Here is a 57,671-nt window from a genome sequence, read left to right as displayed (position 1 = left end):
TGAACTCAACGAATATCTGCGCGATACGGGCCTTTTCTTCCCGATTGATCCGGGCGCAAATGCAACACTTGGCGGCATGGCGTCGACGCGTGCCTCGGGCACCAATGCGGTGCGTTATGGCACGATGCGTGAAAACGTGTTGGCGCTCAAAGCGGTCATGCCGGATGGCCGGCTGATCGAAACTTCCAAACGTGTGAAGAAAACAGCGGCTGGCTATGACCTGACGCGGCTGCTGATTGGTTCAGAAGGCACGCTCGGTATCATTACCGAACTCACATTGAAATTGCAGGGGATTCCACAAGCAGTATCGGGCGGCATCTGCCCGTTTCCGGATATTGAATCCGCCTGCCGCGCGGTGATTGAGACTATTCAGATGGGCATTCCTGTTGCCCGAATTGAGTTGGTCAACAAGCTCCAGATGGAAGCGCTGATCCTGCATTCCAAGCTGCCTTACGAAGCACAGCCTTATCTGTTTGTCGAGTTCCACGGCACGGAAACTGGCGTTGCAGAACAGGCCGAAATCTTTGGTGAAATTGCTACCGAAAATGGTGGTGGCGAATTTCGCTGGACCAATGACCCGGAAGAGCGCGATCGGCTTTGGCGTGCGCGGCACGATGCCTATCTTGCGTCCTTCCTGTTACGGCCCGGCGCGAAGGGCGTTTCGACAGATGTATGTGTGCCGATCTCAAGGCTTGCCGACTGCATTTCGGAAACCGAAAAAGATCTTGCTGAAACAGGACTGATCGCGCCTGTTGTTGGTCATGTGGGCGACGGGAATTTCCATTTATTGCTTCTGCTCAATACCGATGATGCGTCGGAAATGGCGCGCGCCGAAGATTTTATGGATCGTCTGGTAAGGCGTGCACTTGCCATGGAAGGCACTTGTACGGGAGAGCATGGCATCGGGCAGGGTAAGATGAAATATCTTAGTATGGAGCTTGGCGAAGCGACAGATTTCATGGGGATGGTCAAGAAAGCGCTTGATCCAAACAATATTATGAACCCTGGCAAAATCCTAATTTCGTGATTCAAATCAGCGAATTGAGCCATCATTTTCAGAGGGCGATTCAATAACTCGATGAATCGCGCGGGAATTGGCTTACAAGAGGCAATTTGCCTTGTTATCGCCGGAACGATGCCGTTATGTTGCACAGATAAAGACCACGTGATTCAGCCTTTGTTTCGCGTGGTAAAATCGTTTCCTAATCGGAGCTTCTTTTGGGCCGCATATTCGTCATCGTCGGTGGTTTGCTGGTGTTGCTTTTAACTGCAGCGCTGGTCGTACCGCCTTTTGTCGACTGGAGCGGCTATCGTGCCGATTTCGAACGCGAGGCAAGCCGCATTCTCGGTCGTCCGGTTCATGTAACGGGCGATGTCAGTGCGCGGCTTTTGCCGTTCCCATCCGTGGCTTTTTCCGATGTGCGGGTTGGTGCAGATAGCGCCGATCCCGTGATGACCGTCGACACGTTTTCGATGGATGCGGAGCTGATGCCGTTTCTGCGCGGACAGCTTTTGATTTTCGATATGCGGGTCGAGCGTCCGACCGTCAATATTTCTCTTGATAAGGATGGCAAGGTTGACTGGGCGATACGTCCGTCAACGCCAATTGATCCATCACATATCAAGGTGGAGCGGCTTTCGATCACCGATGGCACGGCGACCCTTGGCGATGAATTAAGCGGGCGTGTTCACACCGCAACCGCAATCAATGCGGTGCTTTCTGCCAACAGTCTCGCGGGACCGTGGCAAGCCAGTGGTACGCTGGATATAGAAGGACAGAAGCTCGCGCTCGATCTTAACAGTGGTGAAGCCAAGTCCGATGGCTCATTAAGACTGCGTGCGCGTATTTCTCCACAAGCAATTCCGGCTTCATTTGAGACTGATGGCGATCTTATCCTTAAAGAAGGCCGCCTCAACTATGCCGGTAACTTCTCGCTGCGGTCAGCCGATGCGGTTTCGCCGACTGGTCAAAATCAGAAAACTCCTACTGACAAGCCGTTTTTCAGTGATCTTCGGGTGAGTGGAAAGTTTAATGCTGATCGAAGCCGCTTTGATGCCAGCGAGTTTCGTATGGAGCAGGGGCCTGCCGATAATCCTTACGTGGTGAACGGTAAGGCCTTGATCGATTATGGCGATAAGCCGCATTTTGAAATCAGTGCCGACGGTCAGCAGGTTTTCTGGGGACCGGTCGAGACGACAGAAGATCAGGCCGCTGTACCTGTTCCGGTGAATGAGCGTCTGGCGCCGGTGCGTCGCATGCTTGAGCAACTGCCGATCCCCAATATGCCGGGCAATGTCGATTTGCGCTTGCCTGCGGTGATTGCCGGTGGCACCACAATTCGTTCGGTGATGATTAGCGCGGAGCCGGATGGAAAGCGCTGGAATATTCGCCAGTTTGCAGCTGATTTGCCGGGCCGGACGAAAATCGAAGCCAAGGGCAAGCTCTCGGTTGGGCGTGATTTTGGCTTTGACGGCGATATGCTGGTGGCATCGCGTCAGCCTTCCGGGCTTGCGTCATGGCTCAATGAAACCGTCGATGAATCGATCCGTAAACTGGATAGCGTCGGTTTTTCCGGCAAGGTCAATTTGCGCGAAGGCGTTCAGAGTATTGACGATCTTGAAATCGGCATGGGCAAGACCACGCTGAAAGGCAATTTCCTGCGACAGGTTATTGGTTCTGCTGATCCAGCGATCACGCTTCGTCTTCAAGGCGGTGCGGTTGATAGTACCGCATTGCGTGCCTTTATCGGCTTTTTCTCCAGCGGTCATGGCATGGCTTCACTTGGCGGGCAGGCACTCGATATTGCCTTTAAGGCGGGGCCTGTTCAGTATGAAGATATGGAAGCGGGGAATGTTGATCTTGCGGTTCGTATGCATGATGGGCGCTTTGATTTTGATCGCCTGATGATTAATGATGTCGCCGGTACGACGCTGACCGCAACAGGTTCTTATGAACCTTTCGCAACTGCGCCGTCAGGCACGCTTGATGCGACATTGTTATCTGCTGATCTGTCGCATTTTCTGACGCTGGTTGCGCATCGTCATCCGCAAATTCCATTTTTCCGGTCGCTTTCTGCGCGCGCTGATAATTATCCGGGACTGTTTGACGACACCCAGATCAATATCATTGCCAATGCAGTTGCAGCGCCGAGCGGCGATGTGGCTCCTGTGCCTACGACGGGCAACGATAAAGGCTCGCGCACCAAAGAAACGGCGACCAAAGCACCTGCCAAGGGCGGTGAGGCGTCTTTCAGCGTGACTGGCAAAGCGGGCGGAATGAAACTCGACCTTTCCGGCACAACGAGCGGTGGTAGCAGCGAAAGCGATCCGGTTCAGATGCAGTTGAACGGCACGGCCACATCGCAAAATGGTGAAACTGTTCTTGCTCTGCTCGGCGTTCCGTCATTGCCGCTGGGGCTTGCGGGTGAATTGACTGCCGATCTCACCATGCAGGGCGCGCCAAGTGCGGGTATGCGCACGCAATTAAAGCTCACGGCACCCGATGGAACGGCACTCGCCGATGGTATTCTGTCGCTGGTCGGTGGCGATATCGCTGCAAGCGGTAAGGCAAGCATTAAGTCTGCGGATTTGCAGCCGTTCATTGCTACAGCGGGTTACACATTGCCGGGATTTGGTGAAGGCTTGTCGGCTGATCTTTCCAGCGACTTCCAGTTTGCCAAGGGCTTGTTACGTTTTCCAAACTTTGCAGGCAAACTTGGTGGCGATGATGTGACCGCACGGCTTGAGGCTAATTTTGCCGATAGCGGATTGCCGCAAATCAAGGGTGAAGCGAAGCTTGCATCGCTTAATATGAGCAGTCTTGCGGCGATTATGCTTGGCCAGGATGCCTTGGAGCCTTCCAACAATACCAAGAAATCTATCTGGCCAAAGGGTGCTTTTTCGGCGCGTCCGTCGCTGCCGCTGCTTTTGGATATGAAGCTCAATGTTGCGCAGGCAGACATGGGCAGTTTCGGAATCATTTCTGATTTTTCGACCCGGCTCCAAAAGGGGATGGATCACCTTAATCTCAATGAACTGACCGGGAACTGGGGAGGCGGCTATCTGGTTGGCAATGTCTCTTTGCGCAACAATGATAAGGCAGCACTTCTTAACTCCGATCTTAAATGGAGCGGGGCGGACCTCGCCAATATTTATCGTCCGGAGATTGGCCATCCATTTGCAGGCGGCGTGAAGACGGCAATGACGCTGAATGGCAGCGGTTCGAGCATTGCTGAACTCGTTGCTTCGCTGACTGGTTCGGGTAGCATCGAGGTGGAAAATTTAACGATCAATGGTGTGGATCCGGCTGCCTTCCCCAATATGCTGAAAGCCGCTGACGCTATCGTTGATCAACCAGCAGGCGGCACACAGGTTGATGCAAAGCAGTTTATGGCTATTGCTGAAACAGCTTCCGGAAACGGACGCTTTGTCGCCGGAAACAGCAAGTTTGATGTATCTATTGCAGGCGGCATCGTGCGGCTGGGCCCGGTCAGCCTTCGAAGCGGTAACACGCTTTTTGCAGGCGATATGCAGATTGATCTTTCGACATTGGGTCTAAGTGGTAATGGTAGCTTCGCTTTTGACGGCGCGGAAGAAACAGATGCTGCTGGCGCTGCGAGTTTGCGATATGTCGTCAGTGGAACTTATGACGACCCGTCCGTTAACATTGATCGTCAGCCACTGGTGCAGTTTCTGACGCAGCGTGCGCTAGAACGCGAGCAGGAACGCGTCGAGGCAATGCAGGCCAGCATCATGGAAAAGCAGCGTCTGCGTCGGCAGTTGGACCTTCTTTCGTCCGATGCGCAGGAACGCGAACGTTTGCGGCTTGCAGAGGAAGCGCGCCTCAAAGCGGAAGCTCAGGCGCGTGAACAGGCCGCCAGAGAGGCTCTTGAGGCTCAAAGACCTGCTGTGGAAAGCAACCCGCCAACAGAATTGAACGGGCAGGGCGGTCAGTCGCTCAATGAGTTTTTAAGAGACCTGGAACAATCGCCGGCCGATAAACCTAAGCTTTAATCTTCGATTTCAGCCAGTCGAGTACGCCGAGGCGTAAGGCGGATGAAAGATTGATGGTGCGGTCGCGCTGCCCGTCGATTTCAGCTATGAGTGCTGCGACGGACAATTGTCGTTGCTGCGCAATTTCCTCAAGGATTTCGAAGAACGGTTCTTCAAGCGTGTAGCTGGTAGCATGGCCACGAATGCTCACAGAGCGTTTGCGGAGACGCACTGACGGGCTCACGTCGCATCGTCCGGCTTGTCGCTTGGTTCGAGCTTGTTGTTTACGAGGAAATTCTCAGACTTGCGGGCTTCTTCCCGCGCAAAATTCTTTTCGGCTTTGGTGCGACCAAAAAAGACGCGGTTTTCCCCGGCCTGTTTTTCCTTAGACGCGCGCGCTTTGTTCTTTTTGAACTGGCGCAGATTGACGATCTCGCTCATGAACACCTACCGTCGTGTTTAAATCAATGCGGCGATTTCAAATTGCAGAGAAGAGGTGAACGAGAGCCGTTCGCTTTAATTCTTTGTTTTACGCATGTCGTTATCGGATCATAGCGGGATCAGAAATCAGTCCTGTGGACTGATTTCCCTGCGAAGTCGGTCCCTACTTTTCCGCAACATGCTTTACTTTTTGCGGAATGAATCGAGCGACACGACATCGGCAGACGGCTTTGGGTCTTCGTCGTCGCCATCTGTTGCGTCTTTGTCCTTGGCAGCAGCCTCTTCTTTTTCAGCGGCAGTTTTGCGTGGCTTGGATTTTGGCTTCTGCGGCTTTGCGGGTGCTTCGTCGGAAGAAATCAACTCTATCGAAGAAATATTGCCACCTTCATCATTGTCACTCGCTGGCTGGACCACGGAAACATCGAATTCGAGTTCGAAATTCACCGATGGATCGTAGAAGCCGCGAATGGCAGAGAAGGGGATTGTCAGCTTTTCAGGAACGTCGCCAAAGGACAGACCAATTTCGAACAGTTGGTCTGTGACCAGCATATCCCAGTACTGGTGCTGCAATACCACAGTCATCTGCTCAGGATATTTCTCCTTGAGGCGCGATGAGATTCTTACACCAGGCGCTCCCGTCAGGAACGTGATGAAGAAGTGGTGGTTTCCAGGCAGGCCAGTCGTCGCCACTTCCGCAAGAACCTTGCGAATGACGCCGCGTAGGGCTTCCTGAGCTAAAATATCATAACGGATCAGGTCCTGTACCATAAGTTGCTTATCCCACGGATTCGCAGGTTGATGTCAAGTTTGTTCTCAAGGGAATTGAAAATTATATCAGGAAAACGCTCAACCCTAGCGCGGGTTGCATTTTGAAGACAATTGGTGCGCGAATTCTGGCGCAAGATTAATGCGAACTACCGGCTTTTACCAAAAGCCATCAGAAACGTCCGCACACCATTGATGGAGCTTTTCTCGATGATCGATTCATCGACAGTCTGACCGGTCAGAAGGTGATAATGAATATCGGCGTTGATCAGCGCCAAATAGTGACGTGCCGCCAGGTCAGGGTCTTCTATGTTCAGCTCGCCAGCAAGCGCGAGGCGTGCCAGATGTGCCGCAATCGCGGGCACTGCTTGTGCAGGTCCCTTGTTGCCACAGACATTTCCATGCAGCGGAAGGGCATCCTCGTCGGACTGGAACAGCTTGCGCAGGAACACCGTGGACGAATCATGGACACAGTTACGGCTCATGCGAATCGAAAAAGCGATCAGGTCTGCTTCAAGATTTCCGCCCGATTGCGGGAAGGTCGCGAGCACGGCGAAAAGGCTTGATGTCATTCGGTCGAATGCATCGTCTACGACAGCTGCAAGCAAAGCTTCCTTGTCGCGATAATGATTATAGATTGTCTGACGGGAAACGCCTGCTTCACTGGCAATCAGATCGATACTCGCGCCTTGAAAGCCGTCGCGATAAAAAACGCGCGCTGCTGCGCAAAGAATGAAGTCGCGCTTCATGCATTGCCCGGGTTTCACAGATGCGGGATTTGCCCCTTTGGAAAGGGTGGCACTTCTGTCCGATAAAACGGCTATATCGAGAATGTCAGTAGGTTTCATATCCACAACATAAGATGGCTTGACGGTTTGGACAATGGTGTCTAATTTTACACTTGTGTCAAATCAGTTTTGACTGCCTGTCCATTATGAGGGCTGTTACACCATTTTCAAAGGCTGCGATATTAGGTGGGGGACCTGAAACATCGCGGAGTAGTAGAAAATATGTAGCATTTACATGTGGATAGAACTTCTTTTGCGATATTTAGACCCATGGCTTTTCATCCTCCCAAGTGATGCCGCGGGCCGAATGGATCTGAAATCGTAAAAGGCGACTCACGAAACATTGATGAAAGTACTCCCCCAATGAGTTCAGGCTCCCGTTCAGGCTCTATGACTTCAGGTCTCGTGCGCAACGCAATTATTCTTGGACTTTTGTCGGCTATTGGCCCGTTTGCCATTGATATGTATCTGCCCGCTTTGCCAACAATTGCAACCGATCTGCATGCAGAAACAGGTGCGGTGCAGATGAGCCTGCTGGCATTTTTCATTGCTTTAGCGCTTGCTCAGCTTTTTTGCGGCCCGCTCTCGGACATGGTTGGTCGTAAGCTCCCGCTTTATGGCGGACTTATCCTGTTTGCGGTTGGCAGCATTGGTTCTGCTCTGGCCACAAATATCGACATTCTGGTGCTGTTTCGTTTCATTCAGGGATTGGGTGCTGCGGCAAGTTCCGTTATTCCGCGTGCGATCGTGCGCGATCTTCACACGGGCGTGGATGCTGCACGGCTCATGTCGCTTTTAATGCTGGTTTTCTCGATTTCGCCAATTCTTGCACCATTGAGCGGCTCGGTGTTGATTGATTTCTTTGGCTGGCGTGGTGTGTTCTGGGCGGTACTGGTCGCTGCAATTGTCGGTATCGTGTTGATTGCAACTTCGCTTCAGGAGACGAGAGGGGCTGAGGCGCGTTTGGAGAGTAATATCAGCAGTGCATTGCGCGGTTATGGTCGTTTGCTCAAGGACCGTTACTTCATGGGGCTGGCTTGTATTGGCGGCTTCGGCATCGCGTCGTTCTTCGTTTATCTGGCCAATTCGTCATTCATTCTGATTGAGCATTACGGCCTGACACCGAGTCAGTATGCGATAGCGTTTTCGGTGAATGCGGTGTCTTTCTTTAGCGTATCACAGCTCAATGGCTGGCTTGGATCGCGCTATGGATTGCGGCGCGTCATGCGCGTTGCGGTTTTGGGCTTTGCAGCCATCATGCTTGCCATGTTTGTGGCGGTTCTGATGGGGCATAATTCGCTATGGTTGATCGCGAGCTTCCTGTTTGTCGGCTATGGCTTTCTTGGTTTGGTGATTCCGACAACCGCTGTGTTGGCGCTGGAAGATCACGGTGAAATTGCCGGAACTGCATCGGCACTTCTGGGAACGCTGCATTTTGTAATCGGCGGCATCGCGATTGGTATTACCGGCGCGTTTTTTGACGGATCGGCACTGCCAATGATCGGAGGTATTGCGATTTGTGCGCTTATGGCGCTCTTGCTGACGCTGATTTTATTCGCACGCAAAACGCAACCCGAATCGGAAGTCGTCGTGATGCGATGAAGGGAAAAGTGGAGGCTTCTGTTGCCAGGTGCCTCCGAACCCCGCCTTAAGGTGCTAACCCTAAGGACTTAGGTCGGATTTCCCGCACCGCCATTAGGCAGCGAGAGCATAACCCTTAGCGTTGTTGTCATTTGCAACTACACTTGTGACCCGATAACGGTGGTATCATGCCGAGCAAAAGAGCGATCTTTACACCCTTGTCGATCCTATTTCGCCCCCGCCGCAGCGCAACTCGCTTTAAATGCTTCTTGCGTTGTGGTGGAGGCGCCGGGTACCGCCCCCGGGTCCAATAGGTTTATTACATCGTCCGTTTATCACCATAGTCAGCTTGCGCTGACATGCCTTATATAGGCGTCCTTCTTTCCGATTGGAAGAGGTGAAATGTGATTTAGCAGGTTGTTGTTTACAGGCACGCTTCGCGTTTTGCGTTCATTTTTATTGACAGTCAGCGCAGGCTGGTCAATCCTCACAATACTTTCGGTGCAGGCTGGGTGGTGAGAAAAGCTGTCCGGGTGCGCTGAGGTTTAAACGGGGCAAATACCTAATCGAAGGAGAGTGGATATATGAGTGAATATCTCGCGGATGTCCGTCGTTATGATGCTGGCGCTGATGAAGCAATTGTCGACAAGATCGTAAAGCATCTCGGTATTGCACTGCGCAATCGCGATTCCTCTCTTGTTTCGGTCACAGATCCTGAAGAATTGAAACGCGTTCGCGATAGCTGGGTGCATAAGAAACTCGGCGTTGCTGATGAGGCCAAGGCTGTCGAAGTCGTTGACCACGTCGCAGAAGTCATGAAGGGCGACCGCAACAAGCACCGCGTAACCTTCTATTATCTGGTTGCAAAGCAGCTTGGTAAACTCGGCGATCTCTGATCGTCGTCCACATATGAGATTGAAAACCCCGGTGTCATAACGCCGGGATTTTTGCTTGTAGCGGCTCCCTTTTTGAATTGAGCCTGCCTATCTCATTGTTTTTACGCATTATCCTACGCAAAACCGCTGCGCACTTTTGCTGGAAATGCTCTATATTGAGTTAAGACGAATCGACTCGAAAGTATCTCTATGCGCACCTATCTCGACCTTCTCCAGCATGTGCTCGACAATGGCTCTGACCGTGGCGACCGCACCGGAACAGGTACGCGTTCGGTGTTCGGCTATCAGATGCGGTTCGATCTGGCGGAAGGCTTTCCGGTTCTGACCACCAAGAAGCTGCATCTGCGCTCTATCATTCATGAACTGCTGTGGTTTCTCAAAGGCGATACCAATATCGCTTATTTGAAGGAAAATGGCGTTTCGATCTGGGATGAATGGGCGGATGAGAATGGTGATCTTGGTCCTGTCTACGGCTACCAGTGGCGCTCATGGCCAGCGCCTGATGGTCGTCATATCGACCAGATCGCGAATCTTTTGAAGATGTTGCGCGAAAATCCTAATTCAAGACGTTTGATCGTTTCGGCATGGAACCCCGCGCTGGTCGATGAAATGGCCTTGCCGCCATGCCATTGCCTGTTTCAGTTCTATGTCGCGGATGGCAAGCTCTCCTGCCAGCTCTATCAGCGCTCGGCGGATATATTTTTGGGTGTCCCGTTCAATATCGCGTCTTATGCACTTTTGACGATGATGATTGCGCAGGTTGCGGGGCTTGAGCCGGGCGATTTCGTTCACACGCTCGGTGATGCTCATATCTACTCCAATCATTTCGAGCAGGCGCGTCTGCAACTAACCCGCACGCCAAAACCATTGCCTGTCATGCGCATAAATCCCGATGTGAAGGATCTGTTCGCATTCCGCTTTGAGGATTTTGAGCTGGTCGGTTATGAAGCCGATCCGACAATCAAAGCACCGATTGCGGTATAAGACATGCTTGATAAGAAGCCTACATTATCGATTGTTGTCGCTGCGTCTGAAAACGGCGTTATTGGCCGTGACAATGATATGCCATGGAAGCTTTCGACTGATCTCAAGCGCTTCAAAGCGCTGACATTGGGCAAGCCTGTTATTATGGGACGCAAGACATGGGAATCCATCGGTCGTCCTTTGCCGGGGCGCCCGAATATCGTGATCACGCGCGATGGTGCGTTTGTAGCGGAAGGCGCGCAGATAGTTGGCGCGCTGGAGGATGCAATCGCGCTCGGGAGCAGGCTCGCAACAGAGCTTGGCGTTTATGAAGTTTGCATTATTGGAGGCGGTAATATCTACGCGCAGGCGTTACCCTTAGCCGACAAAGTGCATTTGACACGGGTTCTCGCGACCATTGATGGCGATACTTATTTTCCTGCAATCGATTCGCAAATCTGGCGGGCCATTTCGAGTGAAGATGTGCCGCAAGGCGAAAAAGACAGCCATCCGACACGCTATATTCAGTACGAAAGACGCATTGCGTAATTATAAAGCAGGAAAATTGTCGCTTCACGTTGAAAGCGGGCCTCGCGATGCCTATAAAACGGTAACATTAGTTGATGACGGGAGTTGGCACTCGCTTTCCCGTGTCCCGGACGAGAGGTGAGGATGCCCTGGAGTAATCAGAACGGCGGCGGTGGCCCATGGGGTGGCGGCGGCGATAATAATAACGGCAATAACAATAATAATGGCGGCAACGGCGGGCCATGGGGTCAGGGACCAAAGGGTCCGCGCGGTGGCGGACCAAACACGCCGCCTGATCTCGAAGATATTCTTCGTAAGGGCCAGGATCGCCTGAAAAAAGTTTTCCCCGGCAGCGGTGGCGGCGGTGGAAAAGGCAACAGCAACCGCCCGTTCTACTTTCTGATTGGTGCTGCCATTGTTGGTTTCTGGCTTTTTCAGTCCGTTTATACCGTTCAGCCAGATGAGCTCGCGGTAGAACTCGTTTTTGGTAAGCCGAAAGCTGAAGTTTCCGAGCCTGGCCTGCATTTCCTTTTCTGGCCGGTTGAGACTGTTGAAAAAGCTCAGATCGTTGAAAAGCAGATCAATATTGGTGCGCAGGGTTCGCGTACTGGTACGCAGGGCCTGATGCTGACCGGCGATCAGAACATTGTCAATGTTCAGTTCTCGGTGCTTTATCGCGTCTCCGATCCGCGTGCTTATTTGTTCAACGTCGATAGCCCAGATGCGATGGTGCAGCAGGTCTCAGAAAGTGCGATCCGTGAAATCGTCGGTCGTCGTCCGGCACAGGACGTTTTCCGTGACAACCGTGCTGAGATCGCGCAGAGCGTTCGCGAAATTATTCAGGCAACACTTGATCGTTATAATACTGGTATTCAGGTCAATGCGGTTTCCATCGAAGACGCTGCGCCGCCTGCTGAAGTGGCTGATGCGTTTGATGAAGTGCAGCGTGCCGAACAGGACGAAGATCGTTTTGTTGAAGAATCCAATCAGTATTCCAACCAGCGCCTAGGTCAGGCACGCGGTCAGGCGGCACAGCTTCGTGAAGAAGCCGCCGCTTACAAAAACAGTGTTGTTCAGGATGCAACGGGTGAAGCGCAGCGCTTCAGTTCGATTGTAAACGAATATAAGAATGCGCCGGAAGTAACGCGTAACCGTCTGTTCCTCGAAACGATGGAAGAAGTGCTGGCTGGCACCAAGAAGGTTATCGTGGAAGCGGGTAAGGATGTTGTTCCATACCTTCCCTTAAGCGAACTTATGCGCCAGCAGCCGCGTCCCGGTGCTGCCGATGCAACGACGAATAGCGGGGGTAACTGATCATGGCCAATAACAGGCTTCCGTTTATCGTCGGCTTTATCGCCGTCGTCGCTTTCATCGTTTATTCCTCGGTGTTCATCGTCAATGAACGTCAGCAGGCGATTGTCCTTCGCTTCGGTCAGATTGTTGACGTGAAAACCGAACCGGGCATCTACTTCAAAATGCCGCTTGGTTTCATGGATGCCGACACGGTCCAGCTGATTGACGATCGTTTGTTGCGCTTTGACCTCGACGATATTCGTGTTCAGGTTGCGGGCGGTAAGTTCTACGACGTAGATGCATTCCTCGTTTATCGTATTACTGACCCAAGAAAGTTCCGCGAGACGGTTTCCGGTAGCACTCTTCTTGCAGAACAGCGTCTTCGCACACGTCTTGATGCTGCATTGCGTGGTGTCTACGGTCAGCGCGGCTTTGAAGCTGCACTTTCTGAAGAACGCGGAGAAATGATGCGTGAAGTTGCAAATCAGCTTCGCTCGGATGCGACTTCGCTTGGTATCACCATTGAAGATGTTCGTATTCGCCGTACGGATCTGACTGCAGAAGTTTCGCAGCAGACCTATGAGCGTATGAAGGCAGAACGCCTTGCTGAAGCAGAACGTCTGCGTGCGCGTGGTCGTGAAGCAGCACAGCGCATTCGCGCTATCGCGGATCGTCAGGTTGTAGAAACGGTTGCAGAAGCGCGTAAGGAGTCAGAAATCCTTCGCGGTGAAGGCGATGCTGAGCGCAGTGCAATCTTTGCTGAATCTGCATCGAAAGACCCGGACTTCTATGCCTTCTATCGTTCGATGGCAGCCTACCGCAAGGCACTTGAAACGCCTGATACTACGCTGGTTATTTCGCCAGATTCGGAGTTCTTCAAGTTCTTCCGTCAATCTGGTGCTCAGTTGCCAACACCGGCACAGCCGGTACCGTCGGCACAGTAAGAGAGATTATCGCATATGAGCGATTTTCTGGCCGCCGTGGGACTGCTCTTCGTTTTCGAAGGGCTGCTCTACGGCGGCTTTCCTTTTTTCGCAAAGAAGCTCGCACGCGATGCTTCTGAAACCCCGGAAAGCATGTTGCGTATTGCCGGGCTTTGTGCGCTTGCAATCGGCGTGTTTATTGTCTGGCTTGTCAGGGGATAAGCCGCTTCATCTGCTTTAGAGCGAGTTTCGGTCTGATTTTATCAGATCGGCGCTCTAACTTCTTTTACTTTAAGCATAATCTTATCGATCCTCGTTTCACTCTGATCGGACTTATGCTCTATTTTGAGTCGCTACCTTATGCGGGGCCGTAAACAGGCCGTATTTTGCAGCGATCTAATCTTCTGGATTCCTTACCGCAGACAGAAACGGAGCAGAGCTTCATGGCAATTGCACCCAAGGCGGGTTTTACCCGCACCCTTTTTGCAACTGTAGCTCTTGGAGCGATGAGCGTTACGGGGACGGTAGCGATTGGAGCAGCGCCTTCATTGGCGCAAGAGGCGACGACTCAACAGACATCACCGATCCGGCAGGGGCCGGGTTCGGTTGCCGATCTTGCTGAAGGGCTTCTTGATGCGGTCGTAAACATCTCTACGTCGCAGACCGTCAAGGAAGACGGTGAAGAAGACAGCGGCGTTCCGATGCCGCAGGTGCCCGAGGGCTCTCCCTTTGAGGAACTTTTCAAAGATTTTTTCAATGACAAAGATGGCGGCAAAAACAACGATTCGCGTAAAGTGCAATCGCTGGGTTCCGGTTTTGTTATCGATGCCACCCAGGGGTTTATTGTCACCAACAATCACGTCATTGCCGATGCCGATGAAATCGAAGTGAATTTTGTCGATGGCTCGAAGCTCAAAGCCGAGCTGGTTGGCAAGGATACCAAGACCGATTTGGCGGTGCTCAAAGTCGATCCCACTAAGCATAAGCTTACGGCTGTGCAGTTTGGAAACTCCGAAAAGGCCAGAATCGGTGACTGGGTGCTGGCGATCGGCAATCCGTTTGGACTTGGCGGTACGGTCACGGCTGGTATCATCTCGGCGCGTAAGCGCGACATTCAATCCGGTCCTTATGATGATTTTATCCAGACCGACGCTGCGATCAATCGCGGTAATTCCGGTGGCCCGCTGTTCGATATGGATGGCAAGGTGATTGGCATCAACACGGCGATCTATTCGCCTTCTGGTGGTTCAATCGGTATTGGCTTTGCCATTCCTGCTGAAATGGCCGTTGGTGTTATCGATCAGCTCAAGGAATTTGGCGAAGTACGCCGCGGCTGGCTTGGCGTGCGTATTCAGCCTGTCACCGATGATGTTGCGCAGAGCCTTGGTCTGAAAGAAAGCAAAGGCGCTTTGATTGCGGGTGTTATCGAAAACCCTGATGTCGATAACAAGCAGATCAAAGCCGGTGATGTGGTGATCCGTTACGATGGCAAGCCAGTCGAGCGCGCCCGTGATCTGCCGCGTCTTGTGGCTGAAAGTGCAGTTGGCGACGAAGTGGAAATCGTCGTTATCAGAGATGGCAGCGATCAAACCGTGAAGGTTAAACTTGGCCGTCTGGTGGACGATGATAAGGCGACCGATGCCGCAACCGAAGATCAGGCTCCGCCGCCAGATGAAGGCGAGGGCGTAGAAGAAGGCCAGGAACTGCCGGATGCTCCTAAAGAAGAGCAGAAGGAGCAGGCTGGCACCAGCGTGATGGGTATGAAGCTCGCCGAGATCAATGATGATGTGCGTGGCGAGTTTGGCATTGCCGAAGACGTGGAAGGCGTGGCTGTGCTTTATGTTGCCCCCGGTTCGGCTGCCAGTGAGAAGCGCGTCGAAACCGGCGATGTTATTGTCGATATTGGTCAAGTAACAGTTAAGACACCAGCGGACGTGAAGAAGCGGATTGATGCCCTTCGCCGCGAAGGTCGAAAGAATGCGCTTTTAATGCTGGCTTCGCGATCTGGAGAATTGCGTTTCGTGACGATCCGCATCGATTAAGTCACTATTCTAGTGAAAAATAAAAGGCGTCGCAGAGTTTTGCGACGTCTTTTTTGTTTGTCGTTTGAATCGTTTATAGCGATTTTCTGCCGAACTGATTCAGATAGCCTATTCTACGAAATCGGATTTGCGATAGCCCTGAATATAAAGAAGGGCTGTCAGGTCGCCATGGTTTACGCGGACTTTCGCCTGTGCTGCGACCGCTGGTTTTGCGTGAAGCGCAACGCCTGTGCCTGCAAGCTGGATCATGCCGAGATCGTTTGCACCGTCTCCTACGGCGATCGCATCTTCTGGTGTCAGTCCAAGACGATCAGCGATTTCGATCAGCTTCTCGACCTTTGCTTCACGCCCGAGGATTGGGTCGGAAACCTTGCCGGTCAGATGCTTGCCATCGTGAAGGAGCGTGTTGGCGCGGTCTTCATTAAAGCCGATCATTTCGGCAACGCGATGCGTGAAAGAAGTGAAGCCACCGGACACCAGTGCGGTATAAGCGCCGTGTTTGCGCATGGTGCGAACCAGTTCCACGCCGCCCGGCATAAGCGTTATGCGTGTGGCGATAACCTTATCGATAACCGATAGCGGCAAGCCTTTTAAAAGTGCTACGCGTTCGCGCAGGGCTGGCTCGAATTCGATCTCCCCATTCATCGCGCGTGCAGTGATCGCGGCCACATGTTCGCGCAGGCCTGCTTCTTCGGCCAGTTCATCGATGCATTCCTGCTGGATCATGGTGGAATCCATGTCAGCAATCAGAATTTTCTTGCGCCTTGCGTCTTGTTCCTGCACCACGACATCGATTGGTGCACCGTCAAGGGCAGTCCGCAATGCAGTTTCTGCTTCTTCCCGGCTTATGCCAGAGCCAAGTGGAATATCGCAGGCGATACCATCGGCCAGCCAGTAAAGTCCGGTTGCATTCACTGCCGCCGAGGCTTTTATCCCCAGCGATGGAACAAGCAGCGCTTTGGCTGGATTGGCAATCAGTGTAGCAATGAGGGAAACGGATCGGGACATGAGGAGCATTTCCTGCGATGAGTGAAGCGGCAAAGGATGCAATCCTGATAGCTGGCCCAACGGCCAGCGGCAAGTCGGCTCTTGCCCTTCATTTGGCAAAGAAGACTGGTGGCTTCATCGTCAATACGGATTCCATGCAGGTTTATGACGTTCTTGATCTGTTGAGCGCACGCCCGCAGCCAGATGAGTTGCGCCAAGCTGAGCATTATCTCTATGGGCATGTTGCGCCTTCCGTTTCCTATTCGACGGGTAAATGGTTTGCCGATGTTGAAGCCTTGCTCGCGCGCGATGATCTTAAAACGCGCACGCCGATCTTTGTCGGTGGCACCGGACTTTATTTCCGTGCGCTTCTGGGCGGACTTTCTCAAATGCCGGAAGTGCCTGCCGATGTGCGTGACTACTGGCGCAACAAAATGAGTGAGGATGGAGCGGAAGCGCTTCATATGATGCTCACGGAGCGTGACCCTGAATTAGCTGCAACGTTACGTCCGACCGACAGTCAGCGCATTGTGCGTGCGCTGGAGGTGTTTGAGGGAACAGGTAAGTCGCTGCTGCACTGGCAGAAGAATACCGGAACGGCTCTCGTTGATGATGCAAGCGCAGCCAAGATCGTACTGCTGCCCGATCGCAAGTGGCTTGGCGAGCGGATTGCTCAGCGTTTCAATCTCATGTGGGACCATGGGGCGCTTGACGAAGTGCGTGCTTTGAACGCGCTTAATCTTGATCTGGCATTGCCCGCGATGAAGGCGATCGGTGTGCGCGATATTTCAGCATTTTTTGCCGGCGAGATGACGCGGGAAGAAGCCATTGGGCTTTCGGTTATCGCCACGCGGCAATATGCCAAAAGGCAATCGACATGGTTCCGAAACCAGCTTGATGAGAGCTGGAAGGTATTCACCTCGGGCGAAAATGCATTGCTAGGGTAATAATCTTATCGATTTAGTCTCTTTGGCAGAAGAAAAGATCGCGTTTAATGCAATTATGCGTTGACGCCGCGATTTTCGCTGATTAGTCTCGCCGCCATGAACAGAACAGCTCTTATTCTTGTGGTACGTACGCGCATGGGCAGGATGGTGTAACCATCCGGCGAAAGCTCCCATGCGCGAAAGACAGGCTCCCTCGGGGGCCTTTTTTGTTATCTGAACATCAACGAATTGAATATGTAAAGCAGACGGGAAGTGACGACGATGACGGCAGCAAAAAGCGAGGCGGCAACGATCTCCGCAGGACAACGCGAAATGACCGGCGCGGAAATGGTTGTACAGGCTATGATCGATCATGGCGTGGAACATCTTTTCGGCTATCCGGGCGGGGCCGTGCTGCCGATCTATGACGAACTTTTCCAGCAGGACAAGGTTGAACATATTCTGGTTCGCCACGAGCAGGGCGCAGGTCATGCCGCCGAAGGCTATGCACGTGCAACCGGCAAGGTTGGTGTGATGTTGGTTACATCCGGTCCGGGTGCGACCAATGCGGTAACGCCGTTGCAGGACGCTTTGATGGACTCGATCCCACTGGTTTGCATTTCCGGTCAGGTTCCAACATCGTTGATCGGTTCTGATGGTTTTCAGGAAGCTGATACCGTTGGCATCACTCGCCCATGCACCAAGCACAACTGGCTGGTTCGTGACGTAAATGATCTGTCGCGTGTTTTGCACGAAGCGTTCCATATCGCTTCGACGGGTCGTCCCGGTCCGGTTCTGGTTGATATTCCCAAGGATATTCAGTTTGCAACCGGCATCTATACGCCACCGCAGACATCGCCACGCACCAGCTATCGCCCGACCATTGAAGGCGACAAGAATGCTATTGCACAGGCTGTTGAAATGCTGCTGACCGCAAAGAAGCCGGTCATCTATTCCGGTGGCGGTGTTATCAATTCAGGGCCTGCTGCAACGAAATTGCTTCGCGAACTGGTTGAAATCAGCAATTTCCCGATCACATCAACCTTGATGGGTCTGGGTGCTTATCCTGCATCGGGCAAGAATTGGCTCGGAATGCTCGGTATGCACGGAACATACGAAGCCAACATGACCATGCATGATTGCGATGTTATGCTCTGCGTTGGTGCGCGTTTTGATGATCGTATCACAGGTCGTCTCAATGCTTTTGCGCCGCATTCGCGCAAAATTCATATCGATATTGATCCATCCTCGATCAACAAAAACGTTCGCGTTGATGTACCGATCATCGGCGACGTTGCGCATGTTCTGGAAGATATCGTTCGCCAGTTCCGTGCGGCCTCGAAAAAACCGGATGCAAACGCGATTAGCGCATGGTGGGGTCAGATCGACCGCTGGCGTGGCCGCAATTCGCTGGCTTATGCGCCGAACAAAGATGTTATCATGCCGCAATATGCATTGCAGCGTTTGAACGAGCTGACCAAAGATCGTAATACTTACATCACCACCGAAGTTGGCCAGCATCAGATGTGGGCTGCACAGTTCATGGATTTTGAAGAGCCAAATCGCTGGATGACGTCCGGTGGTCTCGGCACCATGGGTTATGGCTTGCCAGCAGCTCTCGGCGTGCAGATCGCGCATCCAGATGCGCTGGTTATCGATATTGCCGGTGACGCATCAATCCAGATGTGCATTCAGGAAATGTCGGCGGCCATTCAGTACAATGCGCCCATCAAGATTTTTATTCTGAACAATCAATATATGGGTATGGTTCGCCAGTGGCAGCAGTTGCTGCATGGCAATCGCCTGTCGCATTCCTATACCGAAGCAATGCCTGATTTCGTGAAGCTTGCTGAGGCTTACGGTGCGCATGGTATTCGTTGTGACAAGCCAGCTTTGCTTGATGATGCAATCATGGAAATGATTGAAATCAACAAGCCGGTTATCTTCGATTGCCGCGTTGCAAATCTCGCCAACTGCTTCCCGATGATCCCGTCTGGCAAGGCGCATAATGAAATGCTGTTGCCAGATGAAGCGACTGACGAAGCCGTTGCCAATGCTATTGATGCCAAGGGCCGCGCCCTAGTCTGATCCGGAGTAAAGAACATGAACGCACAAAATCTAGCATCCGGCTCGGCATATTTCATCGCAGCCGATACCCAGACTCCAGAAACGCATACGCTTTCGGTTCTCGTTGATAACGAGCCGGGTGTTCTAGCCCGAGTCATTGGCCTGTTTTCAGGTCGTGGCTATAATATTGAAAGCCTGACGGTTTCTGAAACCGAGCATGAGCAGCATTTGTCGCGTATTACGATTGTGACGCGCGGCACGCCAAATGTGCTTGATCAGATCCGCCATCAGCTGGAGCGTATTGTTCCGGTGCATCGCGTGGTTGATATGACCCATCGCGCCGTTGAACTCGGTCATGAGCGTCCGATTGAGCGCGAACTGGCACTTATCAAAGTGGCTGGCAAGGGCGAAGCGCGTGCCGAAACGCTGCGTCTGACCGATGCTTTCAATGCCAGGATTGTTGATGCGACGACCGAGCATTTCATCGTTGAAATCACTGGCAAGACGGCCAAAGTCGATCAATTCATCTCGCTGATGAAGCCGCTTGGTCTGGTGGAAATCTGCCGCACTGGTGTGGCTGCGATGAACCGTGGTCCGCAGGGACTGTAAATTCGAGAAAATGGACACGATTATAATTGTAACCGGCACAATAGTTCGATTGTGCCGGTTTTTTATTGGGCTAATTTCTTTTGGCCATAAATGCTCAAAAGGTGAATGATGTCTGCTCTTCCAACCTATGATGATGTAGTTTCGGCTGCCAGACGCATTGAAGGGCACGCGCATCGCACGCCAGTTTTTACTTCCTCCACCATTGATCATGAAACTGGTGCTCAGTTTTACTTCAAATGTGAGAACTTCCAGCGCATTGGTGCATTCAAGTTTCGTGGCGCATATAATGCTTTGTCGCGTTTTACGGATAAACAGAAAGCGCTGGGTGTGCTGGCTTTTTCTTCCGGTAACCATGCGCAAGCAATAGCACTGGCTGCGAAATTGCTCGATATTGGTGCAACGATCATCATGCCCGAGGACGCCCCTGCTGCGAAACTCGATGCAACGCGTGGCTATGGCGCAAAAGTTGTTACCTATAATCGCTATACCGAGGATCGCGACGCTCTATCGAAGAGGCTTGCAGACGAGGGCGGGCTGACGCTTATTCCACCGTTTAATCATCTGGATATTATTACAGGACAGGGCACGGCCACAAAGGAACTGATCGAAGAGGTTGGCCCATTGGATGCATTGTTCGTCTGTCTGGGCGGTGGTGGATTGCTGGCGGGGTCGGCTCTGGCTGCGAAGGCGCTTTCGCCTTCGTGTGATGTTTATGGTGTTGAACCGGAAGCAGGAAATGACGGTCAGCAATCTTTCCGATCTGGCAAGATCGTGCATATCGATGTTCCTAAGACTTTGGCAGATGGTGCGCAGACACAAGCTTTGGGGGACATCACCTTTGCCATTATCCGTGAAAATGCGCGTGATATTCTGACCGTTAATGACGATGAATTGGTGCAGGGCATGAAGTTTTTCGCAAGTCGCATGAAGATGGTGGTTGAGCCAACGGGTTGTCTCGGCTTTGCTGGTGCTATGCAAATGGCACCAGAACTGAAAGGCAAACGTGTTGGTGTGATCGTTAGCGGTGGCAATGTTGATCTTGATAAATTTGCCGCATTGGTGAGCAGATAGGTTTGATCACGGTTTGATCTTGTGTTCGGACGGCGAATCCTGTCTGAACAGAGGATGCAGTTTTCACCGGAACAGGATCAGGCTTTAAAAGCCGTTGGCAAGTGGCTGAAGGAAGGGCGTTCGCCTATCTTCAGACTGTTTGGCTATGCAGGTACGGGCAAGACCACGCTCGCGCGTTATTTTGCCGAGCATGTCGATGGTGAGGTTCAGTTTGCAGCGTTCACCGGCAAGGCCGCGCAGGTGCTGCGCTCCAAGGGCGCAAACAACGCCCGTACGCTCCATTCGCTGATCTATCGTCCGCGTGGGGAAGAAGCGATTGAGGATGAAACGACCGGCAAAACTTCGATTGCGCCAACCTTTTCGCTCAATCGTCAAAGCCCGGTTGCGAAGGCAGCACTGATCGTTGTCGATGAATGCTCTATGGTCGACGAGCAGCTTGGTCGCGATCTGATGACATTCGGAACACCTATTCTGGTGCTGGGTGATCCGGGTCAGTTGCCACCAATTTCTGGTGGAGGGTTCTTCACTGAACATGATCCAGATTTTCTGCTCACAGAAATCCATCGTCAGGCGCGTGACAACCCCATCATCCGCATGGCGCTGGATGTGCGTGAGGGTCGCGAACTGAGCTATTGTGATGAGGGTCGGGCGAAGATTATTTCCAAGGCGGAAGTGAATCAAGATCTGGTACTCGCGGCTGATCAGGTGCTGGTCGGCACCAATCGCACGCGCAAGCGCTATAACCAGCGGTTGCGTGAGCTGAAAGGTTTCAGCGCCGAATATCCGCAGGCTGGCGATAAGCTGGTTTGTTTGCGCAATGATCCGGCCAAAGGCTTGCTCAATGGCTCGCTCTGGAAGGTGATGACCTCATCGAAGGAAACGGTGAAGCCCGGCATCAATCTGTTGGTTTCGCCCGAAGATGAAGATCGTGGCGTTGCCAAGATCAAGCTGCTCAAAGCGCAGTTTGAAGACCCTGACGCTGAAATTCCGTGGCAAACCAAGAAGCGTTTTGACGATTTCGATTATGGATATGCCCTGACTGTGCACAAAGCCCAGGGTTCGCAGTGGGATAATGTCGTGTTGTTTGACGAAAGCTATGCATTCCGCGACACGCGTGAACGCTGGCTTTATACCGCCATTACACGTGCTGCGGAACAATTGACGATTGTTAAATAGTCATTGCTCTCGTGGCTCGGCGCTGAGCCACTCCCATGCTTTCTGCTCATCATCCGCCTCAAATGTACGCATTTCGATTGCGAGAAATGGCTGCATCAGCGTGACACTGGCCTGTATCCAAAGTGGTCCGCCGACAATTGCGTAGCGGCGCAGATGGCGCAATGATTTTGCACGCATGGATAACATGCTTTCAGAGAATGCCGCACCCCAGTCAACGCCTTCATAGCCCGTGAGACGGATCAGCAGGTCGATTTCTTCATGGCCTTCATAGGCAGCATCCAGCAGGCCATAGAGATTTTCAAGGGCTGCGTCATTGAGATGCCCTTCAATTGCAAAAGCAAATACATCTTCACGATTGGTGGGAATGCGTCGAATGACGGGGATGTCTTCATTGCGCATCGGTGATTTCCACTTCCTGAATGTTTTGTCGGTTGGTTAAAACGTTTCTGGTTGGGCAAAAGTTGCGAAAGGCGTATGAAAGTTTCAGTGCAGGCTGTGCTAACTCTTTATTTTATCGCGCATCTTACCCGAAAACCGTTTCACGCATTTCGGCATGCGCTATTAAAAATAGTTTGTGAGATGCGGCTCTAAAACACTCACATTTTTTATCAGCGGGCGATATAAAGCCATATCCTTATTTGAGGGAGCCACGCTCAATGCCTGCAAAACTGTCCGTCAATCTTAACGCCATCGCCATGTTACGCAACCGGCGTGATCTTCCCTGGCCAAGTGTCACCGGGCTTGGGCGAGCCGCACTTGCAGCAGGTGCCGCCGGATTGACCGTGCATCCGCGCCCTGATCAGCGGCATATCCGTTTTTCCGATCTGGGCGATATTCGTGCTTTGATTGATGATGAATATCCGCAGGCAGAGTTCAACATTGAAGGTTTTCCAACCGAAGCTTTTCTGGAACTGGTGGAAAAACATCAGCCGGAACAGGTGACACTGGTGCCCGATGATCCGATGCAGGCGACATCCGATCATGGGTGGGACTTTGAAACCAAGTCGGATTTTCTTGCGCCCATCGTTGCGCGTCTCAAATCGGGCGGGATGCGTGTTTCGCTGTTTGCCAATCCTGATCCGCTTGGCTATGACAAGGCAAAGGCCATTGGTGCTGACCGGATCGAGCTTTATACCGGCCCTTATGGCGCGACCTATGACGATCCGTCTGCTGCAACGCGGGAGATAAACCGTCTTGGAAAGGCTGCGGATGCGGCAACTGCACTTGGTCTTGCAATTAATGCAGGGCACGATCTGACGGTTGAAAATCTGCCAGCACTGGTCAAGCGTGTACCACAATTGAGCGAAGTCTCAATCGGTCATGGATTAACCGCAGATGCGTTAATGTATGGTATGCCTGTGACTGTGAGCCGTTATATTGGTGCACTTGCAGGATAACGCCCCGTCGAAAAACGCATGGCTTGATTACGAGCCCTGCGAAATCTGCATTTGTGCGCGGGCGCTGCAACATATAGACCGCCCGCCACAGATCATGCGCTCGGCGCGCAGGATTGTTCGAGGGAAGCATAGATGAAGTTTTCCGCAGTTCTTGTTCCTTGCCATCGCGCTGGTTCAGCTTATTTCTCTATAAAGACTTTTGTTTTGATACGTGCGGCATAAGGCTGTTGACGGACTTTTATCATTTCCACCGCTTTGCTATTCCATCCTGAGCCTATGACCTTGCGAGGTGTCTGCATATGAGCAGCGAGCATAAAGATAACAGCGCTCCGTCTGAAGAAGATGCGCTGGCGATGAATACGCTGCCTGCTGGCGTTTCTGCTGAAAACAATACCGTTTCAGAAGAGAACGATCATTCCAAAGACAGCATGAAAGTGCTGGTGATGGGCGCACTGGGTGTTGTCTATGGCGACATTGGTACAAGTCCAATTTACGCTTTTCGTGAAGCGTTGCATGCGGCAACTTCGGATGGCATTCTCGACAGAGCCGACATTTTGGGTGTCGTCTCGCTCATCTTCTGGGCACTTTTGCTCGTTGTGACCGTCAAATATGTGCTCTTCGTGTTGCGTGCCGACAATAATGGCGAGGGCGGTATTCTATCATTGATGGCGCTGGTACGGGCTGCTCTGAAAGGGCGGCCTGATCTCATTTTAGGCGCTGGTATCTGTGGCGCGGCCCTGTTTTTTGGGGATGCCGTAATTACACCAGCGATCTCTGTGCTTTCGGCGGTCGAAGGTGTGCAGATTGTGGCGCCACACATGACGCCCTTTGTGGTGCCTATAACGGTCGTTATTCTGGTGGTTCTGTTCTCAATCCAGAAATACGGAACGGGCAAGGTTGCCATTGTTTTCGGGCCAATCATGGCCGTATGGTTTTTGGCGCTAGGGGCATCGGGTCTTTGGCATATCTTTGATGATCCGACCGTAATGGCGGCACTCAACCCTTATTATGCATTGCGGTTCCTGGTAGTCAGCCCCGGCGTTGCATTCATTACTGTCGGTGCGGTTTTTCTTGCCATGACAGGTGCGGAAGCACTTTACGCTGATCTCGGGCATTTTGGGCGCAAGCCAATCGTTCGGGCCTGGCTGTGGATCGTGTTCCCATGCCTGCTGCTCAATTATTTCGGGCAGGCGGCATTCGTGCTTTCGCATGGTGAAGCAGCAGCGTTGCCATTCTTCCAGATGATGCCGGATTTTGCGCTTTGGCCGATGGTTCTGTTGGCGACAGCCGCGACGGTCATTGCAAGTCAGGCTGTGATCAGCGGTGCTTTCTCGGTTGCGCGTCAGGCAGTGCAGCTCAATATTCTGCCACGTCTTGAAATCCAGCATACGTCGGAAAAGCTGCATGGACAGATTTACATTCCACGTGTCAACTTTTTGCTTGGCTTAACGGTCATCATTCTGGTGCTTGGTTTTGAGAAGTCAAACAATCTCGCCTCAGCTTATGGTATCGCAGTAACCGGCAATATGCTTGTCACGACCGGACTTCTTTATTTCGTCATGACGCGCATCTGGAATTGGCGCGTCAGTCGTGCGCTGCCATTGATAATCGGCTTTTTAATTATCGATGTTCTGTTTTTCAGCGCCAATATTATTAAAGTGCATGATGGTGGCTGGGCTTCAATCCTATTTGCAGCCATTTTGGTGGTCGTCATGTGGACATGGGTGCGCGGCACGCGACATCTGTTCCAGAAGACACGAAAGGCAGAAGTACCACTCGATCTGATCGTCGAGCAGATGAACAAACGCCCGCCGACCATTGTTCCGGGAACTGCGGTATTTCTGACAGGTGACCCGAAAAGTGCGCCAACAGCCCTCATGCATAGCCTCAAGCATTATAAGGTTCTGCATGACAGCAACGTCATTTTGACAGTTGTAACGGCTTCTAAGCCATGGGTTTCGAGCGCAGATCGGGCGCGTGTTTCGCAATATAATGAGCGCTTCATGCAGGTCACTCTGACATTTGGCTATATGCAGCAGCCCAATATTCCGCGCGCTCTGGGTCTGTGTCGCAAGCTTGGCTGGAGGTTCGACATCATGACGACGTCTTTCTTCCTGTCGCGCCGCTGGCTGAAAGCATCGGTCCATTCCGGGATGCCGCTCTGGCAGGATAAGCTGTTTATCCTGTTGGCCCGCACTGCTTCTGATGCAACTGAATACTTCCAGATTCCGACCGGGCGTGTGGTGGAGATCGGAACCCAAGTAAACATTTGAGGCCAAATGTCCTCGAATGAAAAGGGCGCATTTCAGGATATAATTCCGGAATGCGCCCTTTCTTTATGATTTTGCTCGCTTCTTTCTTGTTTCGTTAAAAGCTAACCGGATCACATTTCTAAAATCTTTCTTCGTTGTGAAAAATCCTGCTTGACGGTTGCTCAAGCTAGGATTAATAAACAGAACCGTACCGTACGGTACAAAGTGGAGGGATTGAACCGTGACTGATAAAAGCGACGAATTGCAGGCTCAAAAGCAGCCGTCTTTCTCGCCGCGTCAGAACGAAGTTCTGGAGCAGGCGTTGCGTCTTCTTGTTGAGGGCGGTGACCGCGCTTTGACAACCGCAAGCATTGCGCGTGCTGCCAATTGCTCCAAGGAAAGCCTCTATAAATGGTTTGGTGATCGCGATGGCTTGCTGACCGCAATGGTTCGCTGGCAGGCGTCGAAGGTTCGTGTTGTGCCGGTGGCGCGTGAGAAGCTTGATGCGGAATCGCTGTTTTCCAGCCTTGAACATTTTGCACGCGACTGGCTGCTCGTGTTGTCCGGCCCGACCTCCATTGCATTGAACCGTCTGGCGGTTAGTCATACGGCATCGGGCAAATCGGCTTTGGGAGACATCGTTCTCGCCAATGGTCCGGTTGCAATGGCGAAGCGTCTCAAGCCCATTCTCGAAATCGGTCGGGAAGCAAAGCTTTTAGCCTTTGACGATATCGACGAAGCATTTCGTGCATTTTTCGGACTCGTTGTTCGGGACATGCAAATCCGGTTGCTGCTTGGCGATCGGCTGGAATTGACTGACGAAGTGGTTATCCGGGACGCCCGGCGTGCCACAAAGCAGTTTTTCGCTCTTTACGGGGCATAAACCTACAAACCAACGGCTGACGTGAGAAGGCCGCAGGACAATTTGAATAACAATCTGAGTGAAGGGAATAAGAAAATGCGCGTTTATTACGATCGTGATGCAGACGTTAACCTGATCAAGTCGAAGAAGGTCGTTATCGTCGGTTATGGTAGCCAGGGTCGCGCCCATGCGCTGAACCTAAAAGACTCCGGCGCAGCCAATGTGCGCATTGCTCTTCGTGAAGGTTCGGCAACGGTCAAGAAGGCCGAAGCTGACGGCTTTGAAGTGATGAATGTTGCTGATGCTGCCAAGTGGGGCGATCTCCTCATGATGGCAACCCCTGATGAACTTCAGGCTGACATCTACAAAGATCACATTCAGGATAACATCCGTGATGGCGCAGCGATTGCTTTCGCACACGGTCTCAATGTTCACTTTGGCCTGATTGAGCCAAAGAAGTCCGTTGACGTTGTCATGATCGCACCAAAGGGCCCAGGCCACACGGTTCGCGGCGAATATCAGAAGGGTGGCGGCGTTCCTTGCCTTATAGCAATCCATCAGGATGCTTCGGGCAATGCACATGATCTCGCTCTCTCCTACGCTTCGGGCGTTGGTGGCGGTCGTTCGGGCGTTATTGAAACCACTTTCAAGGAAGAGTGTGAAACCGATCTGTTCGGTGAGCAGGCTGTTCTTTGCGGCGGTGTTGTTGAACTCATCCGCACCGGTTTTGAAGTTCTGGTCGAAGCTGGTTACGCACCAGAAATGGCTTATTTCGAGTGCCTGCACGAAATGAAGCTCATCGTAGATCTGATCTACGAAGGCGGCATTGCCAACATGAATTACTCGATCTCCAACACTGCTGAGTGGGGCGAATACGTCACTGGCCCACGCATTATCACTGCAGAAACCAAAGAAGAAATGAAGCGCGTTCTGAAGGACATTCAGACCGGCAAGTTCACTTCCGATTGGATGCAGGAATACCGTGCAGGTGCAGCGCGCTTCAAGGGTATCCGTCGCAACAACGACAGCCACCAGATCGAAGAAGTCGGCGAAAAGCTCCGTGGCATGATGCCATGGATCGCAGCGAACAAGCTCGTCGACAAGGCACGCAACTAAAAATCTGCGATATTCAGACTCTGGCCGTCTGCAAATGGCATTTTGTTTCAATTGCGGTGCTCACGTACTTTATGTACGCTCCGCTCCGGTTCTCACAAAACAGCATTTTCGCCAAGCCAGAGTCAGAATCTCATCAGATTTTGCAGTGCCCTTCGATTGAAGAAAACAAAGGGGCGTTTCTTACGCCCCTTTATTATATGGAAGTGATGTGAATTGATGCGTGTAACGTATTGCGCACGAAATGATCGTCAAACACCGTTGTATTTTCTGTTTTGTGCGCGTTTTGACCAAAACAATTCTGAATATCTTTATTCCATGAGAGCATGGGTTGAGGTGTTCTCGTTCGTAAAAAAGTACGCTATCGCTAGGACTTTATCTGGCGAAGTTTGAGGAGGCTTTGCCTCCATCGTATTGAGGAGACTTCCGGTGCTGGACTGGGAAAGTGTATTTGCAACGCGCTCGAAACGTATGCGCGCTTCGGAAATCCGTGAACTTTTGAAGCTGCTGGAACGTCCGGATATTATTTCCTTTGCTGGCGGTATTCCTGATCCGGCACTTTTCCCGCATAACGAATTCCAGAGCGCCTATCAGGATATTTTTGCTGGTCCTGAAGCCAATGCCGCACTGCAATATTCGGTGTCAGAAGGTTACAAGCCGCTGCGCACATGGCTGGTGAGTGAACTCGCCAAGATCGGCGTTCCGTGCACCGAAGACAACGTCTTTATTACGTCTGGTTCACAACAGGCGCTCGACTATCTCGGCAAGCTTTTCATCTCGCCCAACGACACGGCACTGGTGACTGCTCCGACTTATCTTGGTGCTTTGCAGGCTTTCAACGCCTATGAGCCCAGCTACGATATTCTTTCGCTCAACGGCAATCGCACGCCTGCATCTTATCAAGAAGCCGCTGAAAAGGCCGGTGGACAGGTGAAATTTGCTTATCTTTCGGCAGATTTCAGCAATCCGACCGGCGAAACCGTTGATCTTGCAGGCCGCAAGAAGCTGATGGCCGATGCGGACGAACTCAATGTTCCGATCATCGAAGATGCTGCGTATCAGTATCTGCGTTATAATGGTGATGCAGTTGCGTCGATCCTGTCGCTCGATATTGCGCGCCATGGCGGTGACATTGAAAAGACGCGCACGATCTATTGCGGCTCGTTCTCAAAGACCCTCGCACCCGGATTGCGGGTTGGTTATGTGGTTGCCTCGCAGTCGGTTATACGCAAGCTGGTTCTCATGAAGCAGGCGGCTGATCTGCATTCTTCAACCATCAACCAGATCGCGATCTATCATGTCGCATCGCGTGGTTTTGACGCTCAGGTCGCAAAGCTTCATGGCGTTTATAAACACCGCCGCGACAAGATGCTCGAAGCGCTTGCCAAATATATGCCGGAAGGCACAGCTTGGACCAAGCCTGAAGGTGGTATGTTCATCTGGGTGACATTGCCCAAAGGCATGGACGGTGCTGCACTGCTTGCAGCATCAATTGAGAGCGAGAAAGTTGCGTTTGTACCGGGCAAGGCATTTTTTGCCGATGGTACGGGTGCGAACACTTTGCGCCTGAGCTATTCATGCGCCAATGATGAAATGATTGATGAAGGCATCATGCGTCTGGGACGCTTGATCCGCACGCATTCCAAATCGGAAGCTGCATAAGAAAGAAATAAGCCGGGCAATGCCCGGCTTTTATTTTATTGGAATGGTGAATTGCAGCCGCTACGTGGCCCCGCCAGAGGCTGATAGGTGTTATCGGATGTGCGATAGCTGCGGTAACGGTTGGAGCACCATGAAATATGATTGCTGCTTGGACCAAATGTCGTGACCGGCTTGCGATTGGATGGGCGAACCTGAAGCGGGTCGCCATTCTTGTAAATCGGGATGCCTTCAGGCGAAATATAGTTGCCACTGTTGCGGCAGCCGACGCCATAGCATTTGCTTGAACCTGCTTGCGGTTGATAAGTCCGCGGCAATCCGCCAGCGATAGGCGGCGTACTCGGACGCAAAGACGGTACATAAGGCGTGTTCAAATCAACAGCCGCCGCACTGCCGATAAAGCTCGTTGCAAAGAGACTTGTGCAAAGTGCGATGTACCGTATCTTTTCAAACATTTTTGGTATCCAGATTTTCAGACAATATATGGTGGTTAGTCTGATCAAAACCAGCGCGAGCGTGTTATTTGAAAAGAACCACTTGCCAACTATAGCGCAAGTCGCGAGATTGCGCTGGCATGTTTACGATAGCTACATTTAATGTCGAAAATCTGATGCGCCGGTTTGATTTTTCCGGCTTTCGCAATGAATTGCATCAGGACCGCTCGCTCAAACTCTTCGAGATTGGCGATGAGACGCAATATCGTTTGCTGGAGCAGGCACGCGCTGTCGCCCATGCCGATGATACACGCCAGATGACCGCGCTGGCGATTGCGGAAAGCCGTGCGGATATTCTCTGCTTGCAGGAAGTGGATAATCTCGCTGCTCTCAATGCCTTTGAATACGGCTATCTTTTTAAGATGATCGGACAAGGCTATCGCAACAAATATCTGGTCGATGGCAATGATAGCCGAGGCATCGATGTTGCTGTCATGGCGCGTGATTCGACACGCGATGGTCATTCTATCGAGATCACACAGGTAACCAGTCACGCCAATCTGACATATAATGACTTTGGGCTTTATCAACCAATACTGGCCGAGCTTGGATTTGAGCCGCATGATCGTATTTTCAAACGCGATTGCCTCAATCTTGATATGCGGATTGATGGCAAGCCTTTGTCTTTGTTTGTGGTTCATCTCAAATCAATGGGTGGCGCGCGCAATGGTCTTGATGGACGTACAGCGTCACTGCCGGTGCGACAGGCTGAAACGCGTGCAATTCGACGCATTATCGAAGGTAAATTCGGCATCGGTCATACGGCGGACAAACGCTGGCTTATTTGCGGTGATTTTAACGACTATCGCGAGCGCGTTCTGATAGATGGTGATGAGTGGAATGGCTATCAGTTTACGCCATTTTCGGAAGAGGTAAGCGCGCTGGATACGCTGCTTAATGATGGTTTTGCCGTCAATCTGGTGGAGCGGCGTCCGGTCATGGATCGCTGGACGCTCTATCATACGCGCGGACCACAGGAACGCCACCTTTGCCAGCTTGATTATATTCTGGCATCGCCATCACTGGCCAGTAAGAATGAGAGTGCCATTCCGCAGATTATCCGTCGCGGTCAGCCGTGGCGCACCATTTTTCCGCCGGGACAGGATGTTGATCGTTATCCGCGCACCGGTTGGGACCGGCCAAAAGCTAGTGACCATTGCCCTGTGGCTGTTACGTTGAACATTGATTGAGGAATAAGCGTAGATGCAGCATGTGAAAGAAAACACGGTCTATATGATTGACCGCGTTGATGTCCGGGTTTTGCCTGGGGCGCTTTCCTACAGCGAAGCGAACAGTCAGGTGATTGCTGCAAACTGGCAAAGGGCGACCGCTGCCAATCCAACGCTTTTTGATGGCGAGATTTATCTGGCACCGCAAGCTCAACTCAATGAGGGGGTGTTGGAGGCGGGTTTTAAGCGCACGAGTTTTGCAACGTTGATGTATTGGCGCGATGATCGCGGGTCTGAAAGGCCATGGCATATTTTTGGTGTGGGCGTGATTGTGTCGAGCGAAGGGCATCTGATTGCAGCGCGTATGAGCGCACATAATGCTGTCGCTGGCCGAGTTTATTTTCCCGCCGGTTCGATAGATGACAATGACATTGTCGGTGACCGTGCCGATTATGAAACCAATGTTGCCCGCGAAGTTCGCGAAGAAACAGGGATTGATCTTGGCAAGGCAAAAGCGGAGCCGAGTATGCATCTTGTGAGCGCTGATGGGAGCATTGCGCTTTTCCGTCGTTATTATTTTGACTTATCAACCGCAGAGCTGCTTCAACAGATTGAAGTCAACCTTGCCACACAGGCGCAACCAGAGCTTTCAGAAATCATTCCAGTAACTCAAGCTGGCATGATGGGGCAGGCAACGCCGTCCTATGTGCGGGCCTTTGCAAACTGGCATTTCGAAAATCAGCAATAGAGTAGCTACTGACAGATGACAGCGGCGCGAAATTGACTATGCTCGCAATTCAAAGCAGTTGAGGGAGACGTGAAGACATGAGCGAAGCTGCCGGTTCTGGCCGATACTATGAGATTTTCGACGTTTTCGCCGATAAGGCTCTGGCTGGGAATCCTCTGGCTGTCGTTCATGAGAGCGAGGGGCTTACAGATGCGCGCATGCAGGCCATCGCGCGCGAGTTCAATCTGTCTGAAACCGTGTTCATTTTCCCGCCCGAAAACCCCATGCATGAAGCATCTGTGCGTATTTTTACGCCTGATTATGAGCTTCCCTTTGCGGGTCATCCAACGGTGGGCGCTGCCGTATCACTTGCGCGCCATCGCAGGACGGGTGATGAGTCGGACCGGCTTGTGACACTGGAAGAGAAAGTCGGGGTCGTTCGCTGTGGCGTTATTCTGGGTGAAAACAGCGCTTTTGCTGAATTCGATCTGCCGCGCCTGCCGGAAAAAATAGATATTAAAATAGAAAAAGAGGAAGCGGCTGCGGCCATAGGGCTTGGCACGCATGAGATCGGTTTTGAGAACCACATTCCGGCTATCTGGAGCGCGGGAACGCCTTATCTTCTGGTGCCGGTGCATAATCTCATTGCGGCAGCCAAAGTGTCGATTGATCCGGTTTATGTGAGCGAGAGCCTGCCGCATGTCGGCGAACGGCCTTTGCCGATTTATGTCTATTGCCGCGAAACCCTTTTGTTCGACAGCAATTATCATGCGCGCATGTTTGTGACAGGTTCAAATGTTTATGAAGATCCGGCAACGGGTTCTGCGGCCGCGGCTTTTGCAGGCATGATTATGGCAAAAGACAAGCCTGTGGATGGCAGTTCGCAATGGTGGATTGAGCAGGGCATGGAGATGGGGCGCCCGTCGCGCATTCGCCTTGAGCTGGATGTTACCAGGCAGGTGCTGACCGGCGCACGCATCGGCGGAACGGCGGTCAAAATTGCCGAAGGACGCTTGTTCGTCTGATCGAAGCTTAACACTATAATGAGCGAAGGACGCTTGTCATGATAATCAAGGAAATGTCAGAATATGACATTCGCGATATGATCCAGCATACACAGGTTGGGCGTCTGGGCTACGTTCTGGATAATCGTCCTTACGTTGTTCCGCTTGGATTTCGGTTCAGTGGTGGCGCGCTTTATTCGTTTACGACCGATGGCCAGAAGACCGAGGCGATGCGCAATAACGATGCCGTTTGTATTCTCTTTGATCATATCACTTCAAAGACGCAGTGGCGCAGCGTGGTGGTGAATGGCCATTATCGCGAAATCACGCGCGAGGAAGAAAAAAACGCGATCGTCAATATGTTGGCGAATGAGCCAAGCTGGTGGGAGCCTGCCTATACGAAGACTGTTGCCAGTGATGGCGGACAACGCAAGCTGGAGCCTGTTTTCTTCCGCGTGGATATTGAAAGCGCTACGGGTCACGAGACGAGCTGATTATTTATGGTTCTGGATTGCGATACATTTAATGCAAGTTGGGTTGCGACAGTTCTTAATCTCGACTGGCCGTCCAGAGCATCGACACAGATTGAGAATGACTCAGAACGGGTAAAGCTTCAGAAACAAGAACTGGTGCGCATGTTCGATGAAGCATCGGAACACGGCATCAATGCCGTGATCTTTCAGGTTTCGCCTGCTGCGGATGCGTTTTACAAATCTGAGTATCTGCCATGGTCGTCTTATCTGACGGGAACGCTTGGCAAAGACCCGGGCTTTGATCCGCTTCGCTTTGCAATTGAGCAAGCGCATAAGCGCGGGATTGAACTTCATGCCTGGCTTAATCCTTATCGCGTGTCGATGGATGTACGTCCGGCCACGCGCAAGGAACTGAAAAACTCATCGAGCGATTCCAGCCCAAGCATTTACAAAACCAAGCCCGAATGGGTGGGGATTTCTGCAGGCCGTTATGTTCTTGATCCGGGCATTCCTGCGGTGCGGCAGTGGGTGACGAATATAACCGCCGAGGTGGTTCAGAAATATGATGTCGATGGTATCCAGTTCGACGATTATTTCTATTATGAAACACAGGACTCGAAGCTTGAGGATGATAAAACCTTCAAGCGCTTCGGTACGAAGTTCGCCAGTAAATATGACTGGCGGCGCTATAATACCTATACGCTCGTGCAGGAGATCTCGAAAAAGATCAAAGCGATCAAGCCGCATGTCCGCTTTGGTATCAGTCCCGGCGGCGTGTGGCGCAATCAGGTCGATGATCCGCGTGGTTCGCCTACTCGTGCAGGTAAGACCAATTATGATGGTGATTTTGCCGACACACGTGCTTGGGTCAAGGATGGTCTGATCGACTATATCGCGCCGCAGGTTTACTGGTCGTCCGGGCGTAAGGATGTGCCATATGGGCCGATTGTCAGATGGTGGGCGGATACGGTGCGCGGCACACAGGCTGACCTTTATATCGGCATGGCGCTATATCGCGCAGGCACTGCAAGCAAGTCCGAACCTGAATGGGTTGCAGGCAATGGCGTGGATGAAATCAGGCGTCAGCTTGAGTTGAACAATGCACTGCCAGAGGTGAAAGGCAGCATCCTTTTTCGGCAGGGCTTTTTGTCTGATCCCAAACTTAAAAGCGTGTCGGATTATCTCAAAAAGAGCTGGGACAAATGTCGCGCTAAGAAATAGTGCGCGTCGTTATATGTATTTATTATCTAATTGATTTAAATCAAAGAAAGCTCCCACTTGTGGGTGCTAATGAGTGCTTGTTGTCAGGTTCCACCAGAACTGATGGCCCGGGACGTCGAGGCCCAACCTAAAGCGACGTCCCGGCTAAGTTTTTCAAACTCAAGGATCTGTCGAGCGCAGTAGCGCGATCTTTTTGCAATGTTGTCCGGTCGACAGCCAGCGGGTGCTGTCAACGTTGCCCTCCATCTCACCAAATCGGCACCCGCGCAATCTTTCCCTTTAAAACACTTTTGATTCAATGGCTTATGCTAAATTTCTGTGAATATGATTCAGATGGGCATTTTGTTGCGGTTGATAATTCGGTGGCTGCTTGCTATCGCTCACACAGGAAATGGTTCCGCTCAAAAGGTGGATGAAAAGGGAACACGGTGAGGTCTCTAAGACTGATGCCGTGACTGCCCCCGCAACTGTGACCGGAGAGTCGTCCTCTTATATAGCCACTGAAGTTTCGTGCTTTGGGAAGGTGGAGGTTCGATGAAGACCCGGAAGTCAGGAGACCTGCCATATCCAGTCACCCATGGCTGACACGGGGTGTGTCCAGTCGCGGCCGTCCGTAGCGGTGACATTGTGAAATGTTGCCGTGGGACGAAGACGAAGGGATTGTACCCTGATTTCTGGCGCTCGCGGTAAGCAAATGCGTGCGCGCAGGAAGAATGAATAAATGCAAGTTCTCAAACTATCGGCTTTTCTCGCGTCGGGCATTCTGCTTGCGATGCCGCTTGATGCTCGCGCTCAAGACAATGAAGACGGGATCATGCTTGGGACTATTGTGGTCACACCGCTTCGCCGGGCAACATCGCTACAACGCTCGACCTCTTCTGTGACGGTGATTGATAGAGCCGAGATTGAACGATCCGCTGCACCCGATCTGCAATCGTTGCTGCAATACTATCCGGGAATTTCGATTACTGCCAATGGTGGGCAGGGGTCGTCGTCCAATCTTTATATTCGCGGCATGTCGTCGAAGCAGACGGTGGTGCTGGTCAATGGCGTACGGACGGCTTCCGCCACGACTGGCGCAACAGCGCTTGCCAATATTCCGCTGATGTCGATTGATCGGATTGAGATCGCCAAGGGTGCGCATTCCGCGCAATATGGCGCTGATGCTATGGGCGGGGTCATCAATATCATCACCAAGCAGGGTGGCGCATGTGGCGAGCGTTCCTCATGTGGGAGCATCAGTACGGGCGTTACCCATCCATGGGGTGGGTATGCGCACGCATCTCTGCAAGGACAAAGCCAGGATGGCATAGATTATGCCTTTGGCGCAGGCGTGACCGGTACACAGGGCTATAATTTTACAACGCCAGAAGTTTTTGGTTATGAGCCGGATCGGGACGGCTTTTTGCAGGGTGCGTTTAATTTTTCTCTTGGCAAGGATTTCGATTGGGGCAGGGTTTATACTGACGGTCTGTTGAGCCGCGGTCGCAATCAATATGATGGAAAAGCGCCGTCCTTCAACGAAGCTTACACGACGGCTTTCAATGGTAAGCTTGGTGCGCGGATTGATCATATGGATGATTGGTCTTCGACGATTGAAATGAGTTCCGGGCTTGATCATAGTCGGAATTTTCGCAAGGGCGTGAGCGGTTCCGATCGGTTTGAAACCACGCGCTATGGTATTTTTGCCGCGACGGAAAAGCAGTTTGAAACGGGCAGCATGAGCCACACTGTGACCGGCGGCGTTGAGGCTTACCGCGAAGAAGTCAATGGAACTGTAGCCTATGCCGAGACAAGCCGGGATACGGCGGCAGTCTTCGGGCAATATTCGCTGGAATATGATGCGTTGCGTTTTGATGGCGGCGTGCGCTATGATTACAACGAACAATTCGGCGATGTCGTGACCTATAATCTGGGCGCGAGCTATGAAATCCTGCCTGATCTGGTGCTGCGCTCGTCATTTGGTACGGGTTTTCGTGCCCCGACATTCAATGAGCTTTATTATCCCGGCTATGCCAATCCCGATCTGCAACCGGAAAAATCCCGTTCCTATGAGATTGGCCTAAACTGGCAGGCGAGTGCCAAGACCAGCCTCGATATGGCTTTTTATCAGACATGGTTGCGCGATGCGATCATGAGTACGGCACCGACCTATCTGCCTTATAATGTTGCGCATGCTCAGATTACAGGGTTCGAGGCAGTGCTTGCACATCGGTTTAACGACACTTGGGGCGTCAAAGGCTCACTTGATCTGAAACGTCCGATTGATGAAGATACGGATAATGATTTGGCTTATCGCGAGCGCGTCAAGGCGACAGCGGAGCTTAATTACAAGCCGCTGGACAAGCTCGATCTCACGGCGAGACTGCTTTATGGTGGTTCGCGTTATGACGACTCGAAGCCACCAGTCAAGCTCGCTCCTTATGTGACGGCAGATGTCATAGCGCTTTATGACATTGATGAGCGGTCGCAGTTCAAAGTCTCTGTCGAGAATATCTTCAACAAGGATTATCAGACTAAATCGGGCTATAATGCGCCGGGGCGTAGCTTTAATATCGGCCTGACACGGAATTTCTGATTGCGGAATATGTGGGCAAATAAGCAGTCATTATTGAGGAAATTCAGGCTCTGCCTTCTGGCAAGCCTATTCCTGGCTTGCCTCCATCCGTCATTGGCGCAAGATGCGCCCAAGCGCGTTGTGTCGATCAATGTCTGCACCGATCAACTGGCCTTGTTGCTGGCAGATGATGGGCAGTTGCAATCGGTATCCTATCTGTCGCGCGATCCACTTTTGTCGGCCATGAGCGAGAAGGCACAGCAATTGCCGGTTAATCACGGACAGGCGGAAGAGGTATTTCTTGCCAAGCCTGATCTGGTGCTGGCTGGCACATTTTCTTCGCGTGCAACGGTTGGGATGCTGCGCGAACTCGGCGTTCGGGTTGAGGAGTTTGCACCCGCACGCTCTTTTAAGGATATTGCGGCGCATATGAAGCGGATGGGAGAATTGCTGGGGCGTGAGGAGCAGGCGGAAAAGCAGATTACCGCCATGAATGCGGCTTTGACCGATATTCCAATGCCTGCGCATCGGCAAACGGTCGCGCTCTATTATGCCAATAGTTATACGGCGGGGCGTGGAACTTTGATTGATGAAGCCATACGTCTTGCGGGCCTTGATAATCTTGCCGATAAGGCTGGTATTCGTGGTTCGGCCATGCTGCCTTTGGAAATGCTGATTATGGATAAGCCGGATATTCTGGTGCGTGGCTCACGCGGCAGACCGCCTGCGCTGGCCTTTGAGAATTTCGAGCATCCGGCTCTTCGTGCTTTAGAGAAAGATACGAAAATCGTAACATTGAACGATAATCTGACCGTCTGTGGCGGGCCTTTCAGTGTCGAGGCAGTGTCACAGCTTTCGGAGGCTGCGCGTGACTGAAACGGCTCGGTTCTATCTACTGCTGCTCATGCTTGGATTATTGGTGGCAGTTTTGTTTTTCGTGTCGCTGCTGATCGGTCCCGCATCCATCGGAGTGAGTGAGAGCATCAAGGCGCTTTTGACCGGACATGGCGATGTGATCGTGCTGGTGATGCGCGAAATACGCTTGCCGCGCGCAATCCTCGCTTTGCTGATTGGTGCGTCACTGGGGCTTTCGGGTGCAGCCCTTCAGGGCTATTTGCGCAATCCACTGGCTGAACCAGGATTGCTCGGCGTGAGTTCGTCCGCTTCGCTTGGTGCCGTGATTGCGATCTATACCGGGCTTTCGCAGGCTTTTCCGTTGGCACTGCCGTTGCTGGCGTTAGTTGGGGCCTTCATCTCAGTGTTTTTGGTGAAAACGCTTGCCGGACGTCATGCAGGGACGTTGACGGTTATTCTGGCCGGCGTTGCTGTCACCAGTCTTGCGGGTGCGATGACGGCATTGGCGCTTAATCTCTCGCCCAATCCATTTGCTGCTATGGAAATCGTATTCTGGATGCTTGGGTCGCTCGCGGATCGCTCAATGACACATGTGTGGCTCGCAGCGCCCTTCATTCTGATTGGCTGGGTCATGCTGTTTTCGCTGGGCCGGGCTTTGGATAGTTTAACGCTTGGCTCGGATGCGGCTTCAAGTATGGGTGTCAATCTTTCGCGGGTGCAAATGGTCGCAGTGCTTGGAACAGCAGCTTCTGTCGGCGCATCGACCGCCGTGGCGGGTGCTATCGGTTTTGTGGGGCTGGTTGTGCCGCATCTTTTGCGTCCGCTGGTTGGCTCCCGACCATCTCGATTGCTGATTGCCAGTAGCTTTGGAGGGGCGGCTCTTTTGCTCGCAGCCGATGTTTTTGTGCGGATTTTGATGCCGGGACGCGAGTTGAAGCTTGGTGTGCTGACAGCAATCATCGGTGCACCGTTTTTCCTGTGGCTTGTCTTCAAATATCGGAGGCGGCTCATATGACGATGCTTCGTATTCAGGGTCTTGGCGTATCCCTTTCGAAAAAGCGGGTTTTGGAAGACATCAGCTTTAATATGGGCGATGGCGAATTCATTGGCCTGATCGGTCCCAATGGCGCCGGGAAAACCACGTTGCTTCGCGCAGTTCTTGGCTTAACGGCATCGAATGGCGAGATCGAACTTGAGGGTCGTGATTTACGCCGCATGCCGGTTTCAGATAAAGCGCGCACCATTTCCTATCTGCCGCAGGAACGTGATGTTGCCTGGTCGGTTTCGGTGAAAATGCTGGTTTCGCTTGGGCGCTCTGCGCTAAAGCCCGTATTTGCCGGGCTGGACACTCGCGATCACGAAATCATCGAAACCGTCATGCAGCGGATGGGCGTGCTTGATCTTGCGTCACGTCCTGCCACGGAGCTTTCGGGGGGCGAACGGGCGCGGGCACTGATTGCGCGTGTGCTGGCGCAGGATACGCCGATCATTCTAGCGGATGAGCCTGTCGCAGGGTTAGACCCGGCGCATCAAATTGAACTCATGGAACTGTTTGCCGGACTGGCGCAGGAGCGAAAAACGGTGATTGCCTCCCTGCATGATCTTGGTCTTGCTGCACGCTATTGCACAAGATTGATCGTAATCGATCAGGGTAGACTTGTTGCGGATGGTGCACCGGAAGACGTGCTTAAACCAGCACTGCTTAAAGACGTTTACGGCATCGATGCGTATCTGATGAAGATTGACGACGAATTCATTCTTCATACGCGCAAACGTCTTTGATGAATTACGAGTATTTGGAGTGAACCTGCTTGATCTTGCAATTTCATGAGTTTAACCAACCAGTTTAAAATATTGCTGAAATTGCGCCGAAAGGATGAGACATCGTGGAACAGGCAACGAGCGGAAAACGCAAGGGCGGGCGCAAGGCGCTTTGGGCGGCTGTAGCAATCATTGCAATCGCTGCGGCAGGTGCGGTCGGGTATAAGATTACGCTCGAAAAGACGATCAACGCGCAGCTTGAACGACGCGGCGGTAAGGCTGCTTCTGTTTCGGCGGACTTTTTTGGTCGCATTCATCTGACGGATGTGGTTCTGCCTCTCAAAGACGGCACAGATGTGCGGATTGCTTCGGTAGAAGGGCGTCCAAAAATTCTGTTTCTCGATGGCATGCTCGATGCCACAGACATCAAAACACAGTTTTCACAGTTTGCAATTTCATTGCCGAGCGTTCGTATTGATGACGCAAATTTCGATATTCAGATGCTTCGCGACACGTTCGGCAATAGCGAGCTAAGTGTTGCTGAACGCATTGGCCGTGTTTCAGCAAAGCGCGTGTCTGTGCCGGAAATCAATGTAACGCAGATGCTCAATGGCAAAGAGCAGAAGACGTCTTACAAGGACGTGACCCTTGAGGACATTAATAGCGGTCATATTGCGCGCTATTCCGCAAGCGGCGTGACCTTCGATCTTAATCTCGAATTGCCAGACGAAAAGGGTGTGGTCACCGAGGAGCGCATGGCAGGCACCATAGGCGCTTACGAGGGCAAAGATATTGACGGTGTTTTCATCGCGCGTCTTTACACTGAAAAGGCTGGACCGAACGATACTGAAGCCAAGCCGGTTTATGGGCCGTTCTCGGCCAAGAATATCGTCATTACAGGGACCAAATCGAGCTTCAGCTACGATGAAGTTCGCAGCAATGGCTTCACAATGCGTCTGCCGTCAGAGCCATTGATGGAAACGCTGCAACAGATTGAAACTGTCAAGAATGTCGATGATCTTTCGCCGGAGGAGCGCAATGCCTTTTTCGCGCGTCTGTTTGGCATTTTCGATACAATCGGCAAGGGCGATGTCGAGCTGATTGGCATGAAGATCAAGCAGGGTAATGTTGAAAAGGGTAACGCCAGCATTGATAAAGTTGCGATGGTCTTCGACAACAAGAAACTCGATATGTCGATGAACGGCTTCACGGCTGGCAACGGCACCGATCACGTGAAAATGGATGAAATTTCGCTGAAAGGTTTCGACTGGGCGCCGTCTGCAGAAGCTTTCAAGAAATTCTCGGCATTGAGCGATGTGGAAATGCAAAGTTTCCCGTTCACGACAATGCTGCCTGAGTTTGGCACGCTGGTCGTCAAAGGTGTCGATGCCGATCTACCTTATGACAACAATGCCCATGACGACATTGACGTTACCGATGAAGACGGCAATCCTGTACCCAAGCCAGATGGGCTACCGCATCGCCTGATATTCGGTATGAAAAGCTATGAGCTTGCACTCAAAAAGCCCTATAACGGCATTCCAACCGATATTCGTATTGCCTATGAAGACGTATCCTTGCCTGTACCTACGGACAGCAATGAGGAGGCATATCAGCAGCTTATCAAGCTTGGTTATGATCGTGTGACAATTTCCTCCAATGTGGAGGCTGCTTGGGATGAAGCAAATCAGAATCTGGTCATTAAAGACATTTCTGTTAGCGGCAAGGATATGGGCAAAATTGCCATGTCTGGTCTGATGGGGGGCTTCACCAAAGAGTTTTTCTCCGGCGATAAAGTGTTGACGCAGGTCGCAGCCCTCGGCCTCAAGGCGCGTGAAGTGAACTTGAAGGTTGAGAACGAGGGTCTTGTTGAAAGAGGCCTCAAGTTCTATGCCGATGAGAATAATCTATCAGTCGATGAAGCACGCAGCACACTGACGCTTATTGCAAGTGCCGTATTGCAGGAACTCGCAGCCGATCAGCCCGCATTGGATGAGACAATTACTGCGCTTAACGCATTTATCGCCAAGCCAAATATCTTTGAACTGGCTATCAAGTCGAAGTCTGACAGGGGGGTTGGTGCATTGGAGATGATCACAATCTCGCAAGATCCAATTTCGATTCTTGGCAAGGTCAATATCGAGGCAAAAGCTGAATAAGCGACCGCCGCTTTGATAAAGTGATCGACCAAAAACGCCGGCTGGTTCAGCCGGCGTTTGCATTTTCAGAATGTTTTCAGATAGGGTGGCGCCGTAAAGTCTTTTACTTGGAGCATAATCTTATCAATCCTCGGGCCACTGCGATACGACTTATGCTCTAAACCCCATCATTCGGAATTCATCCAATGCTTAAAAACATAAATCCATTGCTATCCGGTTCACTTCTCGAGGTGCTTGCGGATATGGGCCATGGCGACGATCTGGTGATCGTTGACGCTAATTACCCCGCACAGGCTTCAGGCGTGCAGGTACTTGATTTTCCGGGCATCAGTGCGACGGATATTGCAGAAGCGGTGCTCTCGCTTTTACCGCTTGATGACTTTGTCGACAAGCCAGCGGCTGTGATGGAAGCACCGAAGGAAACGCCTGCGATTTTCGGCGAATTTGAAGCCGTTATTGAAAAGGCTGAAGGCCGCAAAATCGCAGTCGATCCTATTGAACGTTTTGCGTTTTATGATCGTGCGAGTGCTGCCTATGCAGTCATCCGCTCCGGCGAAAAGCGCCTGTATGGCAATATCATTTTCAAGAAGGGCGTCATTCGCTCGTAGCTAAAAAATGGCCCCGGAATATCCCGGGGCCATTTTCTTGATGGATAAGATTACTGCTGTTCCATCTTGCCCTTGCTGTGATGATGCGGTCCTTTTGGACCATGGTGATGAGACTTTTTTGCCGCCCGCAGCTCTTTGCGATCAAGCTTGCCATCTTCGTTGCGGTCAAGAGCCGCAAATTCCTTCTGGCGCTGTTTCTCAACTGCTTCCAGCGTTATCTTTCCATCGCCATTGATGTCGAGGCGACGCTCCATACGATCGGCTGCGCGGCTGACGATACGCTTGAGCGCAAGCGCTTCGATTTCGTCTCGCGAAAGAACGCCGTCGCCGTTTGTATCGGCAGCTTTCAACTCATCCATGCGAGAGAATTTCTCGAAGTCGATTGGTCCGCGCTTGCCCTTGGCTCCATCATTCTGTGTAATGGAAGTATCCGTCGCGGACTTGTCTGTCGCATCGTTTGCTTTTTCCTGCGCGAAAGCCGCAGTGGAAAGCAAAGCAGAAGCGATTACTGCGATATACAATGTCTTCGATTTCATGGTTCTTTGACTCCATTACTCTATACAGGGCGCCATTGATTGGCGTGTGAGTAATGTCGGCCATTTTAGGTGAACCTGATATGAACAGGCCAATTAATAATTGGTAATGTTATGACAGGCGCTTCGAACGCATTCTTTCTCTGAACATCGAGAAAAGCCCCGCCGCCACAACGATGCTCGCACCGGCTATGATGTTCCAGGTCAGGTTTTCATTAAAGACAATGACAGCAATCAAAGCGCCAATGACGAGCTGCAAATAGGTGAGCGGCTGTACTTCAACGGCTTCGAGGATGTCGTAGGCGCGAATGAGGCAGTAATGGCTGGCCATACCACAAGCGCACAGAGCTGCCATCCATGGCCAATCGTGTGGTGCTATGGGTTCCATGTGGAATACCCCAACCAATGTAAGGACTGTCGCTCCGCCAACGCCGGTGTAGAAGAAACTGGTCATTGAAGTGTCTGTTTTGCTTACAGCGCGCGTGGCGATGGCATAAAATGCAAACATGACCGTCGCAGTAATGGGAAACATTAGCTCCCAGTCAAACTGAACATGTGTTGGGTCGATAATCAGCATAACGCCAAACAGGCCGACGAAGATAGCTATCCAGCGGCGCCAGCCCACCTTTTCGCCAAGCAGTGGCACTGAGAGCATTGTGATAAGCAAAGGAGCCGCTTGAAAGATAGACTGTGTCATGGCCATCCCGACACGACTGAGGCCGTATACAAGGATAACGATTTCAGCTGCAAGAAGGACGCCTCGAAGGATCTGTAATATGGGGCGTTTGGTTGATGCTGCGCGGGCAATCCCTCCAGAGCGCATCGCAATGAGAATCACAAAAGCTGCAAAAACCCAGTACCGCACCATCGTGATGAAAATGGGCGAATAATGCGTTCCTAGATACTTCGAGATACCATCTTGCGTAGCAAAGATAGTGACCGCGAGAAGCGTGAATGTGTAGCCGAGGCTTTTGGGGGTCATACGGCACTCTTAATACCGCAGCAAAGATTTCGCCATGTCTATTTACACGTGGCTGCTTCTATTTTGCTTTATCTTTTATCGAAGGAAAAGTTCTCTTCTTACGATAAGGCATATTTCGACCGGATCGTCTCACGGTCTGGTAATCAGCGGTAACTCTTTGAAATAAGAGGAGAAAATGGTGGGTGATGTAGGGATCGAACCTACGACCCGCTGATTAAGAGTCAGCTGCTCTACCAACTGAGCTAATCACCCACTCGCTTCTCCGAGGCAGCGGCCCCGGTGAGGTGAGCGGTTCTATAAAGGCAGGTTTTCTCTGTGTCCAGCCTTCATTCGAAAAAATTCGAAAAAAAGTTGGTTTGGTTTTAGAAACCCCGGAAATGCGCGGTTCTCTATCAAAACTCTCCTTCACGTATTTCGCCTATAAGTGATAGCTAACCGTTTTGGCTGCTGGCAAAAGGTTATTTTCAAAGAATCGGTTTGTTTATGATTCTGTTTTTGAATCATTTTTTCCGATGGGCGTTGTAACGGCACTATCGAGTTTCCATATCTGCAAAGCTCAATCTGGCTTATCAAAAGCAGGGCAGACATTATTTGCGCTGCAAATGTCGCACTCATGTCATCAATTTTTGATGCTTGTCTGAGATGCTTCGGCATATAAAAGACTTGATAGGCAGATATGATTTTTGTCATTGAGCTAAATGCTGAAAGCGTTTGTGACGCGCAGGCAGACGAGGGGTTCATGCACCGGATTTTCCTCGTCTGAGAAAACTTGAAGCTGCCCCAAGATTGGGGTGTGCTTTATAATCCGGTAAGCGGCATTTTGAGGACGGAATGGAAAGCATAATTAGCGATCTCGGACAGTTCATTTCCGATCATCGGGCGTGGGCAGGTCCTATCGTGGGCGTAATTGCCTTCGGCGAGTCTCTCGCTATTATCGGAATGTTCATTCCGGCCACACCGATCATGCTCGCGATTGGTGGTTTGGTTGGTGCCGGAATCGTAGAGCCTTGGCCGATCATTATCGGTGCGGTTGTCGGTGCTGTTATCGGCGATATTGTTTCTTATTTCCTTGGCTGGTGGCTTGGTCGCAGCATCATCCACAAATGGCCGCTCAATAAACATCGTACGGGCGTTGCGCGTGCACGCCTGCTGTTCCGCCGATACGGTTTCTCTGCTGTCTTTCTCGGCCGCTTCTTTGGGCCTGTGCGCTGCACCGTTCCGATGGTTGCAGGCATGATGTCGATGGATCAGACGCGTTTCCAGACCGCTAATGTGCTTTCTGCGATGGTATGGGCGCCGGTCATGTTCTTGCCTGGCTGGCTGGCGGGGCGTGGTATAGGCGTTTTCTCCAAAATGGATGGCGACCATATGTTCTGGTTCGTCATCGGGATAACCGCCGTTACTATTGTTGCTACCGTGATTGGCATGCGTTTCTTCAAGGGGCGTCCGCGACGCGAGCGCAAGCGCGGTGTACACGTTTCCCCAGCCGAATAGTATATGGTCTTGCGCAGACGTCGCGCGTCTGCATAATGCGGCGGGCTTATGCTTATTTTACAACGTGGCATTCGAGGGCAGGCTAACGCCGCTCCCGTGTCTTTTTAAAAGGTTCATCGCGCTTTATGCCCGACGACAGTTCTGACGATTCGTCTTCACGAAGTCCCGCTCCCTTCACGGGAGCATCGGACTTAAAAGGCTTTGAGCTTACTCACGCCGTTTGCAATTTCTTCAAGCCGATCCGCTTTTCAACGGTTCGGGAAGGAAGTGCATGCGGCGTTTTTTCTGTTTCCTCTTTCTTCTGATTTTATAGGAGCCGACACATCATGGATTGGTCCATGGACTGGATTGCCGACCCTAATGCCTGGATAGGTCTGGTAACATTGGTGGTGCTTGAGATTGTTCTCGGCATCGACAATCTCGTCTTTATCGCAATTCTGGCCGATAAACTTCCACCGCATCAGCGTAATCGTGCGCGTATCATTGGCCTTACACTGGCTCTGGTGATGCGCCTTGCGCTGCTTGCATCGATTTCCTGGATTGTTACGCTCCGCGAGCCACTGATTACCGTGATGGAGATGTCATTCTCTGGCCGTGATCTTATTATGCTGGTGGGTGGTTTGTTCCTGCTTGCCAAGGGCACGATGGAATTGCATGAGCGTCTTGAAGGGGCGCATGGGCAGAAAAATACGCGGGTTGCACATGCGATTTTCTGGCAGGTTATTGTGCAGATTGTCGTGCTTGATGCCGTATTCTCGCTTGATAGCGTGATCACCGCTGTCGGCATGGTTCAGCATCTGCCCGTTATGATGATTGCCGTCATTATTGCTATTGCGGTGATGATGCTAGCTTCGCGCCCGCTTATGGACTTCGTCAACAAGCATCCAACGGTTGTCATCCTCTGCCTTGGCTTCCTGATGATGATCGGTTTCAGTCTGGTCGTTGAAGGCTTTGGCTTCCATATTCCGAAGGGCTATCTCTATGCGGCTATTGGCTTCTCGGTGTTGATTGAAGCGGCCAACCAGATGGCACGCAAGAATCGTGAGAAGCTGGTTACGACCAACGATCTGCGCGAAAGAACTGCTGGTGCTGTTCTTCGTCTGCTTGGTGGTCAGCGTGAGGACAATCCGCTTTCGGACACGGTTGATGTGATTGCCCAGCAAACTGCTGCCAGTGACATCTTCCTGCCGGAAGAAAAGGAAATGATCCGTGGCGTTCTCGATCTTGCTGATCGTCCAGTACGCACAATCATGTCGCCGCGCAATGAGATTGAATGGCTTGATCTGGATGAAGATGAACATGAACTGCATCAGGCAATCCGTGAACTTACGCATTCGCGTGTTGTCGTCGCTCGCCGACAGGTAGATGAATTTGTTGGTGTGGTGTTGGTGAAGGACTTGTTGCTTGATATGAGCGATCGCAAGCCGATCAATTGGGATAAGGTGGTCAAGCAGCCGCTTGTGGTGCATGAAAATGCTAATGTTCTCAGAGTTATGGAGCAGCTTCGTGTGTCGCCGGTGCAGCTCGCTGTGGTGGTAGATGAGCATGGTTCGTTTGAAGGCGTGGTCACGCCGACTGACGTGCTGGAAGCCATTGCGGGAGAATTCCCGGATGAGGATGAAGAAGCAGCTGTTGCGGAATCAGACGGAAAGGGTGGTTATCTCGTTGATGGCTTCACCGATATTCGTCGCCTTAGCAGCATCCTTCGTCGCGATCTGGTTGACGACAGCGATCGCTACACGACGCTTGCTGGTTACGTAATCTGGCATCTTGGTCATTTGCCTTTGGGTGGTGAAAGCTTTGTGGCAGATGGTTACGAGTTCATCATTCAGACAATGAATGGCAGACACATCGAAAAAGTTGGCATTCGACCTATTGACGACTACGAAGTGTAGTCAGGAATAATTTTGCGAGCAGCTGCAAGTTGCTCGCAAAATATTTCAACTTGTTAACTTCGATAAAATAAGTGGGATATTGACTTTATTGCATAAGCCTTCAAAATTAACCCATTGTTCATTGTTGCGGCGACAACGCGACGTTGGAAATTTGCTCGCGAAATGGGCGCGAACTGGAGGGTCTTATGAAACGCAAATTAGACTTGCTGGCTCAAAGCGTAAAAAAATCTGTGCTGCACATGACAGCCTATCTTGAGCAGCCTTGGAGTAAGATGAAGCTGAGTGCTGATGAAATTGCAGAGCGACGACGCAATCGCTTGGAGCGTGGTGAGCAGAATTTTCTCTGGTGCTGGCAGCATCGCGGTTTCTGGTAAGAATTATTATATTGAAAAATTTCGAAAGCCGGGAGCGAAAGTTCCCGGCTTTTTCGTTTCCTTTGCGCCAATCGATACTTTTATGGAAAATTTTGCTCATGTGAATTTTACGGTGAGACAAGGTTTCCAAGAATGGCTGTAAAACTAGTTTATATATTTAAATCAATGATTTAGGTTGATTAATGTTCTTCTCTATGTAGATTTGTTTCCCAATAAAGATTGAATTATGGGCGCTTTGCGCAAGCAAAGTGAGAAGGGTGCAAATTATGAAGAAAATTATTCTATATGCAGCGGTTGCGCTTGGTTTGAGTGCGGCCCCTATTCATGCGCAAGAGCAGCCTAAGGACATTCTCAATGTTTCTTACGATATTGCGCGTGAGCTTTATGAACAGGTCAACAAGGCATTTGTCGCTGACTGGAAAGCCAAGACCGGCGAAGACCTCACAGTTAATCAGTCTCATGCGGGTTCGTCCAAGCAGGCCCGCTCGATTTTGGAGGGGCTGGAAGCTGATGTCGTGACCTTTAATCAGGTGACGGACGTTCAGGTTCTGCATGATAAAGGCGATCTGATCCCTGCTGATTGGCAGAGCCGCCTGCCGAACAATTCTTCGCCTTATTACTCCTTCCCGGCATTCCTTGTTCGTGAAGGCAATCCGAAGGGCATAAAGAACTGGGACGATCTCGCCCGTGAAGACGTGAAGGTGGTGTTCCCTAACCCTAAGACATCGGGCAATGCGCGCTACACCTATTTAGCTGCGACTGCCTATGCGAATGAAGCCTTCAATAATGACCAAGAGAAGGTTCATGAATTTATCGGCAAAATCTTCAAGAACGTGCCGGTATTTGACACAGGCGGTCGTGGTGCAACGACAACCTTTGCCGAACGCGGCATTGGCGATGTTCTGGTGACGTTTGAAGCTGAAACACGCGGCACTGCCAAGGTGCTTGGTGAAGACAAATACGACGTGGTGGTTCCTGAAGTGAGCCTCTTGGCAGAGTTCCCTGTCACCGTCGTCGATAAGGTTGCCGACAAGCGCGGCTCGCGTAAGATTGCCGAAGCTTATCTTGATTATCTCTATTCGCCTGAAGGTCAGGAAATCCTCGCACAGAACTTCAACCGCGTGCACAATGAGGATGTGATTGCTAAGCACAAGGACATTTATCCTGATGTCCGTCTGATCACGGTCGAAGATGGTTTTGGCGGCTGGGAAAAGGTTCAGAAGGACCACTTTGCCGAAGGCGGCGTGCTTGATAAGCTGTTCACAGCCAAGTAAACACGACTATCTGGCGAGGGCATCCAGCTCTCGCTTTTCTTTTGGTAAAATCTCCATCCTTTTGGAAAAATACAGTGTCGCTTCTGAGCATGAAACGCAATTCGGTGCTGCCAGGGTTCGGACTGACCCTTGGCTGCACTTTGCTTTATCTGGCAGTCATCGTTGCTTTGCCGCTTCTCGCGATGATTCTGAAAACAGCCAGCCTTGGCTGGAGTGATTTCTTGCGCATTATTACGTCTGAGCGAGCGCTGGCAACGTTTCGCATTACGATCAGTGCGGCGGCAGTGGCGACTGTGTTTAACGGTTTGTTTGGTTTGCTGCTGGCGTGGGTTCTGTCTCGCTATCAGTTTCCGGGCAAGCGACTGATTGATGCCGCAGTTGATCTGCCTTTTGCTTTGCCAACGGCCATTGCAGGTCTTGCACTCGTAACACTCTTTGCGCCGAACGGCTGGTTTGGGAGTTTTCTTGAGCCGCTTGGCATCAAGGTCGCATACGCGCCGGCTGGCATCATGGTAGCTATGTTTTTTACCAGTATCCCGTTTGTCATTCGCACGGTTCAGCCGGTGCTGGAAGACATGAGCGCTGATGTTGAAGAAGCGGCTCGCAGTCTTGGCGCCACACCTTGGCAAATTTTCTCCCATATCGTCTGGCCTACGATCTTTCCGGCCTTTCTCGCCGGTGCCTCGCTTTCATTTGCGCGTAGCCTTGGTGAGTTTGGATCGATTGTGTTCATCTCCGGCAATCTGCCTTTTCAGACCGAAGTGACATCGCTTCTCGTTTTCATCCGGCTCGATGAATATGATTATCCGGCCGCAGCGGCACTGGCATTTGTTATGCTATTGATGGCGTTTTTCATGCTTCTCGTGACCAATCTTATTCAGGCAAGGCAGCTTCGTTATGCAGAGCGCTAGTGCACAGGCACGCAACGCCCCCGGTTCCGTGCGCAGTCTGTTGATCGGACTGGCCGCAATCCTGTCGGCAATCTGCATCGGCGCGCCGCTGGCGATCATATTCTCCTATGCATTCAGCAAGGGCGTGGGTGTTTTTTTCAGTGAAATTCTCAAACCAGACACGCTCCATGCCGTCTGGCTGACGATCCTGACCGCGATAGTCGTTGTGCCAATCAATATGGCCTTTGGTGTTTGTGTTGCGTGGCTGGTGACAAAATTCCGCTTTCCAGGACGCAGACTGCTCATAACCTTCGTCGAAATCCCGTTTTCGGTTTCTCCAATTGTTGCGGGTGTGACCTATCTCTTTTTGTATGGCTCGCAGGGTCTACTTGGTCCATTGCTTGAAAGCTATGACATCAAGATCATGTTCACGGTTCCGGCGATCTTTCTGGTGAGCCTGTTCGTGACATCCCCCTTTGTTGCTCGTGAGTTGATTCCTTTGATGGAAGTGCAGGGTAGCGACGAGGAAGAAGCGGCTCTGACGCTTGGGGCAAGCGGATGGCAGACATTTTTTCATGTCACGCTTCCCAATATAAAATGGGCACTGCTTTATGGTGCCGTGCTTTGCAATGCGCGTGTGATGGGCGAATTCGGTGCGGTGTCGGTTGTGTCTGGTGCAATACGCGGCAAAACCAACACGCTGCCTTTGCAAGTCGAACTTCTGTTCAACGATTATAATGTGGCTGGTGCTTTTGCTGCTGCCTCGACACTGGCACTGATTGCGCTTGTTACGCTGGTGTTTAAAATCTGGCTGGAACGCAAACAGCATAGTTAAAAAGAAACCGCCCGACTCTTATGAGCATGTCTTTATCCCAAAACCGGGTTCCACTTTTGGGATACATGCTTTTCAAAGCGGGCGGTTTGCGGTCACGCTGCTTGGGAGAGCGTGTGCGGTATCGGTTCTCGATGCAAAGATGAGGCGAGGATCGCGCCTTCTGGCCAGCGGCTGAAGCCGCTTTCTACATTGATATGTCCGGCATGGCCGACATCAACAAAGCCCGAACCCCAGACATGGGCGATCGCTTCTGCCTTGGCAAAGCTCATATAGTCGTCATTGCGACTTGCAACGACGATGGATGGAAACGTCAACTCGTGGCGTGGCAGAGGAGAAAAGCTTTCAAAGCGGCTATCACGGCGAGACATGGTTTCAACGTCGGCAGGTGCTACAAGCAATGCGCCTGCGACATGGGCTGCCGCAGGGCGGCTTGCGAGATGAGAAACAAGAATACAACCAAGACTATGTGCGACCAGAACTGCGCCGGGATTTTCGGCGAGTTTGGCTTCGAGCGCGTGCATCCAGTCGGATAGCACCGGATAGTGCCAGTCGTCTTGTTCGACGAGCACTGCTGACGGATCGTCATGCAACCATTGGCGCTGCCAGTGGCCTGCTTCCGATCCCTTGTAACCGGGGATGATCAATGTCGCAGGCATGCGTTAGTTCCTCTTGGAAATGCCTTAGGAGAAGGCTGTTTGTGCTTCGCATAGGGAGGTTATGCGAAGCGATTTCCAAGATATGGCGTTTTATGCCTGCGTTTAAGGAAAACGAATTCAATTTAAGGCATTTAAGTAAAAATTATTCCCTCCTCGCAGACCTATTTCTTTTGCTTGTTATTCCATCGGAGCACGAATTGCGACTTCTCGAAAACCAGCACCACAAACAGCGAGATTGCAAATGGGATAAGCAGATAGAGCAGTCGGAAGACGATGAGCGCCGCTAAAACATCGGCTTTATGCATATCTGGCAGTCCAGTGAGAAACACCAGTTCCAGCACGCCAAGACCGCCCGGAGCATGCGAAATGAGGGCCGCAGAAAACGATACGAGAAAAATACCGAGAATAATCAGAAAGCCCGGATTGCCGGCTTCTGGAAGTGCGAAATAGATAATGCCAGCAGCACCGATCAGTTCCAGCGGGGCCACGATCAACTGCTGTGTGACAACGGGCAGACGCGGATATTCAAGGCGAAACTTTCCTATCTGCAAGGGGCGAAGCTGAAGCCAGCTACCGAATACGTAGAGCAGCACAAAAGCCAGCATTAACAAAGCAATAATGATGGAAATCGTGGGCGTCAGGTCCTCATTAAAGCGCATAAGAATATGCGGCTCCATTAGCAGAACGATGCTTGAGGTTATGATAACGCCAAGAATGAATGTGAAGGAGCAGAACGCAATCAGGACGGCAATTTCGCTGCCCGGCATGCCCTGCGAAGAATAGGCGCGGTAGCGCACGACTGCGCCAGAAACGACGGATGCGCCGATATTATGTGACAATGCGTAGGTTGTGAACGAGCAGAGCGCTATGAATAGCCAGGATATTTTGCGACGTAGATGAAGAAGTGCGATGCGATCATAACCCGCCAGCGAACTATAGGCGAGAAGTGCCGCAGCGGTTGCCAGCAGCCAATGATGAGCGCGGATTGCATAAAGGCTGTCGAGCACGTCTTCAAGTGAAATGCTGCGCAATTCACGATAGAGAAGCCAGACTGAGATAGCGACTGCACAAAGGCCAATTATCGGCCAGATATAATCCTTAAACTTCATTAACTGGCCACCGCACCTTGAATTCGCATGTTATCCCCTTTTTACGCATTGGTTGAACCCCTTGGGTCTCCGCTGCACTCCCGTTTAAACTTGGTTCAGCAAAGCACTGGCCTCGCTGGTAATAGCTTTCTCCATTGCGCTGGCGATTTCCGCCGCACCAAGAATAACTCGATCTGCACCCAGATCATGAAGGTATTGCGCTTCTGCTGCTGAGCAGGCACGCACGATGATACAGACTCCTGGGTTCGCAGATTTTGCAAGACTTGTTATGCGCCCTGCCTCAAAGGCACTGGGTATTGCAATGACGATATGTTTTGCAAATTCCGGATTCGTCGTTTCCCATATTTCCGCATCCGAGGCATTTCCCGCAATAGCTTCAATGCCGATTTCTTTCAATTTGTAATAAATCTTGGGCGAATTTTCGACAACAAGGAAAGGTATCTGCTTGTCCTGCAAATTTTTCGCTATGTGTTTGCCGATCTCGCCATAGCCAACAATGATCGCATGGTCTTTGAGCTTGCTACGCTGTAGCGGCGCTGGCTCTGAAATATCAACACTGTAGCTGCTATCATCGGTGCTTGTTGCGTCGCCCAAGTGCTTTTCTATCCATGGTCGCATTCTTTCAGCAACGATGAACATGACCGGATTAAGGAAAATTGACAAAATGGCGCCAGCGAGGATCAGATCACGTCCCTCGGGTGGAAGCAGATTGAGTCCCACACCGAGACCCGCCAGAATGAATGAAAACTCGCCGATCTGCGCAAGGCTAGCAGAAATAGTAAGCGCTGTTCCAACCGGGCGGCGAAATGCACGAACGATGAAAAAGGCCGCAACCGATTTACCGACCAAAATAATCAGGAGGGTTGCGATCAGGGGCAGGGGATCACGAATGAGGCTCATCGGATCAAACAGCATGCCCACGGAAATGAAGAAGAGGACCGCGAAAGCATCACGCAGCGGCAGGGATTCTTCTGCAGCGCGGTGACTGAGTTCAGACTCACTCATCACCATGCCAGCAAAGAACGCACCGAGCGCGAAGGATACGCCAAACAAATGCGCTGCACCAAAGGCGACACCAAGCGCAATTGCTAAAACGCCTAAGCGGAACAACTCGCGCGAGCCGGTTTGAACGATGACGTTCAAAAGCCATGGGATCACTTTGCGTCCCACCACCAGCATGAGAGCTATGAAGACGACGACTTTTGCAATCGTCAGTAGAATAATGCCGCCAATGCCAAGGCCCAGCCATTGTGCAATAGGATCGCTTGTCGCGGCATGACCAGCTTCACTGCCGATACTTGCAAGGGCTGGCAGAAGCACCAGCGCCATGACCATGGCGAGATCTTCAACAATCAGCCAGCCGATCGCAATACGACCGCGCTCTGTATCAATGAGACGCATATCCTGCATTGCACGCAGGAGGACGACGGTACTTGCCGTTGAAAGTGCGAGGCCGAAAACCACACCGGCTTTTACATCCCAGCCGAGCGCTAAGCCAAGAGCTGTGCCGAGTGCTGCGGCTGTCGCGATCTGCGCCAGTGCTCCCGGGAGGGCTATGGCTTTGACGGAGAGAAGGTCTTTGAGAGAGAAGTGCAGGCCGACGCCGAACATCAGCAGAATAACACCGATTTCGGCCAGCTGCAGGATCAGGTCCTGATCAGCAACGAACCCCGGTGTATGCGGTCCAGCAATGACGCCTGCAAGAAGATAGCCAACGAGGGGAGAGATTTTCAATCGGGTGGCGATGGTGCCGAAGATGAATGCCAGACACAGACCAATGACGATTGTCGCAATCAGAGGCGTGTCATGGGGCATAGCGGGGCCTTCCCGATTTCAATCATGCAAACTTTATGGAGAAGCCGGGCATGGTTTTCGCCATGCCCGGCAATGAGCTTACTTCTGTGGTGAAGTAATATTTTCAAGAGCAGCTTGATGCACTTGCTGACGGTGCTGCCACCAGTTGCCAAGCAGAAGCAGGATCGGCGCTGCAATAAAGATCGACGAGGTTGTTGCGATAAAGATACCGAACAGCATTGGCACGGCAAAATTATGAACCGCACTCCCGCCCCAGATTGCCATTGGCAGCAAGCAGAGGAACGTCGTCACAGAGGTATAGATACAGCGGATGAGAACCTGATTGATACTCATATCCACGATCTCACGCAGCGGCTTTGATTTATAAAGACGCATGTTTTCACGCATGCGGTCATAAACCACGACCTTATCGTTTACCGAGTAACCGATCGCAGTTAGAAGTGCTGCAATGGCCGTCAGGTTGAAGTCGAGCTGTAGCAGCGCGAAGAAACCGACCATTTTAGTAGTATCGAGGATCAGCGTGATGATCGCGCCAACCGCAAAGAACCACTCAAAGCGCCACCAAAGATAGATGAGCATGCCGAGCGCCGAAAGCACGACGGCAATGAAGCCGGAACGGGCAAGCTCACCGGAGACTTTAGGCCCCACAACTTCCACGCGTTCGATTTTCGCTCCCGAATCGATTGCAGCAATAGATTCACGCATTTTGTTGACAGCAACCGTCTGCGCTTCTTCGCCGCCATCCTGACGCTGGATACGGATCAGAACGTCGTTCGGGCTACCGGCAGACTGAAGGGCAACTTCACCTAGACCAAGACCACCGAGTTTTTCACGCAATTGCGCAAGATCAGCCGGTTGTGATGTGGTTATTTCGGCCTGAATACCGCCCTTAAAGTCAATGCCGTAGTTGAGGCCTGGCTTGAAGAACAGGCCAATCGAAGCAAGCGACAACACGATGGACACGGCAATACCGACAAAGCGTGCATTCATGAAGCGGAAGGTTGGATTTTCCGGAGCAATCTTCATAAGTGGCTTGATTTCAAGCACCTTGAGCTTGCGCTTACGGACGTACCAAGCCATCGCCATACGCACGAGCGTTACGTCGGTGAACATGGAGATGACAATACCGAGCATCATGGCGACAGCAAAGCCGCGTACCGGACCCGTGCCGAACATGAAGAGCAGTATGGTCGAAATCAGCGAGGTGACGTTCGAGTCAACAATCGTTGCAAAGGCTGCATGGAAGCCCTTATCGAGCGCAGCCATAGCCCCAAGGCCTTTGCGCGTTTCTTCTCGAATACGTTCGTTGATCAGAATATTCGCGTCAACCGCAATACCGATACCCAGAATAATGCCCGCAATACCCGGCAATGTGAGTGTTGCGCCGATGAGGCTGAGAGCCGAGAATGTCAGAACGGTATGCAGCAGAAGCGCTACGTTGGCGATCAAACCCCAGACGCCATAGAGCAATTGAATGAACACTGCGACGAGGATAAAACCTGCGATACCAGTGACCAGACCCATCTTAATAGCATCGCCACCAAGATCAGGACCGACAGTGCGTTCTTCAATGACGGTCAGCGGAGCAGGCAATGCACCAGCGCGGAGCAGCGCAGAAAGAACAACACTGTCCTGAACCGTGAAGCTGCCGGTGATCTGGCCGGAGCCGCCGGTGATCGGTTCATTAATACGTGGAGCAGTCAGAACTTTGCCGTCGAGGACGATGGCAAACGGGCGGCCAGTGTTTTTGGTTGTAATATCTGCAAACTGACGCGCGCCAAGACTATCGAAACGGAACGAAACGATTGGCTCATTGGTGCGCTGATCAAATCCTGCACGTGCATCGGTCAGGCGTTCGCCTGAAAGAGCAATCTGATCTTCAACCGGATATTTGATGTTTGGGTCTTTGGAATCCGGCATGATAGTGACACCCGGAGGTGGTGCGTCATTCGGATTTGCGTCTGCCACCATGTGGAAGCTCATCTTCGCGGTACTGCCCAGAAGCTGGCGAAGATGTGCAGGATCTTGAAGACCCGGAAGTTGAACGACGATACGGTCAGAGCCAACACGCTGGATTGATGGTTCGGCAACGCCGACTTGATCCACACGCTGGCGGATGATTTCAAGGCTCTGCTGCAATGCTGCATCAAGACGATAAGTGAAACCGGCTTGAGTAAGCGTGAGACGAACTTGATTATCACTAGATGTGACATCAATATCGTTGATAGCCGTTCCGAAGCCAGTTGTATTGACCTGTGAAATCAGCGTTTTGAGAGCGGTATCAGCGCGTGCGCGCTGATCGGCATCAGGGATCGTTACGATGACAGAATCGCCAACAGCGCGGATCGATTGTGGCTGAATGCGCTCTGCACGCAATTTGCCACGTGCATCATCAAGCAGCGCACGCATACGATCTTTTTTGAGACTGGCTGCATCCACTTCTAGAACAAGATAGGAGCCACCACTCAGATCGAGACCCAGCGTAACTTGTCGCTTTGGGAACCACGACGGCATCGCCTCAAGGTGTTGCTTTGTAAAAAAATTGGGCAAGGCAATGATGACACCGATCAAAACGATCAGTCCATAAAGCACAGCGACCCATTTAGAAGTACGCATGAGTTAATGTTCCAGATACTGAGCGCTTGTAAATTTCGTATTAAATACAAAAACTTAGAGCGCATTTTTTCTTAAGTGATTCAAGGAAGGATTTTAGGCGCTCTGTGGTGGCGCACGTGCCGATGCACGGTTGCTTTGCACAAGTTGCAAAGGCTTTGTGATGTTCGGAGATTCTGCTGATTTTGCATCAAGATATGCAAATGCGTTCGAGGGAGTCGATAAGCCAGCGCCATTTCCGTGAGGATAGGCAGCTTTAATCTTAGTGACAATCGCTTCGGCCAGAACGGCCCGCATCGGCTGCGCTGCTGGTGTGGATTGCTGACGCGCAGGTATGGCAGGTGTGTCGGCAACCTGCTGCGCTGCCATGCTTTTCGAGGAGGGTTGGCAAGTATCATCGCTAAGAGCGGATAGGTCCACAGCAAACATAAAGGCTGCAAAAGACAGGACGCACGTCACAATCAGCATGAACCCATGCTGTTGATAACGACCAGTGCGCTGATCTGCTTTTTTCATGCCTTTAATCAAAATGCCCGGACTTTCCTCTACAGTTTTTAGCAGAAATGAGCCAATGCCAGAGTGGTAGTTTTATAAGTCTAACACACTCTGATTATTCGATTTTATGCGAAGCCCGATTCAAAAACATCGTATTCTTATCGGGACTTAGCGTTGACACCTACAGCATCGATTCACAAATTGGAATCTATTTCTGCAGTCGACCCGCTGCAGGTTGGGATGGGCGCCTGTTACAATGTTTTAAATTTTCGCTCATCAGGAGATCGTAATTATAAAACAGTTTTAGGTTTTCTAGGCCGTAGACTCATAACGATCTGATCCAAATT

The 57,671-nt window shown here is 51.6% G+C and carries 53 protein-coding genes, 1 tRNA gene, 1 other RNA gene and 1 riboswitch (1 of these 56 running past the window's edge); of the genes, 38 read left to right on the top strand and 17 right to left on the bottom strand.

Annotated elements, in window-relative coordinates; all coding sequences use genetic code 11:
- Both CEV31_RS01355 and CEV31_RS01350 read left to right on the top strand, forming a co-directional pair.
- Positions 1–1,027: the 3' portion of an FAD-binding oxidoreductase gene (locus tag CEV31_RS01355; RefSeq protein WP_094505115.1), read on the top strand. Its footprint begins 383 nt before the window's first position; only the last 1,027 of its 1,410 coding nucleotides appear in the window; the start codon falls outside the window, past its left edge; it ends in the stop codon at positions 1,025–1,027.
- A gap of 191 nt (positions 1,028–1,218) precedes the next feature.
- Positions 1,219–5,013 carry an AsmA family protein gene (locus CEV31_RS01350; protein WP_094505114.1) on the top strand — a complete coding sequence of 1,265 codons (3,795 nt, stop codon included), beginning with the start codon at positions 1,219–1,221 and terminating at the stop codon, positions 5,011–5,013.
- On the opposite strand, the gene CEV31_RS01345 is transcribed toward CEV31_RS01350, so the two are convergent.
- From CEV31_RS01345 to CEV31_RS01330, 4 genes are all read right to left on the bottom strand, one after another.
- Positions 5,003–5,236 carry a ribbon-helix-helix domain-containing protein gene (locus CEV31_RS01345; protein ID WP_094505113.1) on the bottom strand — a complete coding sequence of 78 codons (234 nt, stop codon included), beginning with the start codon at positions 5,234–5,236 and terminating at the stop codon, positions 5,003–5,005. The two genes, CEV31_RS01350 and CEV31_RS01345, sit on opposite strands and share 11 nt — an antisense overlap.
- A complete protein-coding gene (locus CEV31_RS01340; RefSeq protein ID WP_094505112.1) occupies positions 5,233–5,433 on the bottom strand; it encodes a DUF4169 family protein in 201 nt (66 codons plus the stop codon). Before CEV31_RS01340 ends, CEV31_RS01345 begins: the two co-directional genes overlap by 4 nt.
- A gap of 183 nt (positions 5,434–5,616) precedes the next feature.
- Positions 5,617–6,201, bottom strand: coding sequence for an SspB family protein (locus tag CEV31_RS01335; RefSeq protein WP_094505111.1), 585 nt, complete (start codon positions 6,199–6,201; stop codon positions 5,617–5,619).
- 146 nt (positions 6,202–6,347) lie between these two features.
- The gene (locus CEV31_RS01330; RefSeq protein ID WP_094505110.1) at positions 6,348–7,046 is read right to left on the bottom strand and encodes a TetR/AcrR family transcriptional regulator; all 699 of its coding nucleotides are present in this window, start codon (positions 7,044–7,046) and stop codon (positions 6,348–6,350) included.
- 330 nt (positions 7,047–7,376) lie between these two features.
- On the opposite strand from CEV31_RS01330, the gene CEV31_RS01325 reads away from it, so the two are divergent.
- Entirely contained in the window at positions 7,377–8,588 is a 1,212-nt protein-coding gene (locus CEV31_RS01325; protein WP_094505109.1) for a multidrug effflux MFS transporter, read from the top strand.
- Positions 8,589–8,595: 7 nt separating this feature from the next.
- Here CEV31_RS01325 and ssrA read toward each other — a convergent pair.
- Positions 8,596–8,965: a transfer-messenger RNA gene (gene ssrA, locus CEV31_RS01320) on the bottom strand.
- A gap of 186 nt (positions 8,966–9,151) precedes the next feature.
- Between ssrA and CEV31_RS01315 the strand changes: the two genes are divergently transcribed.
- The 7 genes from CEV31_RS01315 (at position 9,152) to CEV31_RS01285 (ending at position 15,212) form a co-directional block, all read left to right on the top strand.
- Positions 9,152–9,463 (top strand): DUF2853 family protein, encoded by a 312-nt coding sequence (locus tag CEV31_RS01315; protein ID WP_094505108.1) that lies wholly within the window; start codon positions 9,152–9,154, stop codon positions 9,461–9,463.
- Positions 9,464–9,652: 189 nt separating this feature from the next.
- Complete coding sequence (locus CEV31_RS01310; protein WP_094505107.1) at positions 9,653–10,447, top strand: thymidylate synthase; 795 nt, start codon at positions 9,653–9,655, stop codon at positions 10,445–10,447.
- 3 nt (positions 10,448–10,450) lie between these two features.
- Positions 10,451–10,975 carry a dihydrofolate reductase gene (locus CEV31_RS01305; protein ID WP_094505106.1) on the top strand — a complete coding sequence of 175 codons (525 nt, stop codon included), beginning with the start codon at positions 10,451–10,453 and terminating at the stop codon, positions 10,973–10,975.
- 123 nt (positions 10,976–11,098) lie between these two features.
- Positions 11,099–12,268: an FtsH protease activity modulator HflK gene (gene hflK, locus CEV31_RS01300; protein ID WP_094505105.1), complete on the top strand. Its 1,170-nt coding sequence runs from the start codon at positions 11,099–11,101 to the stop codon at positions 12,266–12,268.
- Positions 12,269–12,270: 2 nt separating this feature from the next.
- Complete coding sequence (gene hflC, locus CEV31_RS01295) at positions 12,271–13,191, top strand: protease modulator HflC (RefSeq protein ID WP_094505104.1); 921 nt, start codon at positions 12,271–12,273, stop codon at positions 13,189–13,191.
- A gap of 15 nt (positions 13,192–13,206) precedes the next feature.
- A complete protein-coding gene (locus tag CEV31_RS01290) occupies positions 13,207–13,392 on the top strand; it encodes a DUF2065 domain-containing protein (protein WP_094505103.1) in 186 nt (61 codons plus the stop codon).
- Between the two features lie 221 nt (positions 13,393–13,613).
- Entirely contained in the window at positions 13,614–15,212 is a 1,599-nt protein-coding gene (locus tag CEV31_RS01285) for a Do family serine endopeptidase (protein ID WP_094505102.1), read from the top strand.
- 108 nt (positions 15,213–15,320) lie between these two features.
- Here CEV31_RS01285 and serB read toward each other — a convergent pair whose 3' ends face one another.
- Positions 15,321–16,220 (bottom strand): phosphoserine phosphatase SerB, encoded by a 900-nt coding sequence (gene serB, locus CEV31_RS01280; RefSeq protein WP_094505127.1) that lies wholly within the window; start codon positions 16,218–16,220, stop codon positions 15,321–15,323.
- A 17-nt stretch (positions 16,221–16,237) separates the two neighbouring features.
- Between serB and miaA the strand changes: the two genes are divergently transcribed.
- From miaA to CEV31_RS01250, 5 genes are all read left to right on the top strand, one after another.
- Positions 16,238–17,146, top strand: a complete 909-nt coding sequence (gene miaA / locus CEV31_RS01275) for a tRNA (adenosine(37)-N6)-dimethylallyltransferase MiaA (protein WP_094505101.1) — start codon at positions 16,238–16,240, stop codon at positions 17,144–17,146.
- A 261-nt stretch (positions 17,147–17,407) separates the two neighbouring features.
- Positions 17,408–19,213, top strand: a complete 1,806-nt coding sequence (locus tag CEV31_RS01265) for an acetolactate synthase 3 large subunit (RefSeq protein ID WP_210190862.1) — start codon at positions 17,408–17,410, stop codon at positions 19,211–19,213.
- A gap of 15 nt (positions 19,214–19,228) precedes the next feature.
- Positions 19,229–19,801, top strand: a complete 573-nt coding sequence (gene ilvN, locus CEV31_RS01260) for an acetolactate synthase small subunit (protein WP_094505099.1) — start codon at positions 19,229–19,231, stop codon at positions 19,799–19,801.
- A 108-nt stretch (positions 19,802–19,909) separates the two neighbouring features.
- Positions 19,910–20,872 (top strand): threo-3-hydroxy-L-aspartate ammonia-lyase, encoded by a 963-nt coding sequence (locus tag CEV31_RS01255; protein WP_094505125.1) that lies wholly within the window; start codon positions 19,910–19,912, stop codon positions 20,870–20,872.
- Between the two features lie 54 nt (positions 20,873–20,926).
- Complete coding sequence (locus CEV31_RS01250) at positions 20,927–22,048, top strand: ATP-dependent DNA helicase (RefSeq protein WP_094505098.1); 1,122 nt, start codon at positions 20,927–20,929, stop codon at positions 22,046–22,048.
- Here CEV31_RS01250 and CEV31_RS01245 read toward each other — a convergent pair whose 3' ends face one another.
- Positions 22,049–22,447, bottom strand: a complete 399-nt coding sequence (locus tag CEV31_RS01245) for a SpoIIAA family protein (protein WP_094505097.1) — start codon at positions 22,445–22,447, stop codon at positions 22,049–22,051.
- A gap of 257 nt (positions 22,448–22,704) precedes the next feature.
- On the opposite strand from CEV31_RS01245, the gene CEV31_RS01240 reads away from it, so the two are divergent.
- The 6 genes from CEV31_RS01240 to CEV31_RS01220 all read left to right on the top strand — a co-directional run bounded on the left by CEV31_RS01240 (position 22,705) and on the right by CEV31_RS01220 (position 29,334).
- A complete protein-coding gene (locus CEV31_RS01240; protein ID WP_094505096.1) occupies positions 22,705–23,445 on the top strand; it encodes a pyridoxine 5'-phosphate synthase in 741 nt (246 codons plus the stop codon).
- Between the two features lie 428 nt (positions 23,446–23,873).
- Positions 23,874–25,718 (top strand): potassium transporter Kup, encoded by a 1,845-nt coding sequence (locus CEV31_RS01235; protein WP_235818014.1) that lies wholly within the window; start codon positions 23,874–23,876, stop codon positions 25,716–25,718.
- Between the two features lie 220 nt (positions 25,719–25,938).
- Positions 25,939–26,580 carry a TetR/AcrR family transcriptional regulator gene (locus CEV31_RS01230; protein WP_094505094.1) on the top strand — a complete coding sequence of 214 codons (642 nt, stop codon included), beginning with the start codon at positions 25,939–25,941 and terminating at the stop codon, positions 26,578–26,580.
- Positions 26,581–26,655: 75 nt separating this feature from the next.
- Positions 26,656–27,675 carry a ketol-acid reductoisomerase gene (gene ilvC, locus CEV31_RS01225; RefSeq protein WP_007875687.1) on the top strand — a complete coding sequence of 340 codons (1,020 nt, stop codon included), beginning with the start codon at positions 26,656–26,658 and terminating at the stop codon, positions 27,673–27,675.
- On the top strand, positions 27,633–27,887 hold the full coding sequence (locus CEV31_RS20830; RefSeq protein ID WP_143850889.1) for a hypothetical protein: 255 nt from the start codon (positions 27,633–27,635) through the stop codon (positions 27,885–27,887). The genes ilvC and CEV31_RS20830 overlap by 43 nt, the downstream gene beginning before the upstream one ends.
- A 214-nt stretch (positions 27,888–28,101) precedes the next feature.
- Positions 28,102–29,334, top strand: a complete 1,233-nt coding sequence (locus tag CEV31_RS01220; RefSeq protein WP_094505093.1) for an aminotransferase-like domain-containing protein — start codon at positions 28,102–28,104, stop codon at positions 29,332–29,334.
- A 35-nt stretch (positions 29,335–29,369) separates the two neighbouring features.
- On the opposite strand, the gene CEV31_RS01215 is transcribed toward CEV31_RS01220, so the two are convergent.
- Positions 29,370–29,786 (bottom strand): BA14K family protein, encoded by a 417-nt coding sequence (locus CEV31_RS01215; protein ID WP_094505092.1) that lies wholly within the window; start codon positions 29,784–29,786, stop codon positions 29,370–29,372.
- 119 nt (positions 29,787–29,905) lie between these two features.
- Here CEV31_RS01215 and CEV31_RS01210 point away from each other — a divergent pair, with 119 nt between their 5' ends.
- The 11 genes from CEV31_RS01210 to CEV31_RS01160 all read left to right on the top strand — a co-directional run bounded on the left by CEV31_RS01210 (position 29,906) and on the right by CEV31_RS01160 (position 42,359).
- On the top strand, positions 29,906–31,015 hold the full coding sequence (locus CEV31_RS01210; RefSeq protein WP_094505091.1) for an endonuclease/exonuclease/phosphatase family protein: 1,110 nt from the start codon (positions 29,906–29,908) through the stop codon (positions 31,013–31,015).
- Between the two features lie 13 nt (positions 31,016–31,028).
- Positions 31,029–31,742, top strand: coding sequence for an NUDIX domain-containing protein (locus CEV31_RS01205; RefSeq protein WP_094505090.1), 714 nt, complete (start codon positions 31,029–31,031; stop codon positions 31,740–31,742).
- Positions 31,743–31,819: 77 nt separating this feature from the next.
- Entirely contained in the window at positions 31,820–32,746 is a 927-nt protein-coding gene (locus CEV31_RS01200; RefSeq protein ID WP_094505089.1) for a PhzF family phenazine biosynthesis protein, read from the top strand.
- 38 nt (positions 32,747–32,784) lie between these two features.
- Positions 32,785–33,219: a pyridoxamine 5'-phosphate oxidase family protein gene (locus CEV31_RS01195; protein WP_094505088.1), complete on the top strand. Its 435-nt coding sequence runs from the start codon at positions 32,785–32,787 to the stop codon at positions 33,217–33,219.
- Between the two features lie 6 nt (positions 33,220–33,225).
- Positions 33,226–34,419, top strand: a complete 1,194-nt coding sequence (locus CEV31_RS01190) for a glycoside hydrolase family 10 protein (protein ID WP_094505087.1) — start codon at positions 33,226–33,228, stop codon at positions 34,417–34,419.
- 375 nt (positions 34,420–34,794) lie between these two features.
- Positions 34,795–34,999: riboswitch (cobalamin riboswitch) on the top strand.
- A 141-nt stretch (positions 35,000–35,140) separates the two neighbouring features.
- Positions 35,141–36,997: a TonB-dependent receptor domain-containing protein gene (locus CEV31_RS01185; RefSeq protein WP_094505086.1), complete on the top strand. Its 1,857-nt coding sequence runs from the start codon at positions 35,141–35,143 to the stop codon at positions 36,995–36,997.
- A gap of 9 nt (positions 36,998–37,006) precedes the next feature.
- Complete coding sequence (locus CEV31_RS01180) at positions 37,007–37,852, top strand: ABC transporter substrate-binding protein (protein ID WP_094505085.1); 846 nt, start codon at positions 37,007–37,009, stop codon at positions 37,850–37,852.
- Positions 37,845–38,846, top strand: coding sequence for a FecCD family ABC transporter permease (locus CEV31_RS01175; protein WP_094505084.1), 1,002 nt, complete (start codon positions 37,845–37,847; stop codon positions 38,844–38,846). The genes CEV31_RS01180 and CEV31_RS01175 overlap by 8 nt, the downstream gene beginning before the upstream one ends.
- Positions 38,843–39,613, top strand: coding sequence for an ABC transporter ATP-binding protein (locus CEV31_RS01170; protein ID WP_094505083.1), 771 nt, complete (start codon positions 38,843–38,845; stop codon positions 39,611–39,613). Before CEV31_RS01175 ends, CEV31_RS01170 begins: the two co-directional genes overlap by 4 nt.
- Before the next feature lie 104 nt (positions 39,614–39,717).
- The gene (locus tag CEV31_RS01165) at positions 39,718–41,751 is read left to right on the top strand and encodes a hypothetical protein (protein WP_094505082.1); all 2,034 of its coding nucleotides are present in this window, start codon (positions 39,718–39,720) and stop codon (positions 41,749–41,751) included.
- A gap of 185 nt (positions 41,752–41,936) precedes the next feature.
- Positions 41,937–42,359 (top strand): RbsD/FucU family protein, encoded by a 423-nt coding sequence (locus tag CEV31_RS01160; protein ID WP_094505081.1) that lies wholly within the window; start codon positions 41,937–41,939, stop codon positions 42,357–42,359.
- A gap of 50 nt (positions 42,360–42,409) precedes the next feature.
- Here the strand turns inward: CEV31_RS01160 and CEV31_RS01155 are convergent, their stop codons facing one another.
- The 4 genes from CEV31_RS01155 to CEV31_RS01140 all read right to left on the bottom strand — a co-directional run bounded on the left by CEV31_RS01155 (position 42,410) and on the right by CEV31_RS01140 (position 44,615).
- Positions 42,410–42,895 carry an EF-hand domain-containing protein gene (locus CEV31_RS01155; RefSeq protein WP_094505080.1) on the bottom strand — a complete coding sequence of 162 codons (486 nt, stop codon included), beginning with the start codon at positions 42,893–42,895 and terminating at the stop codon, positions 42,410–42,412.
- 109 nt (positions 42,896–43,004) lie between these two features.
- A complete protein-coding gene (locus CEV31_RS01150) occupies positions 43,005–43,874 on the bottom strand; it encodes a DMT family transporter (RefSeq protein WP_094505079.1) in 870 nt (289 codons plus the stop codon).
- 176 nt (positions 43,875–44,050) lie between these two features.
- Positions 44,051–44,126 (bottom strand) — tRNA-Lys (locus CEV31_RS01145).
- Positions 44,127–44,279: 153 nt separating this feature from the next.
- Positions 44,280–44,615, bottom strand: coding sequence for a hypothetical protein (locus tag CEV31_RS01140; RefSeq protein ID WP_143850888.1), 336 nt, complete (start codon positions 44,613–44,615; stop codon positions 44,280–44,282).
- 90 nt (positions 44,616–44,705) lie between these two features.
- Between CEV31_RS01140 and CEV31_RS01135 the strand changes: the two genes are divergently transcribed.
- The 6 genes from CEV31_RS01135 (at position 44,706) to cysW (ending at position 50,636) form a co-directional block, all read left to right on the top strand.
- A complete protein-coding gene (locus tag CEV31_RS01135; protein ID WP_094505077.1) occupies positions 44,706–45,368 on the top strand; it encodes a DedA family protein in 663 nt (220 codons plus the stop codon).
- A 326-nt stretch (positions 45,369–45,694) separates the two neighbouring features.
- Entirely contained in the window at positions 45,695–47,263 is a 1,569-nt protein-coding gene (locus CEV31_RS01130) for a TerC family protein (RefSeq protein WP_094505076.1), read from the top strand.
- A 185-nt stretch (positions 47,264–47,448) separates the two neighbouring features.
- On the top strand, positions 47,449–47,637 hold the full coding sequence (locus tag CEV31_RS01125; RefSeq protein WP_094505075.1) for a hypothetical protein: 189 nt from the start codon (positions 47,449–47,451) through the stop codon (positions 47,635–47,637).
- 266 nt (positions 47,638–47,903) lie between these two features.
- Complete coding sequence (locus tag CEV31_RS01120) at positions 47,904–48,911, top strand: sulfate ABC transporter substrate-binding protein (protein WP_094505074.1); 1,008 nt, start codon at positions 47,904–47,906, stop codon at positions 48,909–48,911.
- Between the two features lie 89 nt (positions 48,912–49,000).
- Complete coding sequence (gene cysT / locus CEV31_RS01115; RefSeq protein ID WP_094505073.1) at positions 49,001–49,822, top strand: sulfate ABC transporter permease subunit CysT; 822 nt, start codon at positions 49,001–49,003, stop codon at positions 49,820–49,822.
- Positions 49,809–50,636, top strand: a complete 828-nt coding sequence (cysW, locus tag CEV31_RS01110) for a sulfate ABC transporter permease subunit CysW (protein WP_094505072.1) — start codon at positions 49,809–49,811, stop codon at positions 50,634–50,636. The genes cysT and cysW overlap by 14 nt, the downstream gene beginning before the upstream one ends.
- A gap of 92 nt (positions 50,637–50,728) precedes the next feature.
- Here cysW and CEV31_RS01105 read toward each other — a convergent pair whose 3' ends face one another.
- The 5 genes from CEV31_RS01105 to CEV31_RS01085 all read right to left on the bottom strand — a co-directional run bounded on the left by CEV31_RS01105 (position 50,729) and on the right by CEV31_RS01085 (position 57,345).
- Positions 50,729–51,292: an alpha/beta hydrolase gene (locus CEV31_RS01105; RefSeq protein WP_094505071.1), complete on the bottom strand. Its 564-nt coding sequence runs from the start codon at positions 51,290–51,292 to the stop codon at positions 50,729–50,731.
- Between the two features lie 161 nt (positions 51,293–51,453).
- Positions 51,454–52,401 carry a lysylphosphatidylglycerol synthase domain-containing protein gene (locus tag CEV31_RS01100; protein ID WP_094505070.1) on the bottom strand — a complete coding sequence of 316 codons (948 nt, stop codon included), beginning with the start codon at positions 52,399–52,401 and terminating at the stop codon, positions 51,454–51,456.
- 84 nt (positions 52,402–52,485) lie between these two features.
- On the bottom strand, positions 52,486–54,216 hold the full coding sequence (gene ybaL, locus CEV31_RS01095; protein ID WP_094505069.1) for a YbaL family putative K(+) efflux transporter: 1,731 nt from the start codon (positions 54,214–54,216) through the stop codon (positions 52,486–52,488).
- A 78-nt stretch (positions 54,217–54,294) separates the two neighbouring features.
- Positions 54,295–56,832, bottom strand: coding sequence for a protein translocase subunit SecD (gene secD, locus CEV31_RS01090; protein ID WP_094505068.1), 2,538 nt, complete (start codon positions 56,830–56,832; stop codon positions 54,295–54,297).
- A gap of 93 nt (positions 56,833–56,925) precedes the next feature.
- Complete coding sequence (locus tag CEV31_RS01085; RefSeq protein ID WP_235818013.1) at positions 56,926–57,345, bottom strand: hypothetical protein; 420 nt, start codon at positions 57,343–57,345, stop codon at positions 56,926–56,928.
- Between the last annotated feature and the right edge of the window lie 326 nt (positions 57,346–57,671).

It is taken from the genome of Brucella thiophenivorans (assembly GCF_002252445.1).
In the GTDB taxonomy this organism is placed as follows: Bacteria; Pseudomonadota; Alphaproteobacteria; order Rhizobiales; family Rhizobiaceae; genus Brucella; species Brucella thiophenivorans.
Note: the sequence above shows the minus strand (reverse complement) of the source record. Positions and strands in the feature narration are given on the sequence as shown.

Coding starts and splice junctions, on each gene's coding strand:
- CEV31_RS01195 (WP_094505088.1), top strand. CDS start 32,785: ATGATAATCAAGGAAATGTCAGAATATGACATTCGCGATATGATCCAG.
- CEV31_RS01340 (WP_094505112.1), bottom strand. CDS start 5,433: ATGAGCGAGATCGTCAATCTGCGCCAGTTCAAAAAGAACAAAGCGCGC.
- CEV31_RS01135 (WP_094505077.1), top strand. CDS start 44,706: ATGGAAAGCATAATTAGCGATCTCGGACAGTTCATTTCCGATCATCGG.
- CEV31_RS01130 (WP_094505076.1), top strand. CDS start 45,695: ATGGATTGGTCCATGGACTGGATTGCCGACCCTAATGCCTGGATAGGT.
- CEV31_RS01155 (WP_094505080.1), bottom strand. CDS start 42,895: ATGAAATCGAAGACATTGTATATCGCAGTAATCGCTTCTGCTTTGCTT.
- CEV31_RS01305 (WP_094505106.1), top strand. CDS start 10,451: ATGCTTGATAAGAAGCCTACATTATCGATTGTTGTCGCTGCGTCTGAA.
- hflC (WP_094505104.1), top strand. CDS start 12,271: ATGGCCAATAACAGGCTTCCGTTTATCGTCGGCTTTATCGCCGTCGTC.
- CEV31_RS01085 (WP_235818013.1), bottom strand. CDS start 57,345: ATGAAAAAAGCAGATCAGCGCACTGGTCGTTATCAACAGCATGGGTTC.
- CEV31_RS20830 (WP_143850889.1), top strand. CDS start 27,633: ATGGATCGCAGCGAACAAGCTCGTCGACAAGGCACGCAACTAAAAATC.
- cysW (WP_094505072.1), top strand. CDS start 49,809: ATGCAGAGCGCTAGTGCACAGGCACGCAACGCCCCCGGTTCCGTGCGC.
- CEV31_RS01325 (WP_094505109.1), top strand. CDS start 7,377: ATGACTTCAGGTCTCGTGCGCAACGCAATTATTCTTGGACTTTTGTCG.
- CEV31_RS01285 (WP_094505102.1), top strand. CDS start 13,614: ATGGCAATTGCACCCAAGGCGGGTTTTACCCGCACCCTTTTTGCAACT.
- CEV31_RS01290 (WP_094505103.1), top strand. CDS start 13,207: ATGAGCGATTTTCTGGCCGCCGTGGGACTGCTCTTCGTTTTCGAAGGG.
- CEV31_RS01315 (WP_094505108.1), top strand. CDS start 9,152: ATGAGTGAATATCTCGCGGATGTCCGTCGTTATGATGCTGGCGCTGAT.
- CEV31_RS01150 (WP_094505079.1), bottom strand. CDS start 43,874: ATGACCCCCAAAAGCCTCGGCTACACATTCACGCTTCTCGCGGTCACT.
- CEV31_RS01200 (WP_094505089.1), top strand. CDS start 31,820: ATGAGCGAAGCTGCCGGTTCTGGCCGATACTATGAGATTTTCGACGTT.
- CEV31_RS01335 (WP_094505111.1), bottom strand. CDS start 6,201: ATGGTACAGGACCTGATCCGTTATGATATTTTAGCTCAGGAAGCCCTA.
- CEV31_RS01190 (WP_094505087.1), top strand. CDS start 33,226: ATGGTTCTGGATTGCGATACATTTAATGCAAGTTGGGTTGCGACAGTT.
- CEV31_RS01240 (WP_094505096.1), top strand. CDS start 22,705: ATGCCTGCAAAACTGTCCGTCAATCTTAACGCCATCGCCATGTTACGC.
- CEV31_RS01310 (WP_094505107.1), top strand. CDS start 9,653: ATGCGCACCTATCTCGACCTTCTCCAGCATGTGCTCGACAATGGCTCT.
- CEV31_RS01245 (WP_094505097.1), bottom strand. CDS start 22,447: ATGCGCAATGAAGACATCCCCGTCATTCGACGCATTCCCACCAATCGT.
- CEV31_RS01205 (WP_094505090.1), top strand. CDS start 31,029: ATGCAGCATGTGAAAGAAAACACGGTCTATATGATTGACCGCGTTGAT.
- CEV31_RS01255 (WP_094505125.1), top strand. CDS start 19,910: ATGTCTGCTCTTCCAACCTATGATGATGTAGTTTCGGCTGCCAGACGC.
- ilvN (WP_094505099.1), top strand. CDS start 19,229: ATGAACGCACAAAATCTAGCATCCGGCTCGGCATATTTCATCGCAGCC.
- cysT (WP_094505073.1), top strand. CDS start 49,001: ATGAAACGCAATTCGGTGCTGCCAGGGTTCGGACTGACCCTTGGCTGC.
- CEV31_RS01100 (WP_094505070.1), bottom strand. CDS start 52,401: ATGAAGTTTAAGGATTATATCTGGCCGATAATTGGCCTTTGTGCAGTC.
- hflK (WP_094505105.1), top strand. CDS start 11,099: ATGCCCTGGAGTAATCAGAACGGCGGCGGTGGCCCATGGGGTGGCGGC.
- CEV31_RS01215 (WP_094505092.1), bottom strand. CDS start 29,786: ATGTTTGAAAAGATACGGTACATCGCACTTTGCACAAGTCTCTTTGCA.
- CEV31_RS01170 (WP_094505083.1), top strand. CDS start 38,843: ATGACGATGCTTCGTATTCAGGGTCTTGGCGTATCCCTTTCGAAAAAG.
- secD (WP_094505068.1), bottom strand. CDS start 56,832: ATGCGTACTTCTAAATGGGTCGCTGTGCTTTATGGACTGATCGTTTTG.
- miaA (WP_094505101.1), top strand. CDS start 16,238: ATGAGTGAAGCGGCAAAGGATGCAATCCTGATAGCTGGCCCAACGGCC.
- CEV31_RS01250 (WP_094505098.1), top strand. CDS start 20,927: ATGCAGTTTTCACCGGAACAGGATCAGGCTTTAAAAGCCGTTGGCAAG.
- CEV31_RS01235 (WP_235818014.1), top strand. CDS start 23,874: ATGAAAGTGCTGGTGATGGGCGCACTGGGTGTTGTCTATGGCGACATT.
- CEV31_RS01330 (WP_094505110.1), bottom strand. CDS start 7,046: ATGAAACCTACTGACATTCTCGATATAGCCGTTTTATCGGACAGAAGT.
- ilvC (WP_007875687.1), top strand. CDS start 26,656: ATGCGCGTTTATTACGATCGTGATGCAGACGTTAACCTGATCAAGTCG.
- CEV31_RS01160 (WP_094505081.1), top strand. CDS start 41,937: ATGCTTAAAAACATAAATCCATTGCTATCCGGTTCACTTCTCGAGGTG.
- CEV31_RS01125 (WP_094505075.1), top strand. CDS start 47,449: ATGAAACGCAAATTAGACTTGCTGGCTCAAAGCGTAAAAAAATCTGTG.
- CEV31_RS01105 (WP_094505071.1), bottom strand. CDS start 51,292: ATGCCTGCGACATTGATCATCCCCGGTTACAAGGGATCGGAAGCAGGC.
- CEV31_RS01140 (WP_143850888.1), bottom strand. CDS start 44,615: ATGAACCCCTCGTCTGCCTGCGCGTCACAAACGCTTTCAGCATTTAGC.
- CEV31_RS01265 (WP_210190862.1), top strand. CDS start 17,408: ATGACGGCAGCAAAAAGCGAGGCGGCAACGATCTCCGCAGGACAACGC.
- CEV31_RS01210 (WP_094505091.1), top strand. CDS start 29,906: ATGTTTACGATAGCTACATTTAATGTCGAAAATCTGATGCGCCGGTTT.
- ybaL (WP_094505069.1), bottom strand. CDS start 54,216: ATGCCCCATGACACGCCTCTGATTGCGACAATCGTCATTGGTCTGTGT.
- CEV31_RS01180 (WP_094505085.1), top strand. CDS start 37,007: ATGTGGGCAAATAAGCAGTCATTATTGAGGAAATTCAGGCTCTGCCTT.
- serB (WP_094505127.1), bottom strand. CDS start 16,220: ATGTCCCGATCCGTTTCCCTCATTGCTACACTGATTGCCAATCCAGCC.
- CEV31_RS01185 (WP_094505086.1), top strand. CDS start 35,141: ATGCAAGTTCTCAAACTATCGGCTTTTCTCGCGTCGGGCATTCTGCTT.
- CEV31_RS01120 (WP_094505074.1), top strand. CDS start 47,904: ATGAAGAAAATTATTCTATATGCAGCGGTTGCGCTTGGTTTGAGTGCG.